Below are 50,483 nucleotides of genomic sequence, written 5' to 3'. Positions count from 1 at the left end.
CGAGCATCACCCGAAGGCGACCTCACAGGTCTTTTTCAAAGGAACCTCATCCACCGAAGTGGACGGGGTATCAACTTTTGGCGTTGATTTTTGGCACGCTGTTGAGTTCTCAAGGAACGGACGCTTCCTTTGTTCCCGTTTCCGGGCCCTCCGGGCGCTTCCTTCGTTTCCAACTCTACCAGATCATTTCCGCGCCGTTTAACCGGACTTGGATTTGAATTCGGTGGCCGTTGGGGGCCTTTTGCCTTTCGGCGCTCCACCACATTAGCGCTTATCCCTTGCGGCTCATAATCGGCCAGTCGGAATCGAATCCGGACATGCCGAATAAGACCCCGCCAGGGGTAAGTCGTAGGTAGTGGTTTGGCCGCTCTGGGGGTCTGCCGACAGCAGTGCCCCGTTCAAGCGGCTCGGGCTACGTTAGGCGTCCGTCAGGGCCGAGTCAAGTTGACCGACGGCGTGGCGCGTGGGCGCGGTACGGGCTCACCGTCGGGTCGTTGGTGATCCAGTAGCGGTACGGGTGCGCGGCGCCGGCGCCGGCTACTCCGGTGCGGGGGCCCGAGCTCACCAGGTCGGGTGGGGTGGGGGTGCCCGCCAGGAGGGACAGGGGGGAATCCGGGCCACCGCAGAGGTCGGTGCCGTCGAGTGAGCGGTCCACCTCCAGGGCCGCGGCCAGGCGGGCCGGGCCTTTGGCCAGTTCTCGGTCTCCTCTGGCGGAAAGCCGACGTTTACGAGCCAGGTCGGCGCCGACAGTGATCTCCCCCGCGCGCAGCAGGACGCCGCTCGCGTGCCCCGGCGGCCCGCACACCAGGTTGAGGCTGAACCACATGCCGTAGATGAAGTAGACGTACGCGTGTCCGGGCGGGCCGAACATCGACGCGTTGCGCGCGGTACGGCCCCGGTAGGCGTGTGAGCCCGGGTCGGCCTCCCCCTCGTACGCCTCCACCTCCGTGATGCGGAGCTCGATGGGGCCTTCGGGGGTACGGCGGACCAGGATGCGGCCGAGGAGATCCGGGGCAACGGTGAGGACCGGCCGGTCGAAGAAGGACCGGGGCAGGGGCGTACGGTCGGGGCGCGCGCTCATCCGGTCGAGCGTAGTGGAACCGGGGCGACTCCCCAGGTGGTGCAACCGGGGCCTAAGGTTCCGCGTTTGTAAGAGGTAGTCGCACAACAGTCCTTCAGCAGTCCGTTTAGGGGAGTCAGAGCATGGGGTTCAGGAAGCTGTTCGCGAGCCTGGGTGCCGGTGGTGCTTCGGTGGACACAATCATCACCGAGCCGAACGTCGTTCCGGGCGGGATCGTCCAGGGCGAGGTCCGGATCCAGGGCGGATCGGTGGAGCAGCAGATCGAGGGGCTGTCCGTCGGCCTGCAGGCGCGGGTCGAGGTGGAGAGCGGCGACGAGGAGTACAAGCAGGACATCGTCTTCACCAAGCAGCGCCTCGGCGGTGCGTTCCAGGTGCAGGCGGGCGCGCTGCACGTCGTCCCGTTCGGGCTGGAGATCCCGTGGGAGACGCCGATCACCCACTTCGGGGGTCAGCACCTGCACGGCATGAACATCGGGGTCAGCACCGAGCTGGAGATCGCGCGTGCGGTGGACGCCGGCGACCTCGACGCGATCAACGTGCACCCGGTGCCGGCGCAGCAGGCGATCCTGGACGCCTTCCGCCAGCTCGGCTTCACGTTCCGCAGCGCGGACATGGAGCGGGGGCACGTCCGCGGGACGCGGCAGACGCTGCCGTTCTACCAGGAGATCGAGTTCCTGCCGCCGTCGCAGTACCGCGGGCTGAACCAGGTGGAGCTGACCTTCGTCTCGGACGGCAATGAGATGGACGTCGTCCTGGAGATGGACAAGAAGCCCGGTCTGTTCAGCGAGGGCAGCGACACGTACCGCTGCTTCCAGGTGGGCCTCCAGTCGTACCAGGGCACGGACTGGGCCGCCTACCTGAATCAGTGGATCGCCTCGGTCGGTTCTCAGCGCAACTGGTTCTGAGCGGTTTTAGGCTCGGGGCGGTACTGGTTCGCGATCAGGAGGTTCAGCAGTGGCCGAGCAGAGCAGGGCTCCTCTTCCGCACGACTTCCACCCGGAGGTGCACGCCTTCTCCGTGGTGAGTGACGATCTGGAGCCCGGCGGGGAGCTGGGCGAGGCCCGGGCCAAGTCGGGTGGGAACGTCTCGCCGCATCTGCGGTGGGAGGGCTTCCCGGAGGGTACGAAGAGTTTCGCCGTGACGTGCTTCGACCCGGACGCCCCGACGGGCAGCGGGTTCTGGCACTGGGTGCTCTTCGATCTGCCGGCCTCGGTCACCGAGCTGCCGGCCGGTGCGGGCAGCGGGAAGTTCGAGGGGCTGCCGCCGGGGGCCGTGCACGTGCGGAACGACTACGGCACGAAGGACTTCGGCGGGGCGGCTCCGCCGGCCGGGGAACGGCACCGGTACGTGTTCACCGTGTACGCGGTGGACAAGGAGGAGCTCGGTCTCGGGGACGACGTCTCGCCTGCCGTCGTCGGGTTCAATCTGCGGTTCCACACGCTGGGGCGTGCTCAGCTGATCACCGAGTACGGGGCTCCGGCGGGCTGATCGTTCTCCAAGCGTTTGCCCGGTCCTGGTCTAAAGGCGATCAGGACCGGGCATTTTTATTGCGTTGTCCCGCGTGGCGCGCGCGGCCAGAGTGGTCGCGGGCCTTGCCGCCAGGGTGGTCGCGGGCCTGCACACGGGAGGTGGGCGAGATGCGGGACACGCTGGTGCTGAATGCGAGCTTCGAGCCGCTGTCGACGGTGACGCTGAACCGGGCTGTGGTCCTGGTGCTTCAGGACAAGGCGGTCGTCGAGCAGTCGCACCCCGAACTGCGTGTCCGCGCCGCCACCATGGAGCTTCCGATGCCCCGGGTGATCAGGTTGTGCAGGTACGTCAGGGTGCCGTTCCGAAGACATGCGCCCTGGTCGCGGAGGGGGGTGCTGGCCCGGGACCAGCACCGGTGCGCGTACTGCGGGAAACGCGCGACGACCGTGGACCACGTACTGCCGCGGGCCCAGGGGGGTGGGGACACGTGGCTGAACACGGTGGCCTCCTGTGCCGAGGACAACCACCGCAAGGCGGCGCGGACTCCGGAGGAGGCGGGGATGCCGCTCCTCCGGAGGCCGTTCGTGCCGTCGCCGGCGGACGCCATGCTGCTTGCTCTGGGGGTGGGCGCCCGAGAGGCGCTCCCCGAGTGGCTGGAGCGTTCCGCCTAGTCCTGCCTAGTCCTGCCGGTGGTCCTGCGCGTTTGAGGGTGCTCGGCTCCGCTGGGCGACGTAACTTCGCTACGTCGCTCAGCGGAGCAGCAGCTGGACGATGGCGAGGATGCCGACGGTCACGATGACGCCCCGGAGCACGGTCGGTGAGAGGCGGCGGCCGACCTTGGCGCCGATCTGGCCGCCGATGGTGGAGCCGACGGCGATCAGGAGGACGGCCGTCCAGTCGAAGTCGGCGACGAAGAGGAAGAACACGGCGGCGATGCCGTTCACGAGGGCGGCGAGGACGTTCTTGACGGCGTTGATCCGTTGCAGGTCCTCGTGGAGCAGCAGGCCCATCAGGCCGACGTAGAGGACGCCCTGCGCTGCCCCGAAGTAGCCTCCGTACGCGCTGGAGAGCAGCATGCCGCCCAGCAGGGCCGGGCCGCCGTCGGGGTGCCCGGGGTCGCCTCCGGCGGCTTCCTGGCGCTTGCGCAGGGCGGCGGCCAGCCTGGGCTGGAGGACGACGAGCACGAGCGCCAGTCCGATGAGGACGGGCACGATCGTGTCGAAGGAGTCGGACGGCAGGGTGAGGAGCAGTACGGCGCCCGCGAGTCCGCCGACGAGGCAGACGGCGCCGAGCCGCATGAGGCGGCCGCGCTGGCCCTGGAGTTCCTTGCGGTAGCCGATGGCCCCGCTGAGGGAACCGGGCACCAGGCCAAGGGTGTTGGACACGTTGGCGGTGATCGGTGAGAGGCCGGTGGCGAGCAGCACCGGAAAGGTGATCAGGGTGCCGGAGCCGACGATGGTGTTGATGGTGCCGGCGCCGATACCGGCGGCGAAGACCGCGAGTGATTCCCAGATGGACATGGACTGGGCCATCCCCTTTGCATGAGTGAGTCGCCTCCCCGCCATGAAGGTCGAGGGGCCTCACCGATCATGCATGAGGGGAAGGAGCGCGCCCTAGGCGCCCTAGTCGATGGGGGGCTGTTCGCGGCGGTCCGCCGCCGCGCCGTTGTCGCCGCCCGACTTGCCGGGGTTCTGCGGGTTGAAGCCCGAACCGCCGCCCATGGGGCCGAAGTTGCCCATGGCTCCGGAGAGGCCCTTGAGGGCGTCGCCGATCTCGCTGGGCACGATCCAGAGCTTGTTGGCGTCGCCCTCGGCGATCTTCGGGAGCATCTGGAGGTACTGGTAGGCGAGGAGCTTCTGGTCGGCGTCGCCCGCGTGGATGGACTCGAAGACCGTACGGATGGCCTGGGCCTCGCCCTCCGCGCGCAGGGCCGCGGCCTTGGCGTCACCCTCGGCGCGGAGGATGGAGGACTGCTTCTCGCCTTCGGCGCGCAGGATCTCGGACTGGCGGACACCTTCGGCCTGGAGGATCGCGGCGCGCTTGTCGCGGTCGGCGCGCATCTGCTTCTCCATCGAGTCCTGGATGGAGGTCGGCGGCTCGATGGCCTTGAGCTCGACGCGGTTGACGCGGATGCCCCACTTGCCGGTCGCCTCGTCGAGGACCCCGCGCAGGGCGGCGTTGATCTCCTCGCGGGAGGTGAGGGTCCGCTCCAGGTCCATGCCGCCGATGATGTTGCGCAGCGTGGTGACGGTCAGCTGCTCAATGGCCTGGATGTAGCTGGCCACTTCGTACGTCGCGGCGCGGGCGTCGGTCACCTGGTAGTAGATGACCGTGTCGATGTTGACGACCAGGTTGTCCTGGGTGATGACCGGCTGCGGCGGGAACGGGACGACTTGTTCGCGGAGGTCGATCCGGTTGCGGATCGAGTCGATGAACGGGACGACGATGTTGAGGCCCGCGTTGAGGGTGCGGGTGTAGCGGCCGAACCGCTCGACGATGGCGGCGCTGGCCTGCGGGATCACCTGGATCGTCTTGACCAGTGCGATGAAGACCAGAACCACCAGAATGATCAGGACGATGATGATCGGTTGCATGCGGTTCCCCGTGCCCTTCCGGCTGTCTGTGCTGCCCCGTTGAACGGAGTCTCGCAGACCCGGGGGCCGCGAGCAGGCTGCTTGTCACATGACGACGGCGGTCGCCCCGTCGATCTCCACGACGTCTACGGACTGGCCGGGTTCGAAACTGCTGTCGGCGTCGAGGGCGCGGGCGGACCAGACCTCGCCGGCCAGCTTGATGCGGCCGCCGCTGCCGTCGACGCGTTCGAGTACGACGGCGCTTCTGCCCTTCAACGCTTCGATTCCGCTGCGGTGTTGGGGCCGCTGGTCGCGGTGCCGGTTCGCGATCGGCCGTACGACGGCGATGAGCGCGACCGACACGATCACGAAGACGAGGACCTGTGCCACCACTCCCCCGCCGAGGGCGGCCGTGACCGCGGCGGCGACGGCGCCGACGGCGAACATGCCGAACTCCGGCAGTGCCGTCAGGACGAGGGGGATGCCCAGTCCGACCGCGCCGATGAGCCACCACACCCATGCGTCGATGTTCACGTGGTCATGGTAGGTCGGGCGGGCGCGGTCCGGACAGGGTGCGGGGGGCGCGTACCGCTCGTACGAGCCGACCTAACGCAGGGGGAGGCCCTGGGCGGTCCAGCGGTCGTTCTCGTTGCGCTCGACGACCAGCGGGAGACCGAAGCAGTGGGAGAGGTTCCGCGAGGTGAGTTCGAGGTCGATGGGGCCGGCGGCGACGACCTTGCCCTGGCGGATCATCAGGACGTGGGTGAAGCCGGGGGCGATCTCCTCGACGTGGTGCGTGACCATGGCCATGGACGGCGCGAGCGGGTCGCGGGCGAGGCGGCCGAGGCGGCGTACGAGGTCCTCGCGGCCGCCGAGGTCGAGACCGGCGGCGGGCTCGTCGAGGAGCAGCAGCTCGGGGTCGGTCATCAGGGCGCGGGCGATCAGGGTGCGCTTGCGCTCGCCCTCGGAGAGGGTGCCGAACTTCCGGTCGAGGTACTCGGTCATGCCGAGGCGGTCGAGGAAGGCGCGGGCGCGCTGCTCGTCGATCTCCTCGTACTCCTCCTGCCAGGTCGCCGTCATGCCGTAGGCGGCGGTGAGGACGGTCTGGAGGACGGTCTGCCGCTTCGGGAGCTTGTCGGCCATCGCGATGCCGGCGATCCCGATGCGGGGGCGCAGCTCGAACACGTCCACCTTGCCGAGGGTGCTGCCGAGAATGGTGGCGGCGCCCTTGGTGGGGAAGAGGTAGCTGGAGGCGACGTTGAGCAGGGTGGTCTTCCCGGCGCCGTTGGGGCCGAGGATCACCCAGCGCTCCCCCTCCTTGACCGACCAGGAGACCTGGTCCACCAGAGCCCGGCCCTCGCGGACCACGGATACGTCCACCAGCTCCAGAACATCGCTCATGAGCGTGTTGTCTCCCCTTGCAGTCTCGGTTCGCTGTGTGCACCTGTAGGCGCAGCCCCAGGGGAAAACCTACGCCACTCGCGGAGCGGTCCGGGCGCCAGGCCGGGTGCGGGGGACCTCGCGGGCCGGTCCGTAAAGTGGAGGGATGCTTTTCGAACCACGTTCAGGGCGGCTGGCCGCCTGGGGGAACGCGCTGCTGGCTGGTCTGGTCTCGCCCGACGAGGCCGTGTTGTCGATCGTGGGCGAGGACGCCGTGCACCGGGTGGCGGGGCTGCCGGGGGAATCGGGGCCGGTGGGGCTCACGCTCGCGCTCGGTCGGATGCGGGCGCTGGGGGTGACGGGGCTTCGGGTCGCGTTGCCGGCGCCGGGGCATCCGCTGGGGCTGAGCGGGCCGCCGGAGTTCAACGCGCGGGCGCTGGAGGCGGAGGAGGCGGTGGTCGCGGTGGGCGCGGCGCTGGGTCTGGTGCCGGAGGTGGCCGAGGCCGGGCCGGCGGGGGACGTGCACGTCTCGGTGACCTGGCACTGCCTGCCGGTACGGGAGGCTCCGCCGGCGGACGTGCCGTCGCTGGGCGAGGCGGAGCGGGAGCTGGCGGAGGCGCTGCGCGAGGCGACGGTGGTGCTGACCCGGCTGGACGTGGCGGGGTCGGGGCCGGTGGCGGAGGCGGCGCTGTCGGCGTACCGGGCGCGGGCGGACGCGGGCCGTGACGCGCTGGCTCCGGGATATCCGGCGCGGGCGGTGCGGGTGCTGGCGCTGGCGCAGCGGGTGGACCTGATGGTGTCGCTGGCGTATGAGAACGGGCACGGGGGTGCGGTGGCCGCCTCGGAGATGGCGGCGCGGGCCGAGGCGCTGCGGCCGGTGGAGCGGGTTGCGCGGCGGGCGCTGGTCGCGGCGTACAACTCGGCCGTTGAGGAGCGTGAGCGGGGGCGCTAGCCGCCGGTCCGCTGCGCGGGGCTGGGCGGGGCGGGGCCCCGGCTCCTGGGGCTCCGCCCCAGACCCCGCGCCTCAAACGCCGGCGAGGCTGGATTTTCCCGGCGCCGCCGGAAACGCCCCAGCCCCGCTTCCCGGGGAGAGGGGGGAAGCGGGGCTGTGAACGAGTGCCCTGTTAAGCGGGCAGCACCCGCCACCCGACGGACGGAGTCCGGCGCAGCGGGCCGAAGCCTGCGAAGCAGTGCGAGGGCCGCCTTAAGCGTTGACGCCGGTGTTGCCCCAGACGCCGTTCAGCAGGCCGATGACGTTGACGGTGTTGCCGACCACGTTCACGGGCACGTGCACGGGGGCCTGGACCAGGTTTCCGGAGGCCACGCCGGGCGAGTTCAGGGCCTGGCCGTCCGCCGACGCACCGCCGTGCGCCGCGGAGACACCGGCGCCCGCGGCAAGGAGACCGCCCGCGATCATGGTGACGGCAGTGGCCTTCTTGATGTTCTTCACGTTCTTCGTCCTCCAGTACGTCTGCCGCGGCCAGCCGCCGCGGCACGTAGGGAGAACGGTCACTCCGCGATCGGGATACGCCATGTGGGCGACATACACCCGACCGTATGAATCTCGGATCAGAATCGGAACTAGTCCGTGATCCCGTGTCTGACGGCCCACAGCGCCGCCTGGGTGCGGTCCGCCACATCCAGCTTCATCAGGATGTTCGAGACGTGCGTCTTGACCGTCTTCTCCGACAGGACGAGCGCCCGGGCGATCTCCCGGTTGGAGCGGCCGTCCGCTATGTGCGACAGCACCTCGCGTTCCCGGTCCGTCAGTGCGCCGCCGCGGCTCGACGACGGGGCCTGGTCGTCCTGCGTGAGCAGGGCCACCGCCACCTCCGGCTGGAGCAGGACATGGCCCGCGTGCACGGAGCGGATGGCTCCGGCCAGGGCGTCGGGGTCGATGTCCTTGTAGACGTAGCCCGCCGCGCCGGCCCGCAGAGCCGGGACCACCGTCCGCTGCTCCGTGAAGCTGGTGACGATCAGCACCCGCGCCGGGTTCTCCAGCTCGCGCAGCCGCCGCAGTGCCTCGATGCCGTCGGTGCCCGGCATCTTGATGTCCATCAGGATCACGTCGGGGCGCAGCTCCTCGGCGCCGGCGACACCCTCCGCGCCGTCCGAGGCCTCGCCGACCACCTCGATGTCGTCCTGGACCTCCAGGAAGGTGCGCAGGCCGCGCCGGACCACCTGGTGGTCGTCGACCAGCAGTACGCGGATCGGGCTGCCGATTCGGCCGGGTGCGTCAGCCACCGGGGACCTCCATCTCGATCGTGGTGCCCGTTCCGGGCTCCGAGTGCACGGTGAGCCGGCCGCCGACGCCGCTCGCCCGGTCCCGCATGGACACGAGGCCGAGGTGGCGCCCCGCCCGGCGGACCGCGGAGGGGACGAAGCCCTTCCCGTCGTCCGCGACGCGGAGGGCCGCTCCGGTGCCCCGGCGGGCCAGGGTGACCTCGACGAGGTCGGCGCCCGAGTGGCGCAGGGCGTTGTGGAGGGCCTCCTGGGCGACGCGAAGCAGCGCCTCTTCCTGGGTCGCGGGGAGGGCCCGTACTCCGTCACAGGTGAAGGTGACGCGCGCGGTGTGCGCGCGGTCGAGTACGCGGACGTGGTTGCGCAGGGTCGCCACGAGCCCGTCCTCGTCCAGGGCGGCGGGGCGGAGTTCGGTCACGGCGGCGCGCAGTTCGTCGGCGGCCTCCGCGGCGAGGGCGGCGACCTCCTGGAGTTCGCCCTTGGCGCGGGCCGGGTCGCGGTCCACGAGCGCGGAGGCGGCCTGGGCGGTGAGGCGGAGGGAGAACAGCTTCTGGCTGACGGCGTCGTGCAGCTCGTGGGCGAGCCGGGACCGCTCCTCGGCGATGGTGAGCTCGCGGCTGCGCTCGTAGAGCCGGGCGTTGGTGAGGGCGATCGCCGCGTGCTGGGCGAGGAGGCCGAGGAGGTCCTCGTCCTCGTCGGTGAATCCGCGGGCACCTTGTTTGTTGGCGAGGAAGAGGGCGCCGAGGGTCTCCTCGCCGTCCCGTACGGGCACGCCGAGGAAGTCGGACATGTCGGGGTGGCCGGGGGGCCACCCCTCGAAGCGCGGGTCCTCGCGTACGTCGGCCAGCCGCTCGGGGCCGTCCTGGTGGAGCATCGCGGCGAGGATGCCGTGCTGGCGGGGCAGGGGGCCGATCCGGCGCCACTGCTCCTCGGTGATGCCGTCGACGACGAATTGCGCGAAGCCGCCGTGGTCGTCCGGGACGCCGAGGGCCGCGTACTCGGCGTCCAGCAGCTCGCGGGCCGAGGCGACGATCGTGCGCAGGACGTCGCGGACCTCCAGGCGGCGGCTCATGGCGAGCAGGGCGGTGCTCACCGCGGCCAGGCCGCTGCGGGGTCCGCCGTACAGGGGGCTGGCGGTCATGGGATCACCGTACCGGCGGCGTTGACCTGGGGGATCGGGCTGCGGACGTAGGGCGAAGGGCCCTGTGGGAGTGCGCCAGGCGGAGCTGGTGGCGGCGCGCGGCGTACGCCGTGGGTACGGGGAGGCGAGGGGCCGGCTCTGCCTCTGGCATGAGTTCGGGGATCTGTATCTGCTACTCAAGGATGAGGACCGTGACCGATTGCATTGCTGAAGCAACGCTTGGTGAGACTGTTACGCGGTCGATGTGAGCCCGCGCATAGGACCCACATCACTTACTAAGTTCCCTAGTGGGCATATAAGGGCGCTGTCAGGACTGCTGTACCTAGAGCCGAGCCCCGAAATCGGGCTTCGACGGGCGCCCCTGATCCACTAAGCAGGATCGTACGTCACACCTTTGCCAGGCGTTTTTGCCACCGCTAAGAATGGCCGTCGTCGCACAGCGCTGCGGATCCCGGATCCTCGCGGCGCTTTCCTGCGGCACCCGCTATTCGAAGAGGTTGCTCACGCATGTCCGAGACCAGCACCCCCAGCAACAGTCGTCGTCTGAACAAGACGCAGAAGCTGTCGTTCGCCGCCGTCGCCACGTTCGGCGCCGCCGCGCTGGCCTTCTCCCTCGTTCCGGGCTCCGCCGGCGAGCAGACCGGGACGGCCATCAACGCCGCCCCCGTGGCCTGGACCAAGGTGGTGGACGGCGCCCAGACGAAGACCGTCCAGGCGCACCTCGGCGTTCAGCAGGCCGTCGCGGACAAGCTGGCGAAGGACGCCGCCGCCGAGGCGAAGGCGGCGAAGGCCGCCAAGGCCAAGGCCGACGCCGAGGCCGCCGCCAAGAAGCTGCGCGCGGAGAAGGAGGCGGCCAGCCGGTCCGCCGCCCGCACGCCCGTCTTCGCGAACAACCTGGACGGCTGGATCAAGGAAGCCCTCTCCATCATGAAGCGGGAGGGCATCCCCGGCACGTACGAGGGCATCCACCGCAACATCATGCGTGAGTCCAGCGGCAACCCGATGGCGATCAACAACTGGGACATCAACGCCCAGAACGGCATCCCCAGCAAGGGTCTGCTCCAGGTCATCCTCCCGACCTTCAAGGCGTACCACGTCGCGGGCACCAAGTTCGACCAGTACGACCCGGTCGCCAACATCGTCGCCGCCTGCAACTACGCGGCCGACCGCTACGGCTCGATGGACAACGTCAACAGCGCCTACTAGGCCGCCGACGTCCCACGCCGCACCGCACCCCCATGCGCCTCAGGGCGGCTCCCGGAATTCCGGGAGCCGCCCTGAGGCGTTTTTCGTGACGGGCGGCGCGGCGTCCGGTCCGGCTACCTGCCGGCGCGCATGACCTCGGGCTCGTGGCGGCGCAGCAGGCGCTGGACCAGGAAGCCGCAGGCGATGCCGAGGAGCAGCAGAACGGTGATGTTCAGGCTCCACTGGCCGACCGTGGCCTCCCAGAGCGGGTCGGTGTTGGTCGGGTTCTCGGCGTCCCACGGCGGCATGAGCACGCCGAGGTTCAGCGTGGTGCCGGCGGCGGCGATGGCCCAGCGGGACGGCATCAGCCAGGCGAACTGCTCCAGGCCCGGGGAGTCGTACACCTGGAAGAGGATGCCGGTGAACACGACCTGGACGATCGCGAACATCACGAGCAGCGGCATCGTCTTCTCGGCGGTCTTCACCAGCGAGGAGATCACCAGGCCGAACATCATCGAGGTGAAGCCGAGCGCGATGACCGACAGGCAGATCTCCACGGCGGGCGGCATCAGCAGGCCCTCGGTGGGCAGGTCGCGCGGGGTGAAGCCGATCCCGCAGATGATCACGCCCTGGATGGCCGTGATGATGCCGAGGACGATCACCTTCGACATGAGGTACGCCGACCGGGACAAGCCGGTCGCGCGCTCACGCTCGTAGATGACGCGTTCCTTGATCAGCTCACGGACCGAGTTGGCGGCGCCGGAGAAGCACATGCCGACCGCGAGGATCAGCATGATCGTGCCGGCGTCGCCGTTGAAGCGGGACGGCGCCACGGGCGGCGCGAGACCGAACTTCGCGGGGATGACCGTGGAGACGATGCCGAGGACCGCCGGCAGGACCAGCATCAGGCCGATGAAGCCCTTGTCGGAGGCGATCACCGAGAGGTAGCGGCGGATCAGGGTCCACAGCTGCGAGCCCCAGGCCTGCGGCTTGGGGGGCATCATCTGCTGCGCGGGCGGCATGGCGACGGACTGCGGGGCGACGGCGTCGAGGTCGGCGGCGTACAGCTGGTAGTGCTGCGAGCCCTTCCAGCGGCCGGCCCAGTCGTAGTCGCGGTAGTTCTCGAACGCCGAGAAGACGTCGGCCCACGTGGTGTAGCCGAAGAAGTTCAGCGCCTCGTCCGGCGGGCCGAAGTACGCGACCGAACCGCCCGGGGCCATGACCAGCAGCTTGTCGCAGATGGCCAGCTCGGCGACCGAGTGGGTGACGACGAGGACCGTGCGGCCGTCGTCGGCGAGGCCGCGCAGCAGCTGCATGACGTCGCGGTCCATGCCCGGGTCGAGGCCGGAGGTCGGCTCGTCCAGGAAGATCAGGGACGGCTTGGTGAGCAGCTCCAGGGCCACGGACACGCGCTTGCGCTGACCACCCGAGAGCGCGGTGATCTTCTTGTCCTTGTGGATGTCGAGCTTGAGCTCGCGCAGCACCTCGTCGATGCGGGCGGCTCGCTCGGACTCGGCGGTGTCGCCGGGGAAGCGGAGCTTGGCCGCGTACTTGAGGGCCGTGCGGACGCGCAGCTCCTTGTGCAGGATGTCGTCCTGCGGGACCAGGCCGATGCGCTGGCGGAGCTCCGCGAACTGCTTGTACAGGTTGCGGTTGTCGTAGAGGACGTCGCCCTCGTTGGCGGGCCGGTAGCCGGTCAGTGCCTTGAGCAGCGTGGACTTGCCGGAGCCGGACGGGCCGATGACACCGATGAGCGACTTCTCCGGGACGCCGAAGGTGACGTCGCGCAGGATCTGCTTGCCGCCGTCGACCGTGACCGTGAGGTGGCGGGCCGAGAAGGAGACGTCACCGGTGTCGACGAACTCTTCGAGGCGGTCGCCGACGATGCGGAACGTCGAGTGGCCGACGCCGACGATGTCGTTCGGGCCGAGCAGCGCGCTGCCGGACTTCGCCAGCGGCTGGCCGTTGACGTACGTGCCGTTGTGGCTGCCGAGGTCGTGGATCTCGAAGCGGCCGCCGGGCATCGAGCGGAACTCGGCGTGGTGGCGGGAGACCTGGAGGTCGGAGACCACCAGTTCGTTCTCCAGCGCACGGCCGATCCGCATGACGTGGCCCATCGAGAACTCATGGAACGTCGTCGGGCTGCGGTCGTTGTAGCCGGGGGTCGCGCCCTGTGCGGGGCTCGACGCGGCGGGCCCGCCGCCCTGCTGGTGCGGGACGTGCGGGTGCTGCTGGGCCGCGGCCGGCTTCTGGTACTGCTGCTGCGGCTGCTGTTGGTGCGGCTGCTGTTGGTGCTGCTGCGGCCAAGCCTGCTGTTGCGGCTGGGCCTGCTGCTGGGCCGGGGCCTCGTACACCGGGGCCTGGGCCTGGTATGCGGGGGCCTGCGCCTGGTGGGCCACGGGCTGCGGCGCGGCGGCGGCGCTCAGGTTCAGCCGCGGGCCGTCGGTGGCGTTGCCCAGGTGCACCGGCGTGCCGGGCACGAGCTCGGTCTGCTGGACCCTCGCCCCGTGCACGTACGTGCCGTTGGTGCTGCCGTGGTCCTCGATGCCCCAACCACGGCCGTTCCAGCTGATGGTGGCGTGCCGCCACGAAACCCGGGCGTCATCGATCACCACATCTCCCTGGGGGTCGCGCCCCAGGGAGTACGACCTGGACGGATCGAGCGTCCAGGTCCTTCCATTCAATTCCAGTACGAGTTCCGGCACTCCAGCCCCACTTAAGTCCCCCGAGAATCCCCCTGCTGCCAGGGAGTCTAGGGATGGCGAACATCCGGGGGAACTATTTCAGGCCTGGGGCCACATGTGGAATCCGGGCCTGTGCGTGGCGTCTACGTCTGCCCGTTGACGGGGTCGCAAGTCACCCGGAGAGTGAGATACGGGACTTCTCTCCCGGCGTCCCACGCACCGACCGGGGGCAAGCATGCGTCGCATTCGATGGGGAGACGTGGTCCTGTCCGGGGTCTGCGCCGTGGGCTGGTCCCTGATCGTGATGGCCGGGGTGGCCGCGCTGGGGCTCCATCTGCTGGGCGCCGACGCGGCGGGCGGATCGCTGGGGGCGATGACCGCGGCCGCGGTGGTACTGGCGGTGGGCGGCACGGTCACGCCCTCCGGTGACGTGTCGGCCTTCGGGGTCACCGGGGCCGGAGCGGAAACCTCCCTGGACGTCACGCCCTTGGGGGTCGGGCTGGCCGGGGCGCTCGTACTGGCGCGGCTGTTCCTGCGCTCGCTCCGGACCGGTGCCCCGGCCGGTGAGCTCGTCGCCCGGGCGGGCGTGGTGGCGGCGCTGCTCGTCGCCATGGCGGGCGGGCTGGCGTGGGCCGGACACGACGTGGTCACCCTCGACGGGGCGCGGCTGCCCGGGCTCCCGGGGAGGCCGGAGACGGTGGAGATCCCCGGTCTCGGGGACATCGGCGGGCTGCTCCCGGACCGGATCGGGGACCTGGTCGAGACCCGGACCCGGGTGGGGTTCTCGGTGGACCTCGGGCCGACGCTGCTGGGCGCGGCGGTGTGGGTGCTGGCCGTACTGGCGGTGGCGCTGCTGGCCTCGCGGCGCGGGCCGGCGGCGTTCGCGCGGCTGCGGCCGGCGGTGTCGGCGGTGGTGGCGGTGCTGCTGGTGGCGGTGGCGGCCGGGCTGGCCGCGGCGGGGTGGGCCGCGCGGGGTGACGAGCATCCGGGGCGGGTGCTGGGGGCCGCGCTGCTGGGGGCGCCGAACGGGAGCTGGGTGGGGGTGCTGCTGGGGGTGTTCGTGCCGCTGCGCGGCCGGGCCTGGGGGGAGGTCGGGCGGCTGCTGCCGGATCCGCTGGACGATCTGCTGGAGATGCCGGCGGGGGAGCCGGTGACGGTGGCGCGGCTCGCGGAGTACGACGGGCGGGTCTGGCTGCTGGTCGCGGGCGCGGGGCTGCTGATGCTGTACGCGGGCGTGCTGGCGGCCGTACGGACTCCAGGGCGCGGGATCCTGGGGTGCGCGGCGCGGTTGTCGGCGGTGGCGGGGGCGACGCTGGCGGGGCTGGTGTGGCTGACGGGGTTGTCGGCCGACGCATCGCTCGCGGTGCTCGGGGTGGACGTGGTGGATGCCGGGGTGGAGCTGCGCGGGGATCCCCTGGACGCGCTGCTGATCGGCGCGGGCTGGGGCGCGGCGGCCGGCGCGGCGGGCGCCCTGCTGACCCGTCGCCGCCGCCCACCCCTACCGCGCCCGCCGGTCCCGGCGGCGCACCCGGCGGACCCGGCCCGCCCACCCCACCCGGGGCCGTACCCGGGCTCGTACCCGGGCTCGTACCCGGGCTCGTACCCGGGGCCGGACCGAGGGCCGGGCCCAGGGGCGGGACAGGAGTCGGGCCGGTCGGGGCGAGGGGCGCCGCCGCAGGGGGCCTCCCCGTACCTCGATCCGGACGTGTCCTGGGACGTGACGATCACGGGCGCGCCCCCGAGGACCCCGCGGCCGGCCCGCCGACCGCCGTTCACACCGCCACCGCCACCCCCTCCCCCCGCACCCCCATCCTGATCGCCGACCGGCCTCCCGCCCCGCCCCTGCGGCGACCCCGCCGCCGCCACCCCTCCCCCCACACCCCCGCCCTGACCACCGGGCCGGCCTCCCGCCCCGCCCCCGCCGGACGGAGTCTCCCCCAGCTACCGCTGGGAGGTGCCCCCAGCGCAGCGATCCGAAGCCGGCGAGGCCCCCCGGGGCCGAGCCGTGCGAGGAGCGCAATCAAGAAGGGGACCGCAGGGTGGGACGGGGGTCCACCGGCGCGGCCGGGGAAGATACGGTGAGGGCACCATGAGCGCTTCGCAGACCTCCGACGTCCCCACCCTCCTCGTCAAGATCTTCGGCAAGGACCGGCCCGGGATCACCGCCGGGCTGTTCGACACCCTCGCCGCCTACTCCGTCGACGTCGTCGACATCGAGCAGGTCGTCACCCGCGGCCGCATCGTGCTGTGCGCCCTCGTCACCCAGCCCGCCGGCAGCACCGAGGGCGAACTCCGGGCCACCGTCCACAGCTGGGCCGAGTCGCTCAAGCTGCAGGCGGAGATCCTCTCCGGTACCGGCGACAACCGGCCGCGCGGCAGTGGGCGTTCCCACGTCACCGTGCTCGGCCACCCGCTGACCGCCGAGTCCACGGCCCAGATCGCCGCCCGGATCACGGCGACCGGCGGCAACATCGACCGTATCTTCCGGCTCGCGAAGTACCCGGTGACGGCGGTGGAGTTCGCCGTGTCCGGCACCGAGACCGAGCCGCTGCGCACCGCCCTGGCCCTCGCCGCGGCGCACATCGGCGTGGATGTGGCCGTGGTGTCGGCCGGGCTGCACCGCCGGGCCCAGCGCCTGGTCGTCATGGACGTGGACTCGACCCTGATCCAGGACGAGGTCATCGAGCTGTTCGCGGCGCACGCCGGCTGCGAGGCCGAGGTCGCAGAGGTCACCGAGCGGGCCATGCGCGGCGAGCTCGACTTCGAGCAGTCGTTGCACGCCCGCGTCGCGCTGCTGGCGGGCCTGGACGCGTCCGTCGTGGACAAGGTCCGCTCCGAGGTGCAGCTGACCCCGGGGGCCCGGACCCTGATCCGGACCCTGAAGCGGCTCGGCTACCAGGTGGGCGTGGTTTCCGGTGGGTTCACGCAGGTCACGGACGACCTGCGGGAGAAGCTGGGGCTGGACTTCGCCTCGGCCAACACGCTGGAGATCGTCGACGGGAAACTGACCGGCCGGGTCATCGGCGAGATCGTGGACCGGGCGGGCAAGGCCCGGCTGCTGCGCCGGTTCGCCATGGAGGCCGGGGTGCCGCTGGCCCAGACGGTGGCGATCGGTGACGGCGCCAATGACCTTGACATGCTGAACGCGGCCGGGCTGGGCGTGGCCTTCAACGCCAAGCCCGTGGTCCGCGAGGCCGCGCACACCGCGGTGAACGTGCCGTTCCTGGACGCGGTGCTCTACCTGCTGGGGATCACCCGGGAAGAGGTCGAGGCCGCCGACCTCGGCTGAGCCGGCCTACGAAGAGCACGGGCGCCGGCGCACACGGCCGGGGCCCGTTCCTTCGCGCGTAGCCCGTAGCCCGTAGCCCTTAGCCCGCCCGCGGGTCAGTGCTCCGTGGGCGTCCAGTAGTCCAGCAGCGTGCCGACCCCGTGCTCCAGCGATTTCCACGAGCCGGTGAAGGAGACGACCGCGAGCGCCGCGGTCGGGAATCCGGTGCGGTGCATCCGCTTCGCGGTGTCTCCCTCCGCGCGCCCCGAGAGGGCGTCGGCGAGGGCGTGCATACCGGGGTTGTGGCCGACGACGAGGAGGTCGGAGACGTCGTCGGAGGTCTCGTTCAGCAGGGCGATGAGCTCGCCGAGCGAGGCGTCGTAGAGCCGCTCCTCGTACAAGGTCTTGGGCCGGTGCGGCAGTTCCTGGACGGCGAGCTTCCAGGTTTCGCGGGTGCGGACGGCGGTGGAGCAGAGGGCCAGGTCGAAGGTGATGCCGGTCTCGGCCAGCTTCAGACCGACGGCCGGTGCCTCGTGGCGGCCTCGCTCCGCGAGCGGGCGGTCGTGGTCGGACACCTCGGGCCAGTCGGCCTTGGCGTGCCGGAGGAGGACGATCCTGCGGGGTGTGTCGGCGCTCATGACCCCCAGCTTCCCATGAAACGAGCCACCCGGCCCGGGGTGTTGGCGTGCCCGCCCGCGCAGCGTGCGCGCCCCGCTGCAAGGGGTCAGCCGACGACGCGCAGCAGTTGCTCGGTGACCTGGAGCAGCGCGGGGGCTTCGCCGGAGGCCGCGTGCGCCTCGGCCGACCCGGCGAGGAGCAGCAGAAGGAGCCCGAACGCGAGGGCGGGCAGGGCCAGTGCCCACCAGTGCAGGCGGGCGTTCGCGCCGGCGGCGGCCGGGCGGCGGGAGGGGACGGCGGTGGAGAGGTAGGGGGTGTGCGTGGGGGCCGACATGGCCGCCTCCGTGGGTGTGCGGGGTGGGACTGGCTCGCTGGCTTCGAATCTATGGATCCGGAGCAGCGGCTCCCATCCGGGGGACACCCCAGTTCACCCTGAACCTGGCCCCCTAGGGGTTGGTGGGGGTAGCCCCACCCCTCCCGGGTCCGCGCCGCCTCAGGGGGAGGCGAGCGTCGCGATGACGGCGATGACGACGGTCACGAGCAGCATCGCGCCGAGCACGATGCCGAGCTTCTTGTGGCCGTCCTGGGGGTTGGGTTCGAGTACGGGCGACATGTCGCTCAGTCTCGCATGCCGCATTCGTCCTCGATCGTGCGGTCCCGTCCGGCCAGGACGCCCACCACGATCTGCGGGATCAGCAGTCCCGCCATCAGCGCGAGGGGCAGGTCCCAGCCTCCGCTGTGCTGGTAGAGGGTGCCGATGACGAGCGGTCCGGGGAGGGAGATGAGGTAGCCGGTGCTCTGGGCGAAGGCGGAGAGCTTGACGACGCCGGCCGGGGACTTGGCGCGCAGGCCGATCATCGTGATGACGAGCGGGAAGGCGCAGTTGGAGATGCCGAGGAGGAGCGCCCAGGCCCAGGCGCCGGCGGCCGGGGCGAGGTAGAGCCCGAGGTAGCCGGCGAGGCCGAAGAGGCCGAGGGTGACGGCGATGGGCCCCTGGTTGCGCATCCGGCCGGCCAGGCGGGGGATGACGAAGGCGAGGGGGACGCCCATGACCATGGTGACGGCGAGCAGGACGCCGGCGGTCCCGGCGGAGACCCCGGCGTCGCGGAAGATCTGCGGGAGCCAGCCCATGGTGACGTACGCGCCGGTGGCCTGGAGGCCGAAGTAGCAGGCCAGGGCCCAGGCCGTGCGGCTGCGGACGGCGCGCGGGCCGGAGTCCGGGCGCGCGGTCGAGGCGGCCGTCGCGGAGCCGGCCGTCGCGGCGGCGACCGCGGCGGCGGAGCGCTCCCGGCGGCTCGCGGCGGCGATGGGCAGCCACGGCAGTACCGCGGCGACCGCGAGCACGGCCCAGACGAGCAGGCCGGTACGCCAGCTGCCGCCGAGGGCGGAGGTCAGCGGGACGGTCGCGGCGGCGGCGAGCGAGGTACCGGCGGCCAGGGCCATGGAGTAGAGGCCGATCATGGTGCCCACCCGGTCCGGGAACCAGCGCTTGACGATCACCGGGAGCAGCACGTTGGTCAGGGCTATGCCGGCCAGGGACAGGGCGCTGGCGGCGAGGAACCCGGCGGCGTTGGTCGCGAAGGGCCGGATCAGCAGTCCGGCGGCGATGGCGGCCATGCCGGCGCAGACGACGGCGGCGGGCCCGAAGCGGCGGGAGAGCCGGGGCGCGGTGACGCCGAAGACGGCGAAGCAGAGGGCGGGGACGGAGGTGATCAGTCCGGCGACGGTACCGCTCATGCCGAGGCCCGTGCGGGTCTCCTCGAAGAGGGCGCCGAGGCTGGTGATGGCGGGCCGGAGGTTGAGGGCGGCGAGGACGATGCCGACGATGAGGACCGGGCCGAGCCATGCGGGTCGCGGCGCGCCGGGCGCGGCCATGCCGGGCGCGGCCGTGGCGGCCGGGCCGGCCGGGGCGGCGGTGGACGGGGGTGCCGTGCGCGTGGCCCGCGGCCGGTTCAGGGTCTGGATTTCGTCGTCGAGCATTCAGCCATCATAGAATCATGGGATGATTGGTTGTCCACTGTGCCTTCCGTTCTCGGAGAGGACCCCGCCCCCATGCCGCTGACCTCGCCCCGGCGATCCGCGCTCGCCGATCAGGTGATCGCCCAGCTCAGGAACCAGATCACCTCCGGTGAATGGCCGGTCGGCTCCCGCATCCCCACGGAGCCGGAGCTGGTGGAGCTGCTGGGCGTCGCCCGCAACACCGTGCGGGAGGCCGTCCGGGCCCTCGCGCACAACGGCCTGCTCGACATCCGGCAGGGTTCGGGCACGTACGTGCTCGCCACCAGCGAGCTGGCCGGGGTGATGCACCGCCGTTTCGCCGGGGCCGACCCCCGGGACATCGCGGAGCTGCGCTCGACGCTGGAGTCCTCGGCGGCGCGACTCGCGGCGGAGCGGCGGAGCGCGCGGGACCTCGTACAGCTGGACGCGCTGCTGGCCCGGCGCGAGGAGGCGTGGGAGGGCGGGAACGCGGAAGTGTTCGTGGCGGCGGACGTGGCGCTCCACATGGCGGTGGTGGCGGCCTCGCACAACGAGGTGCTGATCGAGCTGTACGCGGACCTCGGCGATCTGGTGGCGGACTGGCTGCGGACGGACGTCGGCACGGTGCTCGATCCCGCGTCGCACGTGGACCACGCGCGGCTGATCGAGGCGGTCCGGCGCGGGGACGCGGACACCGCGGCCTCGGAGGCGGCGGGCTACCCGTTCGTCTGCCTCGGCAAGCGCTGACGCCGGCGACGGGAGCGACGACTCCCGGGGACGGCTCCAGATACGCCCTCAGGTGCGGCCCTCAGGGCCGCTCGTGGCTCACCCAGGCGGAGCGGACCTCCTTCCAGCAGCGGCCGGCGAGCTCGACCCGCCCGGCCGGCCCCACGGCCACGGCGGCGCCGTCCCCGTCCACGTCCCACCAGCGGTCGCACTCCACGTGCAGCCGGATCCGGTCGGTCTCGGGGTAGCTGTTGTGGCAGTACGCCGCCACCCGCGAGCCCTCGATCTCGGTGTCGCAGTCGGCGCCGAAGAGCTCGCGGGAGGCCGTCGGCGCGAGCTGTACGGGTGGCTCGGCGGGGATCTCGTCCAGGTCCACGACCGCCGGGGGCACCGCCTCGGGGCCGTACGCCGGGTCGGCTCCGTCGGGCTGCGCGACGGCTCCGGGGATCAGGAATCCGGTGAGAACCACCGAGGTGACCAGTAGCGATACCGCTCGGCTCCGCCTCGCGCGCACTCCCGTACCTCCTCCCCGCAGGAGCCGGGAAGATCCCGACGATGCCAGTTTGCAGGTATCTGTCCGCGTTTTCGACTCGGGAAGATCCCGCCGGAGGGCGAACATTCGATCGACACCTCGGCCCCACCCCCGAACACGACGGCGGCCACGCCTCCCGGAAGGGAGACGCGGCCGCCGCCGTACGGACTCGGGGCCCTGGATCAGGCGATCAGGCACCCATCGCGTGCAGGCCGCCGTCCACGTGGACGATCTCGCCGGTGGTCTTCGGGAACCAGTCCGACAGCAGGGCCACGACGCCCCTGCCCGCCGGCTCCGGGTCGCTCATGTCCCACTCCAGCATCGAGCGCGAGTTCCAGACGTCCGCCAGCTCCGAGAAGCCCGGGATGGACTTCGCGGCCATCGAGCCGAGCGGACCGGCCGAGACCAGGTTGCAGCGGATGTTCTCCTTGCCCAGGTCGCGGGCGAGGTAGCGGCTGGTGGCCTCCAGCGCGGCCTTGGCCGGGCCCATCCAGTCGTACTGCGGCCAGGCGAACTGCGCGTCGAAGGTGAGGCCGACGACGGCCGCGCCCTCGTGCGGGAACAGCGGCTTGCAGGCCATGGTCAGCGACTTCAGCGAGAACGCCGAGACGTGCATGGCGGTGGCCACCGACTCGAACGGGGTGTTCAGGAAGTTGCCGCCGAGGGCGTCCTGCGGCGCGAAGCCGATCGAGTGGACGACCCCGTCGAGGCCGCCGAGCTCGTCGCGGACGATGCCCTCCAGGCGGGCCAGGTGCTCGTCGTTGGTGACGTCGAGCTCGATGACCTTGACCGGCTTGGGCAGCTTCTTGGCGATGCGCTCGGTCAGCGTCGGGCGGGGGAACGCGGTCAGGATGACCTCGGCGCCCTGCTCCTGGGCCAGCTTGGCGGTGTGGAAGGCGATGGACTGCTCCGTCAGCACCCCCGTGATGAGGATGCGCTTGCCGTCGAGAATTCCGCTCATGGTGATCAGTGACCCATGCCCAATCCGCCGTCAACGGGAATGACGGCTCCGGTGATGTACGCGGCGTCGTCGGACGCCAGGAAGCTCACGGCTGCCGCGATCTCCTCGGGCTGCGCGTAGCGGGCGAGCGGCACCTGGCCCACGATCGCCGCGCGCTGCTCGTCGGTGAGCACCTTCGTCATGTCGGTGTCCACGAAGCCCGGAGAGACCACGTTGAAGGTGATGTTGCGGGAGCCGAGCTCACGGGCCAGCGAGCGGGCGAAGCCGATCAGCGCCGCCTTGGAGGCGGCGTAGTTGGACTGCCCGGCGGCGCCCAGCAGTCCCACGACCGAGGAGATCAGGACGACGCGGCCCTTCTTGGCGCGGAGCATGCCGCGGTTCGCGCGCTTGACCACCCGGAAGGTGCCGGTGAGGTTGGTGTCGACGACCGACGCGAAGTCCTCCTCGGACATGCGCATCAGCAGCGTGTCCTTGGTGATGCCGGCGTTGGCCACCAGCACCTCGACCGCGCCGTGCTTGTCCTCGATCTCCTTGTAGGCCTGCTCCACCTGGTCGGAGTCGGTGATGTCGCAGCGGACGGCCAGGACACCCCGGTCGATGAGCTCCTGCGGCGGCTCGCCGGACCGGTACGTGATCGCGACCTTGTCTCCGGCCTCCGCGAAGGCACGGGCGATGGCGAGGCCGATGCCCCGGTTTCCTCCGGTGACGAGAACCGAGCGGCTCAACAGATCACCCTTTCGCTTGGCGGTATGAGTACCGAAAACCTATAGGCCGGATCGGCTGTACAAAGAATCCGGCTCCGACAGGGCCTTGCGACGGGCTCTGTCGAGTCCCTACAGAAAGATGTAGGCACACGGGCCCTGAGCGCGACATGATCGGGGCGACCGGCCCCGACCCCGGGAGGACTTCCGTGCCCCATTCCATCGACGCGGCCTTCACCGCGCTGCCCTTGCGGGCGCTCGCCGACGCGGCGCTCGCCCGGGCCCGCGCGCTGGGCGCCGACCATGCCGACTTCCGGCTGGAGCGTATCCGCAGCGCCTCCTGGCGGCTGCGCGACGCCAAGCCTTCCGGCGGGTCCGACACCACCGACCTCGGTTACGCGGTCCGGGTGGTTCACGCGGGCAGCTGGGGATTCGCCTCCGGCGTGGACCTCACCATGGACGGCGCCGCCAAGGTGGCCTCGCAGGCCGTGGCCATGGCGAAGCTCTCCGCCCAGGTGATCAAGGCGGCAGGCTCGGCCGAGCGCGTGGAGCTCGCCGACGAGCCGGTGCACGCCGACAAGACCTGGATCTCCTCCTACGACGTGAACCCGTTCGAGGTTCCGGACGCGGAGAAGGCGGCGCTGCTCGCCGACTGGAGCTCCCGCCTGCTGGCGGCCGAGGGGGTGGCGCACGTGGACGCCTCGCTGCTCGCCGTCCACGAGAACAAGTTCTACGCCGACACCGCGGGCACCATGACCACGCAGCAGCGGGTGCGGATCCACCCACAGCTCACCGCCGTGGCCGTGAACGGCACCACCGGCGAGTTCGACTCGATGCGCACCATCGCCCCGCCGGCCGGCCGCGGCTGGGAGTACCTGACCGGCACCGGCTGGGACTGGGACGCCGAGCTGGAGCGGATCCCCGGCCTGCTCGCCGAGAAGATGCGGGCGCCGAGCGTCGAGGCCGGTCGCTACGACCTGGTCGTGGACCCGTCCAACCTGTGGCTCACCATCCACGAGTCCATCGGCCACGCCACCGAGCTCGACCGGGCCCTGGGCTACGAGGCGGCGTACGCCGGGACCTCCTTCGCCACCTTCGACCAGCTGGGCAAGCTCAAGTACGGCTCCTCGATCATGAACGTGACGGGTGACCGCACCGCCGAGCACGGCCTGGCCACCATCGGGTACGACGACGAGGGCGTCGAGGCCCAGAGCTGGGACCTGGTCAAGGACGGCACCCTGACCGGCTACCAGCTGGACCGGCGGATCGCGAAGCTGACCGGCCTCGGGCGCTCCAACGGCTGCGCCTACGCCGACTCCCCCGGGCACGTCCCGGTGCAGCGGATGGCGAACGTCTCGCTCCAGCCGGATCCGGGCGGGCTGTCCACCGAGGACCTGATCGGCGGGGTGGAGCGCGGGATCTACGTGGTCGGCGACCGCTCCTGGTCGATCGACATGCAGCGCTACAACTTCCAGTTCACCGGGCAGCGGTTCTTCCGGATCGAGAACGGCAAGCTGGCCGGGCAGCTGCGCGATGTCGCGTACCAGGCCACGACCACCGAGTTCTGGGGCTCGATGGAGAAGCTCGGCGGCCCGCAGACCTACGTGCTCGGCGGCGCCTTCAACTGCGGCAAGGCCCAGCCGGGGCAGGTCGCCTCGGTCTCGCACGGCTGCCCGTCCGCGCTGTTCCGCGACGTGAACATTCTCAACACCACCCAGGAGGGCGGACGCTGATGTCGATGAGCCGAATGAAGCCGCACGAGATCGTCGAGCGCGCGCTGGAGCTGTCCACCGCCGACGGCTGCGTCGTCATCGCCGACGAGGAGTCCACCGCCAACCTGCGCTGGGCGGGCAACGCGCTCACCACGAACGGCGTCACCCGCGGCCGGACCCTGACCGTCATCGCGACGGTCGACGGCAAGGAGGGCACGGCCTCGGGGGTCGTGTCGCGCTCCGCCGTCACCGCCGACGACCTGGAGCCGCTGGTACGGGCCGCCGAGGCGGCCGCGCGCGGGGCCGCCCCGGCGGAGGACGCCCAGCCGCTGGTGAAGGGCACCCCGGCCTCACCGGACTTCACCGACGCCCCGGCCGAGACCTCCTCGGCGGTGTTCACGGACTTCGCCCCGGCGCTCGGCGAGGCCTTCGCCCGGGCCCGCGCCGGCGGGCGGGAGCTGTACGGCTTCGCCAACCACGAGCTGGTCTCCACGTACGTCGGCACCTCGACGGGGCTGCGGCTGCGCCACGACCAGCCCAACGGCACGCTGGAGCTCAACGCCAAGTCACCGGACCGGCAGCGCTCGGCCTGGGCCGGCCGCTCGACCCGGGACTTCAAGGACGTGGACCCGACGGTCCTGGACGCGGAGCTCGCCGTACGCCTGGGCTGGGCCGAGCGGAAGATCGAGCTGCCCGCCGGGCGGTACGAGACGCTGCTGCCGCCGACGGCGGTAGCCGACCTGGTGATCTACCAGATGTGGTCGGCGGTCGCCCGGGACGCCGTGGAGGGCCGGACGGTCTTCTCCAAGCCCGGCGGCGGCACCCGGCTCGGGGAGAAGCTGTCCCAGTTGCCGCTCACCCTGCGCAGCGACCCGAACGCGCCGGGCCTGGAGACCGCGCCGTTCGTGATCGCGCACAGCTCCAGCGACGACGCCTCGGTGTTCGACAACGGCCTGCCGGTCCCGGCGACCGACTGGATCCGGGACGGCGAGCTGGCCCGTCTGCTCACGACCCGGCACACGGCGGGCATGACGGGGATGCCGCTCGCCCCCGGCTTCGGGAACCTGATCCTGGACGGGGGCGGCGAGAAGTCCCTGGAGGAGATGGTGGCCGCCACCGAGAGGGGTCTGCTGCTGACCTGCCTCTGGTACATCCGCGAGGTGGATCCGGCCACCCTGCTGCTCACGGGCCTGACCCGGGACGGCGTCTACCTGGTGGAGAACGGGCAGGTCGTAGGCGAGGTCAACAACTTCCGGTTCAACGAGTCGCCGGTGGACCTGCTCTCGCGGGCCTCCGAGGCCGGCCGGACCGAGAAGACCCTGCCGCGCGAGTGGAGCGACTGGTTCACCCGGGCCGCGATGCCCGCTCTGCGCATCCCGGACTTCAACATGAGCTCGGTCAGCAAGGGCGTCTGACCCACCTAGACTGAGTCACCTGAGTGACGCAATTCCATCATTCGAAGGATTCGAAGGAGTCGAGAGACCGTGACGGACATCGTCGACGAACTGAAGTGGCGTGGGCTCTTCGCCCTGTCCACCGACGAAGAAGCGCTGCGCAAGGCGTTCGCGGACGGTCCTGTCACGTTCTATTGCGGCTTCGACCCGACCGCCGCCTCCCTGCACGTGGGGCACCTGGTGCAGGTGCTCACCGTGCGGCGGCTCCAGCTCGCCGGGCACCGGCCGCTGGCACTCGTCGGCGGGGCCACGGGTCAGATCGGTGACCCGCGGCCCACGGCCGAGCGCACCCTGAACGATCCGGAGACGGTCGCGAACTGGGTGAACCGGCTGCGGGCGCAGATCGAGCCGTTCCTGTCCTTCGAGGGTGAGAACGCCGCGGTCATGGTGAACAACCTGGACTGGACGGCGGGCCTGACCGCCATCGAGTTCCTGCGGGACATCGGCAAGCACTTCCGCGTCAACAAGATGCTGACGAAGGACTCCGTCGCCCGCCGGCTGGAGTCCGACCAGGGCATCAGCTACACGGAGTTCAGCTACCAGCTGCTCCAGGGCATGGACTTCCTTGAGCTCTACCGTCGCTACGGCTGCACCCTGCAGCAGGGCGGGTCCGACCAGTGGGGCAACCTGACGGCCGGTCTCGACCTGATCCACCGCCTGGAGCCGCACGCGAACGTCCACGCCATGGCGACGCCGCTGATGGTCAAGGCGGACGGCACCAAGTTCGGCAAGTCCGAGAGCGGCGCCGTCTGGCTCGACCCGGAGATGACCACCCCGTACGCGTTCTACCAGTTCTGGCTGAACGTGGACGACCGGGACATCTCCACCTACATGCGGATCCTCTCCTTCAAGTCCCGTGAGGAGCTGGAGGAGCTGGAGGCGCAGACCGCCGAGCGACCGCAGGCGCGTGCCGCCCAGCGCGCGCTCGCCGAGGAGCTGACCACGCTGGTGCACGGCGCCGACCAGTGCGCCGCCGTGATCGCCGCGTCGAAGGCGCTGTTCGGCCAGGGCGACCTGGCGGAGCTGGACGAGGCCACGCTCGCCGCGGCCCTGTCGGAGCTGCCGCACGCGCGGGTCGCCGAGCCGGGCCTGGTCGTGGACCTGCTCGCGGAGACGGGGCTGGTCCCCAGCAAGTCGGCCGGCCGCCGGACCGTGAAGGAGGGCGGTGCCTACGTGAACAACGTGAAGGTCACCGCCGAGGACGCGGTACCCGCCAAGGAGGACCTGCTGCACGGGCGCTGGCTGGTGCTGCGCCGCGGCAAGAAGAACCTGGCGGCGGTCGAGGTCACGGGCTGAGGCCGGCTATGCCGTCCGGCTCTTGTTCCCTCTGACGGCCTTGTACGCCATGTCGCCCAGTCCGACGATCAGGACGGCTCCGGCGAGCTGCAGCAGATGCCGGATCCAGTCGATACCCCTGGTGTCCTCCACGCCGATCCACCCCGAGACGGCGTTGCCGAGGAGGGCGCCAACGATGCCGAAGAGCGTGGTGAGCCAGAGGGGCTGGTGCTGCTTGCCGGGCAGGACGGCCCGGGCTATGAGGCCCAGCACGAAACCGACGATGATCGCCCACAACCATTGCATGTCGAGCCTCCTCGTGGCGCGTTGTGCGCAGTGCGCTCAGTCTCGGGCCGGCCGGTCCACCGCGCATGTCGGGCGGCCATTCGGGCGACACCCCCTCTCCTGCCCTCCGGGGAGGCGGCGTACGGTGGATGCGTCCGGGCCGGGGAGTGTCCGGCAGACGAATCGGGTGGTGGAGCGTGCAGCGGACGAAGCGGAACGGGGCCGAGGTCTTCCGGATCACCGGGGCGCGGATGGGTCTCGCGGAGGACGTGCGCGGGCGGCAGCGCCGGTACGTGATCTCGATGGGGATCCGGACCCTGTCGGTCATCGCCACGGTGCTCCTGTGGAACGTGGAACGCCATGTGGCGATCGTGACGCTCGTCGCGGGCGCGCTGCTGCCCTACGTGGCCGTGGTCATCGCCAACGCGGGCCGCGAGTCGACGCCCTCGCTGCCCTCCCATTTCATGCCCGCGCCGGTGCGTCCGGCGCTGGGCGCGGGAAACCTCAAGAAAAGCTCAGATCAATCATGAAGTTCCGGTGCACCGCACCGGGTCCTGCGTGACATACTGCCTACGCGCTCCGCATCCCCCGTCGGAGCGACGGACCGACGCCGGGCAGCTCCCCCCGTGGCTGCTCGGCGTCGCCCTTCCGTTTGTAGGGTTGAGGCTGTGAACTCCCCTGATACGGATGCGAACGCCTCCGAGAGCCCCGACGCCGCTCCCACCTGCTCCGCCAAGGGCTGCCGTGACACGGCGGTCTGGGTCCTGGCGTGGAACAACCCGAAGCTGCACACGCCGGAGCGGCGCAAGACCTGGCTGGCGTGCGAGGAGCACCGCGAGCACCTCTCCCAGTTCCTGGGGGTGCGCGGCTTCCTCAAGGACGTCGTGGAGCTCGACCAGTGGGTACAGCCGGAGGGCTCGGAGCGGCCGTAGCCGTCCGAGCCCTCCATACGGCCGGCCGGCCGCATACAGCTAGCCGCCGATCGCCGACATCGGGCGGTCGGGCTGCGTGAAGGACGGTTCGTCGAGGCCGGACCCGGCCTTCTTGCCCCACATCGCGACCTTCCACAGCCGGGCGATCTCCTCGTCCGGGGCGCCCGAGCGCAGGGCGCCGCGCAGGTCCGACTCCTCGGTGGCGAAGAGGCACGTACGGACCTGCCCGTCGGCGGTGAGCCGGGTGCGGTCGCAGGCGCTGCAGAACGGGCGGGTGACCGAGGCGATGACGCCGACGGTGGCCGGGCCGCCGTCGACGACCCAGCGCTCGGCGGGGGCGGAGCCGCGCTCGGCGGCGCCTTCCTCGGTGAGCGTGAAGCGGGTGCGCAGGGATTCCAGGATGTCCCCGGCGGTGATCATGCCGTCGCGCTTCCAGCCGTGCTGGGCGTCGAGCGGCATCTGCTCGATGAAGCGGAGCTCGTACTCGTTCTCCACGGCCCAGGCGAGCAGGTCGGGGGCCTCGTCGTCGTTGAGGCCGGGCATCAGGACGGCATTGACCTTGACGGGGGTCAGGCCGGCCTCGCGGGCCGCGGCCATGCCGTCGATGACGTCGTGGTGGCGGTCGCGGCGGGTGAGGGTCTTGAAGACCTCGGGCCGCAGGGTGTCCAGGGAGACGTTCACCCGGTCCAGGCCGGCGGCCTTGAGCGCCTGTGCGGTGCGCTTGAGGCCGATGCCGTTGGTGGTGAGCGACATCTTCGGGCGGGGCTCCAGGGCCGCGCACCGCTCGACGATCCCGACGAGGCCGGGGCGCAGCAGCGGCTCGCCGCCGGTGAAGCGGACGTCGGTGATGCCGAGCCGGGTGACCGCTATGCGGATCAGCCGGACGATCTCGTCGTCACTGAGCAGATCCGATTTTCCGAGCCACTGCAGACCCTCCTCGGGCATGCAGTACGTACAGCGCAGATTGCACCGGTCGGTGAGTGAGACGCGCAGGTCAGTGGCCACGCGGCCGTAGGTGTCGAGAAGCACTGTGGGCCTCCTCCCCTGTCCGGTTCCATCGAGGTTCACGCGGGCATCAGGTGGACGTCTGCGCTGGTTTCGAGCCTACGCGACGGTTGTTACATGTAGTGGTGCCCGAATGAACGAGACGTGACGCGGCCGCGTCGTAGAGAAGTACGACGCGGCCACGCTGGGTGTCAGTGGGCGCCGACTCCCGTGAGCGACCTGACCTCCAGTTCCGCGAACTTGTCGGGGTCGGCCTTCTCCTTGGACAGGACGGTTCCCAGCCAGCCGAGGAGGAAGCCGAGCGGGATGGAGATGATGCCGGGGTTCTCCAGGGGGAACCAGTAGAAGTCGGCGTCCTTGAACATCGAGGTGGGCTTCCCGGAGACGACCGGGGAGAAGAGCACCAGGACGACCGAGGAGACCAGGCCGCCGTAGATGGACCACAGCGCGCCCCGGGTGGTGAAGCGCTTCCAGAAGAGGCTGTAGAGGATCGTCGGCAGGTTGGCGGAGGCGGCGACCGCGAAGGCGAGGGCGACGAGGCCGGCCACGTTGAGGTCGCGGGCGAGGGCTCCGAGGCCGATGGCGACGGCGCCGATGACCACGGTGGACCAGCGGGCGGCCCGGACCTCCTCCTTCTCGGTGGCCTGGCCCTTGCGGATCACGTTCACGTAGATGTCGTGCGCGAAGGACGACGAGGAGGCCAGGGTGAGGCCCGCGACGACCGCGAGGATGGTGGCGAAGGCTACGGCGGAGATCACGGCGAGCAGGATCGCGCCGCCGGTGGAGTCGGGTCCGCCGCCGACGGCCTGGGCCAGCAGTGGGGCCGCGGTGTTGCCGGCCTTGTTGGAGGCGATGATGTCGGCCCGCTTGAGCAGGGCCGCGGCCCCGAAGCCGAGGGCGATCGTCATCAGGTAGAAGCCGCCGATGATGCCGATGGCCCAGTTCACGGACTTACGGGCGGCCTTCGCGGTGGGCACCGTGTAGAAGCGGATCAGGATGTGCGGCAGGCCGGCGGTGCCCAGGACCAGGGCGAGGCCGAGGGAGATGAAGTCCAGCTTGGTCGTGGAGTCCTTGCCGTACTTCAGACCGGGCTCCAGGAACTTGGCGCCCTGGCCGCTGTTCTCGGCGGCCTTCCCCAGCAGGTCGGAGATGTTGAAGTCGAACTTCAGCAGCACCAGGAAGGTGATCAGCAGGGCGCCCGCGATGAGCAGGACGGCCTTGACCATCTGGACCCAGGTGGTGCCCTTCATGCCGCCGATGGTCACGTAGACGATCATCAGGACGCCGACCAGGGCGACGATGGCCACCTTGCCGCCGTCGCTGGTGATGCCGAGGAGCAGCGAGACGAGCACCCCGGCGCCGGCCATCTGGGCCAGCAGGTAGAAGATCGAGACCACGATGGTGGAGGTGCCCGCTGCGGTCCGGACGGGCCGCTGGCGCATCCGGTACGCGAGGACGTCGCCCATCGTGTAGCGGCCGGAGTTGCGCAGCGGCTCGGCGACGAGCAGCAGGGCCACCAGCCAGGCCACGAGGAAGCCGACGGAGTAGAGGAAGCCGTCGTAGCCGAAGAGGGCGATGGCTCCGGCGATGCCGAGGAAGGACGCGGCGGACATGTAGTCGCCGGAGATGGCGAGGCCGTTCTGGAAGCCGGTGAACTGGCGGCCGCCCGCGTAGAAGTCGGCGGCGTCCTTGGTCTGGCGGCCGGCCCAGACCGTGATGACGAGGGTGGCGACGACGAAGAGCCCGAACAGGGTGATGATCAGCGGGCGGTGCTCGGAGGCGCCGGCGGCGAGGGTCGTCGCGAGGGGGAGGGTCGGGAGGGTGTTGCTCATGCGCCGGCCTCCATCCGCGCCTTGATCGCGTCGGCCTTCGGGTCGAGCCGGGCGGCGGCGTGCCGGGAGTACAGCCAGGCGATCAGGAACGTCGTCGCGAACTGGGCGACGCCGAGCGCGAGGGCGACGTTGATGTTGCCGAAGAGCTTGGTCCCCATGAAGTCGCCCGCGTAGTTGGACAACAGGACGTAGAGCAGATACCAGGCGATGAAGGCCACGGTGAGCGGGAAGGCGAACGAGCGGTGGGACGTCCGCAGTTCGGCGAAGTCGGCGCTCTGCTGGACGCTCCTGAACTCTTCGGCCGTGTGGCTCGCCACGGATGTTCCCGCGCTGCCCTGGGGCGGCGCTGCTTCGGTGGTCACGGGGGGCTCTCCTTGTGACGCGGGTGCGGTGGGGACGACGGACAAAACAACCTCCGTGTGGGGGGACGGCGGTGCTGATCCCCCCTGTCAACGGCACGGCCGGCGTGTCGCGACGGTTCAACACCCGCTGATTCTTTGAAAACTGATTTCTCGAACTGATGGCGCAAAGGCGAATGTCGGCACTAGGTTCACCTGTCATGAACCCGTCGTCCTGCGCAATCGCGCGCGGACGGCCTTTTTTACGGATGATGTGGAGAACCCATGGCTCATCTGGGATCCGGCCGCCGGCGTCGTCTCGCCGTACCGGTCGGCCTGGCGCTCACCGCCTCGCTCGCCTTCCTGCCCTCGGTCGCGGCCTCCGCCGCCCCGCTGGGCAACACGGCGGACGCGACGACCGCGGCGAAGCCCGACACCACCGGCCCCAAGCTCTCGTACGTCGCGAACCTGAACACGTACGCCACGGTGACGGCCGCGCAGAAGGCCATCGAGCGGGCCGGTGGAACGGTCGTGACGTCCTATGAGCAGATCGGGGTCGTCGTCGCACACTCCCAGAACCCGGACTTCGCCAAGCAGCTGCGCGCCCAGCGCGGCCTGTTCGTGTCGGTGGGCGCCACCCGGACGGCCCCGCTGTCGCCGGTGCAGACCACCGAAGAGGGCACGACGCAGACGCTGAGCGAGGCGGACGCCGCCAAGTCGGCGGCGGAGGCCGCGACGGGCGAGGAGCCGCTGGAGCCCAACCAGTGGGACCTGCGGGCGATCAAGGCGGACCAGGCTCACAAGATCAACGATGGCAGCCAGGACGTCACGGTGGGCGTCATCGACACGGGCGTGGACGACACCCACCCCGATCTGGCGCCGAACTTCTCCGCGAGCCAGTCCGCCAACTGCGTCGGCGGTGTCGCGGACACCTCCGAGGGCGCCTGGCGCCCGTACGCGGACGGCAGCGACCACGGCACGCACGTGGCCGGCACCATCGCGGCCGCGCGCAACGGCGTCGGCATCAGCGGCGTGGCGCCCGGCGTCAAGGTCGCGGGCATCAAGGTGAGCGAGCCCGGGACCAGCCTCTTCTACACCGAGGCGGTCGTCTGCGGCTTCATGTTCGCCGCCGAGAAGGGGATCGAGGTGACCAACAACAGCTACTACGTCGACCCGTGGCTCTACAACTGCAAGTCGGACGACGACCAGAAGGCGCTGGTGGAGGCCCTCTCCCGGGCGACGAAGTACGCCGAGCGCAAGGGCGTGCTCCACGTGGCCTCGGCCGGCAACTCCAACCACGACCTGGCCGCGGACTCGATCCTGGACGACAGCAGCCCGAACGACACCACCCCGGTGCCGCGCACCATCGACCCCAAGGTCTGCCTGGACATGCCCACCCAGCTGCCGGGTGTGGTCACGGTGAGCGCGACCGGTGACAAGGGCTTCAAGTCGTACTACTCCAGCTACGGCCTGGGTGTCGTCGACGTCGCGGCCCCCGGCGGCGACAAGTACCAGGTCCCGGGCACCCCGGACGCCAACGGCCGCGTGCTGTCGACCGTCCCGGGCGGCGGCTACGGCTACAAGCAGGGCACCTCGATGGCCGGCCCGCACGTCGCGGGCGTCGCGGCCCTGCTGAAGAGCGCGCACCCGTACGCGACGCCTTCGCAGCTCCAGGCGATGCTGAAGGGCCAGGCCACGAAGGTGGCCTGCCCCGAGAAGGTCTACGACAACACCGGCGCGCTGATCGACGCCACCACCTGCAACAGCAAGTGGGGCCAGACCGGCTACTACGGCTACGGCGTGGTCGACGCGCTGAAGGCCGTGAACTAACCGCACGGACGTACCGGGCGTACCGGACGTACGACGTACCGAGGGGCCGCGGGGGAACATCTCCCCGCGGCCCCTCGGCCGTTCCCGCCGCCGCGCGGGGTCAGGCCTTGATGAGCACCTTCAGCGCGCTGCGGTCGTCCATCGCCCGGTACCCCTCGGGGACCTCCTCCAGGGACACGGCGCGGTCGAACACCGGCGACGGGTCGATGGCGCCGCTCAGGACGTCCTCCAGCAGCTCGGGGATGTACGCGCGCACCGGGGCCACGCCGCCGCGCAGGGTGATGTTGCGGTCGAACATCACCCCGAGGTCCAGGCCGGTTCCGCTGCCGTGCGGGACACCGACGTAGCCGATGGCGCCGCCGTCGCGGGTGATGTTCACGGCGGTCCGCATGGACACCTCGGTGCCGACGGCCTCGATGACGCAGTGCGCGCCCTGGCCGCCGGTCAGCTCGCGGACGGCCGCCTCGGCGGCCTCGCCGCGCTCGGCGACGACGTCGGTGGCCCCGAAGAGCTTCGCTATGTCCGTACGGACGGTGTGGCGGCCCAGTGCGATGATCCGCTCGGCGCCGAGCCGCTTGGCGGCGAGGACGCCGCACAGGCCCACCGCGCCGTCACCGACGACCGCGACCGTGGAGCCCTTGCGGACCCCCGCGCCCAGCGCCGCGTGGTGCCCGGTGCCCATGACGTCGGAGAGCGCGAGCAGCCCGGTCAGCAGGTGCTCGTCGGTGGCGGCCTCGGCGGGCAGCTTCACGAGGGTGCCGTCGGCGTGCGGGACCCGGACGGCCTCGCCCTGGCCGCCGTCGTGGCCGACCGAGCCCCAGAACCCGCCGTGCGCGCAGGAGGTGTACAGGCCCTCGGAGCAGTAGTCGCAGGTGCCGTCGGACCACATGAACGGGGCGACGACGAGGTCGCCGGCGCGCAGGCCGGACACCGCGGAGCCGGTCTCCTCGACGATGCCGAGGAACTCGTGGCCGATGCGCTGGCCCGGCTGGCGCGCGGCCTCGCCACGGTAGGCCCACAGGTCGCTGCCGCAGATGCAGGCGCGCAGGACGCGGACGACGGCGTCCTCGGGGCGCTGGATCGCGGCGTCGGGCACCTCCTCCACGCGGATGTCGTGCGGGGCGTGGATGACGGTGGCGCGCATGGTGGTGCAGTCCTCCGGCTCGGGGATGGTTCAGTCTTGTACGACTGGCCGACCTACCGTACGCCGGTTTCCGGATCCGGACGCCCGAGGGCCCCGGTGGCCAGCAGGTACTGGGCCGCCAGGTAGGTGGCCATGATCCAGAAGTCCGGCCGGGGCAGCTGCGGCCACTCGGCGACCCCGGTGGCGATGAGCGTGTCGGAGAGCAGGAACAGTGCCCCGCCGACGCCGGCGCGCACGCCGAGGGCGCTGGAGCGGTAGGCCATGGCGGTGAGCAGCAGGCTGTAGCCGGCGACGGGGACGCGCAGGTCGGCCGGGAGGTCTCCCCAGAGCAGGGCGACGGTACCGACGAGTGCCACGGCGTACGCGGCCCCGAGCGCGGGGTGCGTCCCGCGGCGGCCGAAGAGCACGAGGTAGCAGACGTGCCCGGCGGCGAAGGAGCCCATGCCGACGAGGAAGGCGGGCTCGGCGTCGAAGAGCAGGGCCAGGTCCCCGCCCCAGCCGAACAGCAGGGCCGCGATCAGCGGGCGGGGGGCCCGGCGGACGATCATGCCGGCGACGAGCAGCGGCATCAGCAGCGGCTTGGCGATGACGTGTCCGAGGTGCCAGCCGGCCAGCAGCGAGCCGAGGTCGAGGGCGGCGGCCGCGGCGAAGGCGGCCAGCAGCACCCCGGCGGCGGGCGCCGCGTCGGCGGGTACCGGGCGGGCCCAGGTGGGCGTACGGGACTCGGCGGCACTCACGCGGCGTGCTCGGCGGTCGCGGGGGCGGTCGCGGGGGCGGCGCCGGCCGGGGCGTTGGCCGGGGCCTCGCCGGTGGCCCCGGCCGGTGTCGGCGCGGGCTGCCAGCCGGGGCCGCGGAAGACGCGCCCGGCGCGCTCGCGCCAGCCGGAGGCACGGCGTACGTCCCGGGCGATGGCGGCGTACTCGTGCGTGGCCACGCGCAGCGGGTTGTAGGTGCTGATGTTCTTGGTCAGACCGTAGACGGGCTTCTCCCCCTCGCCCACCCAGGAGCCGAACATGCGGTCCCAGACGATCAGGATCCCGCCGAAGTTGCGGTCCAGGTAGCCGCCTTGGGAGGCGTGGTGGACGCGGTGGTGGGAGGGGGTGTTGAAGGCGTACTCGAAGGGGCGCGCCAGCTTGCCGACGCGCTCGGTGTGGATCCAGAACTGGTAGACGAGGTTGACGGAGTAACAGAAGGCGATGGCGGCCGGGTGCACGCCGAGGGCGATCATCGGCAGGTAGAACGGCCAGGAGGTGGCGCTGGTCCAGGGCTGGCGCAGCGCGGTGGTGAAGTTGAACTTGCGGCTGCTGTGGTGGACGACGTGGCAGGCCCACAGGATGCGGATCACGTGGTGTCCGCGGTGCTGCCAGTAGTAGAGGAAGTCCTGTACGAGCAGCATCAGCGGGATGGTCCACCACAGCACCGGCACCCGCAGCGGGGTGAGTTCGTAGAGCGCGGTGTAGACGGCGACGATCGGGATCTTCCAGAGGAAGTCGAAGACGAGGCTGCCGAGTCCCATGCCGACGCTGGTGACGGCGTCCTTGGCCTCGTATCCGGCGGCGTCCTCGTCGGGGTGGATCCGGTAGCTCACCAGCTCGATGACGGTGAGCAGAACGAAGGCGGGTATGGACCACAGCACGACATCGGGCAGGTTCGGCATGCCCGCACCATAGAGGCGGTTTCCGGGGTGCCGCTAGGGGTTGTTACCGATCGGTATCCATCGATGTTACCGACGGTTCGCGCCCCCGCCCTCCCGGTCGGCGTGAGCGGGAGGGCGGGGCTCGATGGAACGGCTGCGCTACCAGACGCGGACCGAGCCGCCACGGGCGAAGGCCGGGCTGGTGGCGTGCGGCGGGACCTCCGTCAGGGGCTCGGCGATCTCCGGGACCAGGGGGCCGTGCTTGGCGGCGAGCGCGTCCAGGAGCGGGAGGTCGAAGCCGTACACGCGGGCCGCGTTGCCGCCGACCATCGCGGCGACCTCCTCTCGCGGGAGGCCCGCGTAGGCGATGCGGAGGCCTTCGCGGGAGAAGGGGGTGGTGCCCTCGTCGTGGGGGTAGTCACTGCCCCACATGATCTTGTCGAGGCCGATCCGGTGCCGCAGCGGGACCTCGTGCGGGCGCATGAAGCTCGCCCCCACGAAGCAGTTGTCCCGCCAGACCTCACTGGGGCCCTTGCCCATCGAATCGGCCAGGCCCGCCCCGAACTTGGACTCGGCCGTGGCCGAGGCCGCGACCAGCCGGCCGTGGTAGTAGTCCAGCATCTCCATCACCCCCGGGATCCAGCCGGAGCCCTGCTCGGTCAGGACCAGCTTCAGGCCGGGGTGGCGGCGGAAGGTCCCGCCGAAGATCAGGTGCCACAGGGCGCGGTGGGAGAACCAGGTGGTCTCCACCATGAACACCGCCCGGGCCGCCGGTTCTTCGCCGAGCGGCGGGGATGCCGAGCCGCCGTGGTGGTTGACCGGGACGTCCAGCTCGTCGCACACCGCCCAGATGGGGTCGTACGCGGCGGAGTAGAGCTCGGGAATCCCGCTGCCGGGCGGGGCGCCCGGGAGCAGGACGCCTCCCGTGAGGCCGGCGTCGCGCGTGCGGCGGATCTCGCGCACCGCCTCGTCCACGTCGTTCAGCAGGATCTGGGCCACCCCCGCCCGTCGGCCCGGGGCGTCCGCGCAGAAGTCCGCGAGCCACCGGTTGTGGGCCCGCAGCCCCGCCCAGCGCAGGGCGAACTCCTCGCGGGAGGGCGCCGGGGCCATCAGGGAGGCGCTCGGGAAGAACGGCGGGATGGTGTTCGGGAAGAGGACCTCGGCCACGATGCCGTCCGCCTCCAGTTCCGCCAGCCGGCGCGCGGAGTTCCAGTTGCGGTCCGCCGTGTCCGCGAGGAGGTCCTCGTACGGGTTCACGTACGAGGACGCCCAGGCGTCGAACTCCTCGTGGTGCCGCTTCTCCAGGTACGGCTTGTAGTCCAGCAGGTCCGCGCCCGCGTGGCAGTCCGCCGAGATCACCGTGTAGCGGTCCTCGGACGTCACGACGACACCCCCAGCGACGGGAAGTCGTGGTCCGTCAGCCAGTGCCGGCCCACCTCGCGGGAGCGGGCCCAGGAAGCCTCCACCGCCGCCTGGTCCGCAGGCTGGCCCAGCTCCGCCGGCGTCGGACCGATCCGGCGGGCGATCGGGGCCAGCTTCCCCGTGTCGAAGCCGAAGACCTCCGCCGCCGCCAGGCCCAGCATCCGCCGGGTCTCCTCGACCGGGATGTCGTGGAAGGTGTTCCGCAGCCAGTTGCGGGTGTCGGGCCAAGTCCCCTCGGGGTGCGGGAAGTCCGAGCCCCACAAGATGTTGTCCACGCCGATCTCGTAGCGCTGCGCCAGCTCGCGCCGCTTGGTGTTCGTGGCGCAGATGAACACCTGGCGGTCCAGGTACTCGCTCGGCGGGCGCTTCAGCTCCGCGAACGGGGACAGCTTCTTGCCGCCGTGGGCGCCGAGGTAGAGCCGGTCCATGAACCACAGCTGGTTCGGCAGCCACCAGCAGCCCGATTCGGCGATGCCGAACCTCAGTCCCGGGTGCCGCTCGAAGACGCCGGACCAGAGGAGGAACCACAGCGGGCGGGCCGGCCACCAGGTGACCTCGGAGACGTAGATGCCGAGGTGGTCTCCGTACTCGTGGCGCGGGGCGGCGCCCGAGTGCGTGACGACCGGCATCCCCGTCTCGGCCGCCGCCGCCCACACGGGGTCGTAGCGGCGGTCGTGGTAGGGCGCCCGGTCCACCCACATCGAGGGGATCATCAGCGCGCCGAGCCCGGATTCCCTGGCCCGGTGGATCTCGGCGACCACCTTCGCCGGCTCGCCCGTGATGGGCAGCAGGGCGACTCCGCAGTGGCGTTCGGGATGCTCGCCGACGAACTCCGCCAGCCACCGGTTGTGCGCCTGCGCGCCCGCCATGCCCAGCTCGGGGTCCTGGTCGCCGGAGAGCCCCAGACCCACCCCGAAGGGGGCGGCGGTCTGGCTGTCCACGGCGTCCGCGTCGGGGAAGTCGACCTCGGCGGCCACCCCGTCGCCGTCGAGTTCCTTCAGGCGCCGGCCCGTGTCCCAGCCGCCCTTGAGGCCTTCCTCGTGGTCGTGGAACCACTTCTGGGCGAAGGCCTCGTTGCGGACCCCGAGGCGGGTGGCCTCCTCGCGCCGGGCGTCGCGCTGGCCGAGGAACTCGTCGAACTGGGGGTGGAAGCGGGAGTCGAGGTAGGGGCGGTACCGCTCGGTGGGCAGGCCCGCGTGGCAGTCGGAGGAGATGATCAGGTACGGGTCTTCGTACGCGTTCTCGTTCGCGTTCTCGTTCTCGTACGGGTCCTTCTTCGCACTCACGACGACGCTCCTCAGTCGAGGATGAAGCTTTCCAGGTAGGCGGGGTTGGCGCGGTCGAGCATCGACTGCGACCGGGCGCGGATCTGCCGGTCGCTGTGCTCGCTCGCCGGGAGCATCCAGAAGCGGTCGGCGCGGATGCCGTCGAGGACGTGCTCGGCGACCTCCTCGACCGGGGTGAATTCCACCTCGTGGCCGGCCTGCCGCATCGCGGCCTCGTACTGGTCGAGGCTGCGGTACGGGGTTCTGCGCGGCCGCTCCTTCGCGTACCGCTCAGGCCGGTTGCGGTGCGACTCCCACAGCCCGGTGCGCAGCATGTGCGGCCCGGGGAAGAGGACGGAGGCGCCGATGTCCACGCCCTCCGCCTTGAGGTGCGCGTACAGGGACTCGGTCATGGTGACCACGGCCGCCTTGGTGACGGCGTACACGGAGGCGGTGGGCAGCGGGGCGATGCCGCCGTCGCCGGAGGAGGTGTTGACGACGTGGCCCGGGGCGCCGCCCTCGATCATGCGGGGGACGAAGGCCTGGATGCCGTGGAAGACGCCCCAGACGTTGACGGAGAAGGCCCACTTCCAGTCGTTGGGCTCGTGCTCCCACATCCGCCCCTCGGCCCCGGAGCCGACGCCCGCGTTGTTGCAGAGCACGTGGACGGCGCCGAAGGTGTCGTAGGCGGCGTCCGCGAGGGAGACGACGGAGTCGCGGTCGCTGACGTCCACGACCTGGGCGAGCACCTGGGCCCCGTCCGCCGTCAGCTCGTCGGCGGCCTTGCGCAGGGCGCCTTCCTCCACGTCCGCGAGGACGACCTGCAGCCCTTCGGCGGCGAAGCGGCGGGCCATGGCGAGGCCGATGCCGCTGGCGGCGCCGGTGACGACGGCCACCTGTCCCGGTTCGAGCCGCATCTCAGACACTCCCCTTTGTCCCCTTTGTGCTTCCCGGCGGGGGCGCGTCCAGGATCTGGAGGGGGTCGTCGTAGCGCTGGTGGATGTACGGGAGCAGGGCCTGGGCGCTGACCCGCTCGACGGCCCGGCCCTTCTGGTCGGTGGTCTTCTCGCCGATGGTGATCTCCACGATCCGGCGTACGGGAAGGTCGGCGACGGGGTCGAACATCGACTCGCGCAGGACGATGTCACCGGTGACGTGCTCCAGCTTGCGGACCTTCTCGTTGCGGACGCAGTGCACGAGCACCGGGTCGCCGTCGAAGCCCGAACCGTCCACGGCCGGAAGGAACTTGAAGTAGAAGTCGGTCTTGGCGGTGGGCTCGGGCAGCGGCAGCTCGCGGTCCACCGCCCCGCGTACCTCCACGAAGGCGATCCCGTGCCGGGCGAGTGCGGCCCGTACGACGAGTCCCTCGCGCTCCACCGTGACCTCGCCCAGCTTCTTCGGCTCGCCGAAGACCTCGCGGCCACCGATCAGGGCGCGCTCGTGGGTCATCGGCATGACCAGCGGGTACCAGCCCTCGACCCCGCCGTGGCGGGCGGCGACGGCCACCGAGCCGGCGCCGAGCGGGTAGCCGGGCAGATCGACCTTGCTGATGTTGGCCCGCACCAGGGGCTGTTCGGCGGGCTTGAGCGGTGGCGGCAGGACCGCCGCGATCACGTCCGGGTCGCTCTCCCAGACGGCCACCACACCGGTGGACCAGATGTCGGGGAGCTTGGCGCTCTTCTCGCGCGAGGCCGCGATCTCCGCCTCGGTGCGCGCTCCGTACCGGATGCGTGCCATGGGTGTACCACCCTTCGTTGGGGTCAGCCCCGGGGGCTCTGTAACAGAGTTACACCGCTGCCGATGAAGGGTAAAGACCCCCGCACACACGAGAACTGACGGATCGACAGATGGGTGGTGGAATGGGATGGCCCGAAGCGCGCTGACCCGCGCGGAGGTGCTGGAGGCGGCCGCGTCCCTGGTCAAGCAGCACGGCCCGGCCGCCCTCACCATGCGCAAACTCGCCGCCGAGCTGGGTACCGCCGTCACGTCCATCTACTGGCACGTCGGCAACCGCGAATCGCTGCTCGACGCCCTCGTGGAACGGACCGTCCAGGACATGGGGGCGATCGGGCCGGCCGGGCGCACCCCCGCCGAGCGGATCCTCTCCGTGGCCCGGATCCTCCGCCGCGAACTGCGCGAGCGGCCGCACCTGATCGCGATGGTCCACGAGCGCGGGCTCACCGAGCGCATGTTCCTGCCCGCCCAACAGGCCCTGGTCCACGAGGTGCACGCGGCCGGGCTGCGCGGGGCCCGGGCCGCGGACGCGGTGCGCGCAGTCCAGTTCCAGATCGTCGGCTTCCTGCTCGTGGAGCGCAACCGTGAGCGCTCCCCCGCCCAGTCCCCCGCCGAGGGCGAGCTCTGGGACCCGGCAACCGCCCCCGACGACCCGGAACTGGCCCGCGCGCTGGCCCGCCCGGCGGATCCGGAGCGGCTGTTCCTGCTGTCCGTACGCGCGCTCGTACAGGCCCTGCTGACACCGTCCGCGCCGCCGCGATGAACCGGCGGGCCCCGGGTGTCAGTCCGGGCCGATATCCTCTGTGACCATGCTCGACGACCGTACGACCGCAGAGACGATGTGGCCGACCGCGTACCCCCAGGGGTACGCGGTCGTCGACGTGGAGACCACTGGGCTCGCTCGCGACGACCGGATAGTCTCCGCCGCCGTCTACCGGCTCGACGCGCAGGGCAATGTGGAGGACCACTGGTACACGCTGGTCAACCCGCAGCGGGACCCGGGCCCGGTGTGGATCCACGGCCTGACCAGCGACATGCTCCAGGACGCGCCGCTCTTCAAGGACATCGCCGAGGAGTTCGCCGGCCGGCTCGCGGACCGGGTGCTGGTCGCGCACAACGCCATCTTCGACTGGCAGATGATCGCCCGCGAGTACGCCCGGGCCGAGGAGACCGCGCCGGTCCGGCAGCGGCTGTGCACCATCGCCCTGTCGAAGGAACTGAACCTTCCGCTGCCCAACCACAAGCTGGAGTCGCTCGCCGCGCACTTCGGCGTCGTCCAGCAGCGCGCCCACCACGCGCTCGACGACGCCCGGGTCCTGGCGGAGGCGTTCCGCCCGTCGCTGCACGCCGCCGCGCGGGACGGCGTACGGCTGCCCCTGCTGGAGTGCCGGGCGCTGACGGAGTGGTCGGACTCCCCCGTCGCACCGCGCGTCGGGTACCAGAGCTCGTACCGGGGCGGCAGCTGGCGGCCCTCGCGCAAGCGCCCGCCGTGCCCGCACCCCAACCCGGGGCGGTTCGTGGACGGCAAGCCGCTGAAGCAGGGCATGCGGATCGCCTTCTCCGGCGACACCTCGGTGGACCGGGAACTCCTGGAGGACCGCGCGGTCGAGGCGGGCCTGCACGTCGCGACGAGTGTGTCGAGGCTCACCAGCCTGCTCGTGACGAACGACCCCGACTCGGTGACGTCGAAGACGGTCAAGGCGAAGTCCTTCGGAACACCGGTCGTCGACGAGGCGGCCTTCACCCAGCTGTTGCGGGACGTGGCTGCGGCAGACGGGTGACCGTCGGGCGACTCGCCCGGCAACCCCTTTCGCCGCCCGGCCCTCGGGTCCCACCCTGTGGCGCATGGCACGTTGTGAGGTCTGCGGAAACGATTACGGCATGTCCTTCGAGGTGCACGCGCAGGGCGCCGTGCACGTCTTCGACTGCTTCTCCTGCGCCATTCACCGCATGGCGCCCCTCTGCGAGCACTGCCGGGTCCAGATCATCGGACAGGGCGTCGAGGTCGAAGGCCAGTGGTTCTGCGGAGGGCACTGCGCCCGCGCGGAAGGGAAGGTGGGCATCGTCGACCACGTCTGACTCTCCCTGCCCCCGGCCGCGGGGGTCTTCGCGGCTGGGGGTACCGTCGTGGGCGTGTACCGCTTTGTGCTGACCCGGCAGTGGGTGTGCCTCACCCTCGTCGCCCTCGCGCTCATCCCCGTGATGATCAAGCTGGGGTTCTGGCAGTTCCACCGCCATGAGCACCGGGTCGCGCAGAACGGACTGATCGCGGCGAACCTGCGCGCGCAGCCGGTCCCCATGACCGAGGTCACCTCCCCCGGACACGTCGTCCCGCGCGCCGACTACTGGCGCTCCGTGACCGCCACCGGCACGTACGACTCCGCGCACGAGGTCGTCGTCCGTATGCGCACCTCGAACGACGACAAGGTCGGCTTCCACGTCGTGACCCCGCTGGTGCTGGCCGACGGCCGGGTCCTCCTGGTCAACCGGGGCTGGGTGGCGGGCGGCGGCGACCCGCGCGCGTATCCGCCGGTGCCCGCCGCGCCCTCGGGCGAGGTGACGGTCACCGGGCGGCTGAAGGCCGACGAGACGAGCGGCGGCAGCGGGATCAAGGAGCGCACGGGCCTGCCGGACCGTCAGGTGATGCTGATCAACAGCGAGCGGCAGGCGGAGTATCTGGGCAAGCCCGTACTCGGCGGCTACCTGGAGCTCACCGCGCCGGTCCCGGCGGACGGCAGCCCCGAGGTGGTCGCCGAGCCCGACCACGACTCGATCGGCCCGCACATGGCGTACGCCGTGCAGTGGTGGCTGTTCGCGGCGGCGGTGCCGGTGGGGTGGGTGATCCTCGTACGGCGGGAGAAGCGCGACCGCGAGGCGGCGGCCGCGGCCGCGTCCCGGGAAGCCGCGGATCCGGACTTCCCGGAGCGGGAGCCGGCACCCACCGCGTAGCGTGTCGGGCATGGATCTTGGACTGAAGGACCGTGTGTACGTCGTCACCGGAGCCACGCGGGGTCTGGGCTTCGCCTCGGCGCGCGAACTGACGGCCGACGGCGCGAAGGTCGTCGTGACGGGCCGGGACGCGGCGCGTGCGGCCGAGGTGGCGGCCGCGCTGGGCCCGAACGCGGTGGGCGTGGCGGCGGACAACGCCGACCCGGCGGCGGCGCCGGCGCTCATCGCCACCGCGAAGGAACGCTTCGGCCGCTTCGACGGCATTCTGATCAGCGTCGGCGGCCCGGCCCCGGGTGCGGCGGCGGACAATACCGACGAGCAGTGGACGGCCGCGTTCGAGTCGGTCTTCCTGGGCGCGGTCCGGCTGGCGCGGGCGGCGGCCGCCGAGCTGGGCGAGGGCGGGGTCATCGGCTTCGTCCTGTCGGGCTCGGTCCACGAGCCGATCCCGGGCCTGCCCATCTCCAACGGCCTGCGGCCCGGGCTGGCGGGGTTCGCGAAGTCCCTGTCGGTGGACCTGGGCCCGCGCGGGATCCGGGTGGTGGGACTGCTGCCGGCGCGGATCGACACGGACCGGGTGCGCGAACTCGACGCCCTGTCCGGCGACGCGGCGGCCGCCCGGGCGGCGAACGAATCCGGCATCCCGCTGCGGCGGTACGGCACCCCGGAGGAGTTCGGCCGAGCGGCGGCGTTCCTCCTGTCCCCCGCGGCGTCGTACCTCACGGGCCTGATGCTCCCCGTAGACGGCGGCTCCCGCCACGGCTTCTGACCCCACCCGACGACCCCGCCGGCGCCTGACCCACGCCGTCGCGCGGGAACCCCGGGTCCCCGGCCCGAACCGCACGGCGGGCAGCGCCCGGGATCCGTCGCCACAGCCGCCATCGCGCTCGGCGCGGAGTCCGGCCCCAGCCGGGCCGCGCGGCGGGCCCCGGGTCCAGCTCGGCGCGCTCGGCGCGGAGCCCGGCCCCAGCCGGGCGGCGGGCCCCGGGTCCCGCTCGGCGCGTCCGGCCCCAGCCGGGCCGCGCGGCGGGTTCGGGCTCCCCGTCCGGACCGCCGGCGCGGCCCCGGTGGGGCGGGTTGGCTACGACACGCGTTGGGCGCGGTGGGATGTGACCTGGAGGCGGGCCTCCGTGGGGAGGTCCTGGAGGCCCGCCGAGGTGCGGGCGTGGTTCAGCACCGGGCCGGCCAGCGCGGCCATCGCATCGGCCGGCACCGCGTGCGGCTCAAGCTCCAGCGCGACCCGCAGGGTCGGTGCCCCCCGCCGCCCCCGCAGCGCGACCTTGCACCCCGCGACCCCGTCGAGCGCGCCCGCCTCCGCCGCCACCGCGGCCTCCAGCGCCCGCCCCCGCAACAGCGCGAACGCCCCGTCGCCCGTGTCCACCACCACCGCCGCCAGCCGCGGGCGCCGCAGTTGCGCCAGTAGCCACCACAGCGCCAGCACCACGCACACCCCCAGCCCCGCGAGCACCGCCCACCACACCCAGCCCTCGGCATGTCCGTACCGCCCCCTGGCCTCCGCCGTCAGCAGCGGCTCGTGCCGCCCGCCCAGCGGCCGCGACGCGGTCAACACCACGACCCCCGCCGCCAGCAGGAGCACCCCGAAGACCCCGAGCAGGGCCCGGTTCACGATCCCGAGCATCCCGTCACCCCTTTCTCCCGCCCGCCCGGCCGACCCGTACCCGCGGCGGCGCCGGATGCGCGAGACCGAGCTCCTCGATGCCGACGGCGAGCACCGCGTCCAAGTCCGCCCGTACGTCGTCCAGCTCGCGGAAGTGCGAACCGGCCCGGACCGCGATGCGGGTGCGGCCCACCTTGACCCGGGCCGACCGCACCCCGGAGACCTCCATCGCCCGGTCCCGCAGCACCAGCGCGGCGTCCTTCCGGCCGAGCCCGGCCCGTAGCCCCGCTCCCTCCGGCGTCCGCATCGGCAGGATCCGGCGGAGCCCGGGGGTGACCGCCAGCAGCAGGAGCACCGCCCCGGCCAGCACGAGGACGGCGCCCGCGATGATCACGCCCGCGTCCGTCGGCGTCTGCCGCTCCAGCTGGCGCGCGAGTTCCCGGCGCCAGCCCATGCCGGGGCGGTGCGCCCGTACCGCCCCCAGGTCGTACAGGAACAGGCAGGCCACCGCGAGCACGGCGAGCGCGGTCAGCGCGGCGGGCACCCGCCGGGCGGACCGGAACCGGCGGGGGGACTGGCCGGATGCCGTCACAGCAGCCGCCGGTCCCGTCCGGTGGCCGACCGGAAGTGCGCGGAGCGCAGGTGCTCGATGTCGATGTCCACCTCGGGCACGGCCATGCCGGCGCATTCCTCGACGCGGTGGGCGACCTGGCGGCGTACCGCCGCGCACTGGGCGGCGAGGTCGGAGGGGTAGTCGAGCTCCAGGCTCACCCGTACCCGTGCGATGTCATGGTGCACGGTGACGGTGGCGTGCGGCGGGGCGGCCGCCCCTGCCGCCGATCCGGCGCCCGAACCGGCGCCCGAACCGGCGCCCGAACCGGGGCCCGAACCCCCCAAAGCGCCACCCGAACCCGCGCGCGCACCGGCGAGCGCCTCCCGGGCGGCCTGGGCCGCGATCTTGGCCACGACCCGGTCCGCGATACGGGTGGCCCCCCGCTCGGCGGGGGGCACGCGGGGCGGTGTGGCCCGTGGGGTGCTCATCGGCGCCTCACCTGAGCCGGTCGTCGCGGTCGCCGCGCTCACCGCGGCCGCCACGGCCGCCGCGCTCGCGGGGCCGGAACAGGTCACCGGGTTCCAGGTCCCCGTCGAGGAACCGCCCGCCGATGAAGCCGATGGTGCCGAGCGCAGCCACCAGCAGAAAGGCCCCGAAGCCGCCGAAGTATCCGGCGAACCCCAGTGCCATGCCGGCCAACAGGCCGACGACCGCCATGCTCATCCGGGCTCCTCACCGTTCGTCACGGCCCGTCAGGGCTCCTCACCGCTCCTCACCGCTCCTCGCGGCTACTGGAGCCGGGACTCCGGCTCTTCTTCTTCCTCTTCCGGCAGCTTGACGTCGCTGACGGCGATGTTGACCTCCACGACCTCCAGGCCGGTCATCCGCTCGACCGCCGAGATGACGTTCTCACGGACCTCCCGGGCCACGTCACGGATCGACACGCCGTAGTCGACGACGATCTCCAGGTCGAGGGCCGTCTGGACCTCGCCGACCTCGGCCTTGACGCCACGGGTGGCGGAGGATCTCGCCCCGCCGGGCACTCGCTCGCGCACGGCGCCGAAGGTACGGGAGAGGCCGCTGCCGCTGCCCATGGCGTGGACGCCGACCACCTCGCGGGCGGCCAGACCGGCGATCTTCTCCACAACTCCGTCGGCGATGCTGGTGCGCCCCCGGTCGGCGGGAGATGCGAGAGATTTGGTGGGCTTGGCTGCGCCCCCGGATACGGATTCGGTCATCGCGTGTCCCTTCGCGCGGGTGGGCTCCTACCACCGTAAGCGCGCCGGCCCTCCGACGCCCCGAGGACTACGCCGGTCGGCCCGGCCGATGTGGTCGCGGCGAGCCCTTGACCTCAACCGTGGTCGAGGTCCGAGAGTGGGTACGTGATCAAGGCCGCGGGGCCTTGGCGCCGGTACGACCGGTTCGAAAAGGGGGAAGCCATGCGGGCGATACGGGTGGACGGGTTCGGCGGTCCGGAGGTCCTGGTCGAGGTCGAGGCGGCGGATCCGGTCCCGGAGGCGGGCGAGGTGGTGATCCGGGCCGAGGCCGTGGACACGATCTACGTGGAGACCCAGATCCGCGGCGGCTGGGGCGAGGCCTTCGGGTTCATCCCGCCGTTCGTGCCGGGCGGCGCCGCCGCGGGCACCGTCGTCGCGGTGGGCGAGGGGGTGGATCCGGGCTGGCTGGGACGGCGGGTGGTGGCCGGGCCGGGCACGAAGGGGACGTACGCGGAACTCGTACGGGTTCCGCGGGCGCTGCTGGTCCCGGTCCCGGAGGGGCTCGGCGTACGGGAAGCGGCGGCGCTGGCGCACGACGGGGTGACGGGGACGGGCATCGCCGAGGGGGTCGCGATCAAGCCGGGCGAGCGCGTGCTGATCCTGGGCGCGGCGGGCGGCATGGGGACCCTGCTGGTCCAGCTCGCGGTGGCGGCGGGGGCGGTGGTGGTGGGCGCGGCCAGGGGCGAGCGGAAGCTGGCGCTGGTCCGGGAGCTGGGGGCCGACGCCGTCGTGGACTACTCCGAACCCGGCTGGACCGAGCGGGTCGGCGGCCCGGTGGACGTCCTGCTGGACGGCGTCGGGAGCGACCTGGGCCTGGCGGGGTTCGGGCTGGTCCGGGACGGGGGCCGGGTGTCGGCGCACGGGGCGCCGAGCGGGGGGTTCGCGGATCTGGACCCCGCCGAGGCGGCGCGGCGCGGGATCAGCGTGAGGGGGATCGCGGACGTGCAGTTTCCGCCGGAGGAGATCGTCCGGCTGGCCGGGTCCGCGTTCGCGGAGGCGGCGGCGGGGCGGCTGCGGCCGGTGATCGCCCGTACCTTCCCCCTCGCGGAGGCGGCCGAGGCCCACCGCGCCATCGAGGCCCGCCTGATCCCGGGCAAGGCCCTGCTGATCCCGTAAGACCGCCGCGCGGACCCGGTGCGCGATCGCCGGTCGGGCTCAGGAACCGGGCTCCGCCCCGGCCCGGTCCACAAGGCCGGAGCGGAGTCCGGTTCCTGGGCCCGACCCTCGCCACACGTGCCGTGGAGCCAGGTACCCGGGCATGCGCCGACGCGGGCAGCCCGGGCCGGGTCCGGCCACGCCCGCGATCGGGCGCGGGGCCCCGGGCGTGCGCCCGGCAGGGGGCCGGCCGCGCCGCGATCGAGGCGCGGCCGCACGCGGACGCGGGGGCCGGGGCCCCGGGTATGCGCTGGGGCCGGGGCCGGCCACGGCCGCGATCGGGCGCGGGGGACGCGGCGGGGGTGCGTCAGTCCGAGAGGCCGGCCAGGTCGCGTAGGCGGCGGGCCTGGGCGGCGCGCTCGGCGGCGCGCTGCTCGTCGTACGGGCGCGACGGCGCACCGCGGAGCAGCGCCTTGGTCTCGATCACCGCGTCCCGCGGCGGAGCCACCAGCGCGGTGGTCAGGTCCGCGACCGCCGCGTCGAGTTCCTCCGCCGGGACGACCAGGTTGGCCAGTCCGATCCGCTCGGCCTCCTCGGCGTGCACGAAACGGCCCGTCGCGCAGATCTCCAGCGCGCGGGCGTAACCCACCAGCGAGGTCAGCGGCTGGGTGCCGGCCAGGTCCGGGACCAGGCCCAGGCTGGTCTCGCGCATGGCGAACTGCACGTCCTCCGCGACGACGCGCAGGTCGCACGCGAGCGCGAGCTGGAAGCCGGCACCGATCGCATGCCCCTGCACGGCGGCGACGGAGATGATGTCATTGCGCCGCCACCAGGTGAAAGCCTCCTGGTACTCGGCGATGGTGGAGTCCAGCCGCTCGTCGGAACCGCGCGCGAGCTCGATGAAGGACGGCTCGCCCTCGAAGCCCTCGGGCGTGAACGCCTGCCGGTCGAGCCCCGCAGAGAAGGACATGCCTTCGGCGCGCAGCACGACGACCCGGACAGTGCCCGGCAACGACCTCCCGGCCTCCGCCAACGCCCGCCAGAGCGCGGGGGATTGAGCGTTTCGCTTGGCCGGATTGGTCAGTGTCACCGTGGCGACCGTGTCATCGACGGTGAGCCGTACGCCGTCCTTGTCGAGCAGAGCCATCTCTACGCCTCCGGTGTGCAGTCGGCCGCAAGCTCGGCCTAAGTGACTGCACAGTAACCACCCAGTCGGCCACGGAGCCGACCGGGGGTCACCGAAGGAACCGCGTTGAAGACTGGATCACGAGCGTGGAGCTGGAGCTGAGCCTTGAGTCGACTTGGGCAGACCTCGGCCCGGCCCCGACCCCTGACCTGACGGCCAGGGCCTGGGTCAGAGCGAAGCCGCCTTCTTGCCACGCGTCGCGCCACCGCGGCCACGCAACGTGACTCCGGACTCGCTGAGCATCCGGTGGACGAATCCATAGGACCGGCCGGTCTCTTCGGCCAGTGCCCGGATACTCGCACCGGAGTCGTACTTCTTCTTCAGGTCTGCCGCGAGCTTGTCGCGCGCGGCGCCGGTTACCCGGCTGCCCTTCTTCAGAGTCTCGGCCACCCGTGCCTCCTCATGGGAAGTGCGCTCTGGACTTCTCATGATCACCCCTCCCCGGCTTCCTGGCCACCCATTCAGCAAGGTCGATGCCGCTGCATTTCCCGAGGAGTGGACACACGAGCAGAACGGAATCTCCTCTTCCGCCGCATGACTTCCGTCACACTTCCTCGACCTCGCGAGGAATCACCAGGTCAGGGGCCGGGCCCGGGAAAAGACGCGACCCCGGCCGCGTACCCGCAGGGGTACGGCCGGGGCCGTCGTAGGCGTGCGACGGTATGAGACCGCCTCACTCAGATGATGGATCACGCGTGGGCCGAATGATCCATAAGGAACTGGATCAACCCTCCGGACGCTGTCCGGGAGGTGCCCGGCCGGGTCAGGCGAGGGTCACGAGGTCGCGGTAGTCGGGGCCCCACAGGTCCTCCACGCCGTCCGGGAGCAGGATGATCCGCTCCGGTTCCAGCGCTTCCACCGCGCCCTCGTCGTGCGTGACGAGGATGACCGCGCCCTTGTACGTGCGCAGCGCGCCGAGGATCTCCTCGCGGCTGGCCGGGTCGAGGTTGTTGGTGGGCTCGTCGAGCAGCAGCACGTTCGCCGAGGAGACGACCAAGGTGGCCAGGGCCAGCCGGGTCTTCTCACCGCCCGACAGCACGCCCGCCGGCTTGTCCACGTCGTCGCCGGAGAAGAGGAAGGAGCCCAGCGTCTTGCGTACGGCGACCAGGTCCAGGTCGGGCGCCGAGGACCGCATGTTCTCCAGGACCGTGCGCTCCGGGTCCAGGGTCTCGTGCTCCTGCGCGTAGTAGCCGAGCTTGAGGCCGTGACCGGCGGTCACGACGCCCGTGTCCGGCTTCTCCGTCCCCGACAGCAGGCGCAGCAGGGTGGTCTTGCCGGCGCCGTTGAGGCCCAGGATGACCACGCGGGAGCCCTTGTCGATGGCGAGGTCGACATCGGTGAAGATCTCCAGCGAGCCGTACGACTTCGACAGGCCCTCGGCGGTCAGCGGGGTCTTGCCGCAGGGC

At 71.6% G+C, this 50,483-nt stretch carries 56 protein-coding genes (1 of these 56 cut by a window edge); 21 read left to right on the top strand and 35 right to left on the bottom strand.

The features are described from left to right. Window positions 1-218, top strand: a 218-nt coding sequence (locus MTF65_RS24110) for a hypothetical protein (protein WP_243631005.1), incomplete at its 5' end; no start/stop codon positions are given. Between the two features lie 221 nt (window positions 219-439). On the opposite strand, the gene MTF65_RS24105 is transcribed toward MTF65_RS24110, so the two are convergent. Further along, on the bottom strand, window positions 440-1,081 hold the full coding sequence (locus tag MTF65_RS24105) for a DNA-3-methyladenine glycosylase (protein WP_243631004.1): 642 nt from the start codon (window positions 1,079-1,081) through the stop codon (window positions 440-442). Between the two features lie 122 nt (window positions 1,082-1,203). Here MTF65_RS24105 and MTF65_RS24100 point away from each other — a divergent pair, with 122 nt between their 5' ends. From MTF65_RS24100 to MTF65_RS24090, 3 genes are all read left to right on the top strand, one after another. After that, complete coding sequence (locus tag MTF65_RS24100; protein ID WP_243631003.1) at window positions 1,204-1,986, top strand: sporulation protein; 783 nt, start codon at window positions 1,204-1,206, stop codon at window positions 1,984-1,986. 49 nt (window positions 1,987-2,035) lie between these two features. Further along, entirely contained in the window at window positions 2,036-2,569 is a 534-nt protein-coding gene (locus MTF65_RS24095; RefSeq protein ID WP_243631002.1) for a YbhB/YbcL family Raf kinase inhibitor-like protein, read from the top strand. A 149-nt stretch (window positions 2,570-2,718) separates the two neighbouring features. Continuing rightward, the gene (locus MTF65_RS24090) at window positions 2,719-3,222 is read left to right on the top strand and encodes an HNH endonuclease (protein WP_243631001.1); all 504 of its coding nucleotides are present in this window, start codon (window positions 2,719-2,721) and stop codon (window positions 3,220-3,222) included. Between the two features lie 78 nt (window positions 3,223-3,300). On the opposite strand, the gene MTF65_RS24085 is transcribed toward MTF65_RS24090, so the two are convergent. From MTF65_RS24085 to MTF65_RS24070, 4 genes are all read right to left on the bottom strand, one after another. Then, window positions 3,301-4,071 carry a sulfite exporter TauE/SafE family protein gene (locus tag MTF65_RS24085; protein ID WP_243631000.1) on the bottom strand — a complete coding sequence of 257 codons (771 nt, stop codon included), beginning with the start codon at window positions 4,069-4,071 and terminating at the stop codon, window positions 3,301-3,303. A 102-nt stretch (window positions 4,072-4,173) separates the two neighbouring features. After that, the gene (locus MTF65_RS24080) at window positions 4,174-5,145 is read right to left on the bottom strand and encodes an SPFH domain-containing protein (protein WP_243630999.1); all 972 of its coding nucleotides are present in this window, start codon (window positions 5,143-5,145) and stop codon (window positions 4,174-4,176) included. Between the two features lie 84 nt (window positions 5,146-5,229). Further along, the gene (locus tag MTF65_RS24075) at window positions 5,230-5,658 is read right to left on the bottom strand and encodes an NfeD family protein (protein WP_243630998.1); all 429 of its coding nucleotides are present in this window, start codon (window positions 5,656-5,658) and stop codon (window positions 5,230-5,232) included. A gap of 72 nt (window positions 5,659-5,730) precedes the next feature. Further along, window positions 5,731-6,525 (bottom strand): ABC transporter ATP-binding protein, encoded by a 795-nt coding sequence (locus tag MTF65_RS24070; RefSeq protein WP_243630997.1) that lies wholly within the window; start codon window positions 6,523-6,525, stop codon window positions 5,731-5,733. A 145-nt stretch (window positions 6,526-6,670) separates the two neighbouring features. On the opposite strand from MTF65_RS24070, the gene MTF65_RS24065 reads away from it, so the two are divergent. Continuing rightward, a complete protein-coding gene (locus MTF65_RS24065) occupies window positions 6,671-7,456 on the top strand; it encodes a hypothetical protein (RefSeq protein WP_243630996.1) in 786 nt (261 codons plus the stop codon). 252 nt (window positions 7,457-7,708) lie between these two features. Here the strand turns inward: MTF65_RS24065 and MTF65_RS24060 are convergent, their stop codons facing one another. From MTF65_RS24060 to MTF65_RS24050, 3 genes are all read right to left on the bottom strand, one after another. Continuing rightward, window positions 7,709-7,954: a chaplin gene (locus MTF65_RS24060; RefSeq protein ID WP_243630995.1), complete on the bottom strand. Its 246-nt coding sequence runs from the start codon at window positions 7,952-7,954 to the stop codon at window positions 7,709-7,711. A gap of 131 nt (window positions 7,955-8,085) precedes the next feature. Beyond that, complete coding sequence (locus MTF65_RS24055; RefSeq protein ID WP_243631019.1) at window positions 8,086-8,727, bottom strand: response regulator transcription factor; 642 nt, start codon at window positions 8,725-8,727, stop codon at window positions 8,086-8,088. Window positions 8,728-8,740: 13 nt separating this feature from the next. Then, a complete protein-coding gene (locus MTF65_RS24050) occupies window positions 8,741-9,871 on the bottom strand; it encodes a GAF domain-containing sensor histidine kinase (RefSeq protein WP_243631018.1) in 1,131 nt (376 codons plus the stop codon). Window positions 9,872-10,393: 522 nt separating this feature from the next. Here MTF65_RS24050 and MTF65_RS24045 point away from each other — a divergent pair. Beyond that, window positions 10,394-11,092 (top strand): transglycosylase SLT domain-containing protein, encoded by a 699-nt coding sequence (locus MTF65_RS24045; protein ID WP_243630994.1) that lies wholly within the window; start codon window positions 10,394-10,396, stop codon window positions 11,090-11,092. Between the two features lie 113 nt (window positions 11,093-11,205). Here MTF65_RS24045 and MTF65_RS24040 read toward each other — a convergent pair whose 3' ends face one another. Further along, window positions 11,206-13,776 carry an FHA domain-containing protein gene (locus MTF65_RS24040; RefSeq protein ID WP_243630993.1) on the bottom strand — a complete coding sequence of 857 codons (2,571 nt, stop codon included), beginning with the start codon at window positions 13,774-13,776 and terminating at the stop codon, window positions 11,206-11,208. Window positions 13,777-13,990: 214 nt separating this feature from the next. On the opposite strand from MTF65_RS24040, the gene MTF65_RS24035 reads away from it, so the two are divergent. After that, window positions 13,991-15,571, top strand: coding sequence for a streptophobe family protein (locus tag MTF65_RS24035; protein ID WP_308407213.1), 1,581 nt, complete (start codon window positions 13,991-13,993; stop codon window positions 15,569-15,571). A 273-nt stretch (window positions 15,572-15,844) separates the two neighbouring features. Then, complete coding sequence (serB, locus tag MTF65_RS24030; RefSeq protein WP_243630992.1) at window positions 15,845-17,044, top strand: phosphoserine phosphatase SerB; 1,200 nt, start codon at window positions 15,845-15,847, stop codon at window positions 17,042-17,044. Window positions 17,045-17,139: 95 nt separating this feature from the next. On the opposite strand, the gene MTF65_RS24025 is transcribed toward serB, so the two are convergent. The 4 genes from MTF65_RS24025 to MTF65_RS24015 form a co-directional block, all read right to left on the bottom strand. Then, window positions 17,140-17,661: a histidine phosphatase family protein gene (locus MTF65_RS24025; protein WP_243630991.1), complete on the bottom strand. Its 522-nt coding sequence runs from the start codon at window positions 17,659-17,661 to the stop codon at window positions 17,140-17,142. Window positions 17,662-17,747: 86 nt separating this feature from the next. Beyond that, complete coding sequence (locus tag MTF65_RS24020; protein WP_243630990.1) at window positions 17,748-17,975, bottom strand: hypothetical protein; 228 nt, start codon at window positions 17,973-17,975, stop codon at window positions 17,748-17,750. Window positions 17,976-18,134: 159 nt separating this feature from the next. Then, window positions 18,135-18,254, bottom strand: coding sequence for an SGM_5486 family transporter-associated protein (locus tag MTF65_RS30340; protein WP_279399446.1), 120 nt, complete (start codon window positions 18,252-18,254; stop codon window positions 18,135-18,137). A gap of 5 nt (window positions 18,255-18,259) precedes the next feature. After that, entirely contained in the window at window positions 18,260-19,621 is a 1,362-nt protein-coding gene (locus tag MTF65_RS24015) for an MFS transporter (RefSeq protein ID WP_243630989.1), read from the bottom strand. A 72-nt stretch (window positions 19,622-19,693) separates the two neighbouring features. On the opposite strand from MTF65_RS24015, the gene MTF65_RS24010 reads away from it, so the two are divergent. Continuing rightward, a complete protein-coding gene (locus tag MTF65_RS24010) occupies window positions 19,694-20,365 on the top strand; it encodes a FadR/GntR family transcriptional regulator (RefSeq protein WP_243630988.1) in 672 nt (223 codons plus the stop codon). 61 nt (window positions 20,366-20,426) lie between these two features. On the opposite strand, the gene MTF65_RS24005 is transcribed toward MTF65_RS24010, so the two are convergent. From MTF65_RS24005 to fabG, 3 genes are all read right to left on the bottom strand, one after another. Further along, window positions 20,427-20,858, bottom strand: coding sequence for a hypothetical protein (locus MTF65_RS24005; protein WP_243630987.1), 432 nt, complete (start codon window positions 20,856-20,858; stop codon window positions 20,427-20,429). Window positions 20,859-21,066: 208 nt separating this feature from the next. Then, entirely contained in the window at window positions 21,067-21,837 is a 771-nt protein-coding gene (fabI, locus tag MTF65_RS24000; protein WP_243630986.1) for an enoyl-ACP reductase FabI, read from the bottom strand. Window positions 21,838-21,842: 5 nt separating this feature from the next. Then, a complete protein-coding gene (gene fabG / locus MTF65_RS23995) occupies window positions 21,843-22,562 on the bottom strand; it encodes a 3-oxoacyl-[acyl-carrier-protein] reductase (RefSeq protein ID WP_243630985.1) in 720 nt (239 codons plus the stop codon). A 185-nt stretch (window positions 22,563-22,747) separates the two neighbouring features. On the opposite strand from fabG, the gene MTF65_RS23990 reads away from it, so the two are divergent. From MTF65_RS23990 to tyrS, 3 genes are all read left to right on the top strand, one after another. Further along, on the top strand, window positions 22,748-24,271 hold the full coding sequence (locus tag MTF65_RS23990) for a TldD/PmbA family protein (RefSeq protein WP_243630984.1): 1,524 nt from the start codon (window positions 22,748-22,750) through the stop codon (window positions 24,269-24,271). Then, on the top strand, window positions 24,271-25,665 hold the full coding sequence (locus tag MTF65_RS23985; protein WP_374207290.1) for a metallopeptidase TldD-related protein: 1,395 nt from the start codon (window positions 24,271-24,273) through the stop codon (window positions 25,663-25,665). Before MTF65_RS23990 ends, MTF65_RS23985 begins: the two co-directional genes overlap by 1 nt. A 69-nt stretch (window positions 25,666-25,734) precedes the next feature. Then, the gene (gene tyrS / locus MTF65_RS23980; RefSeq protein ID WP_243630982.1) at window positions 25,735-27,000 is read left to right on the top strand and encodes a tyrosine--tRNA ligase; all 1,266 of its coding nucleotides are present in this window, start codon (window positions 25,735-25,737) and stop codon (window positions 26,998-27,000) included. Window positions 27,001-27,006: 6 nt separating this feature from the next. On the opposite strand, the gene MTF65_RS23975 is transcribed toward tyrS, so the two are convergent. Continuing rightward, a complete protein-coding gene (locus MTF65_RS23975) occupies window positions 27,007-27,285 on the bottom strand; it encodes a GlsB/YeaQ/YmgE family stress response membrane protein (RefSeq protein ID WP_243630981.1) in 279 nt (92 codons plus the stop codon). A 128-nt stretch (window positions 27,286-27,413) separates the two neighbouring features. Between MTF65_RS23975 and MTF65_RS23970 the strand changes: the two genes are divergently transcribed. Continuing rightward, entirely contained in the window at window positions 27,414-27,794 is a 381-nt protein-coding gene (locus MTF65_RS23970) for a DUF3099 domain-containing protein (RefSeq protein WP_243630980.1), read from the top strand. A 138-nt stretch (window positions 27,795-27,932) separates the two neighbouring features. Further along, window positions 27,933-28,196, top strand: coding sequence for a hypothetical protein (locus MTF65_RS23965; protein ID WP_243630979.1), 264 nt, complete (start codon window positions 27,933-27,935; stop codon window positions 28,194-28,196). A gap of 39 nt (window positions 28,197-28,235) precedes the next feature. Here MTF65_RS23965 and moaA read toward each other — a convergent pair whose 3' ends face one another. From moaA to MTF65_RS23950, 3 genes are all read right to left on the bottom strand, one after another. Continuing rightward, window positions 28,236-29,225 carry a GTP 3',8-cyclase MoaA gene (gene moaA / locus MTF65_RS23960; protein ID WP_243630978.1) on the bottom strand — a complete coding sequence of 330 codons (990 nt, stop codon included), beginning with the start codon at window positions 29,223-29,225 and terminating at the stop codon, window positions 28,236-28,238. A 167-nt stretch (window positions 29,226-29,392) separates the two neighbouring features. Continuing rightward, window positions 29,393-31,033 (bottom strand): cation acetate symporter, encoded by a 1,641-nt coding sequence (locus MTF65_RS23955; protein WP_243630977.1) that lies wholly within the window; start codon window positions 31,031-31,033, stop codon window positions 29,393-29,395. After that, window positions 31,030-31,395, bottom strand: coding sequence for a DUF485 domain-containing protein (locus MTF65_RS23950; protein WP_243630976.1), 366 nt, complete (start codon window positions 31,393-31,395; stop codon window positions 31,030-31,032). Before MTF65_RS23950 ends, MTF65_RS23955 begins: the two co-directional genes overlap by 4 nt. 261 nt (window positions 31,396-31,656) lie before the next feature. Between MTF65_RS23950 and MTF65_RS23945 the strand changes: the two genes are divergently transcribed. Then, window positions 31,657-33,201 (top strand): S8 family serine peptidase, encoded by a 1,545-nt coding sequence (locus tag MTF65_RS23945; protein WP_243630975.1) that lies wholly within the window; start codon window positions 31,657-31,659, stop codon window positions 33,199-33,201. 100 nt (window positions 33,202-33,301) lie between these two features. On the opposite strand, the gene MTF65_RS23940 is transcribed toward MTF65_RS23945, so the two are convergent. From MTF65_RS23940 to MTF65_RS23910, 7 genes are all read right to left on the bottom strand, one after another. Next, a complete protein-coding gene (locus tag MTF65_RS23940) occupies window positions 33,302-34,345 on the bottom strand; it encodes a zinc-dependent alcohol dehydrogenase family protein (protein ID WP_243630974.1) in 1,044 nt (347 codons plus the stop codon). A 53-nt stretch (window positions 34,346-34,398) separates the two neighbouring features. After that, window positions 34,399-35,082, bottom strand: coding sequence for a lysoplasmalogenase (locus MTF65_RS23935; RefSeq protein ID WP_243630973.1), 684 nt, complete (start codon window positions 35,080-35,082; stop codon window positions 34,399-34,401). Beyond that, the gene (locus MTF65_RS23930) at window positions 35,079-36,002 is read right to left on the bottom strand and encodes a sterol desaturase family protein (RefSeq protein WP_243630972.1); all 924 of its coding nucleotides are present in this window, start codon (window positions 36,000-36,002) and stop codon (window positions 35,079-35,081) included. Before MTF65_RS23930 ends, MTF65_RS23935 begins: the two co-directional genes overlap by 4 nt. Before the next feature lie 138 nt (window positions 36,003-36,140). Further along, the gene (locus MTF65_RS23925; protein WP_243630971.1) at window positions 36,141-37,364 is read right to left on the bottom strand and encodes an amidohydrolase family protein; all 1,224 of its coding nucleotides are present in this window, start codon (window positions 37,362-37,364) and stop codon (window positions 36,141-36,143) included. Then, window positions 37,361-38,689 carry an amidohydrolase family protein gene (locus tag MTF65_RS23920; RefSeq protein WP_243630970.1) on the bottom strand — a complete coding sequence of 443 codons (1,329 nt, stop codon included), beginning with the start codon at window positions 38,687-38,689 and terminating at the stop codon, window positions 37,361-37,363. The genes MTF65_RS23925 and MTF65_RS23920 overlap by 4 nt, the downstream gene beginning before the upstream one ends. Before the next feature lie 11 nt (window positions 38,690-38,700). Beyond that, complete coding sequence (locus tag MTF65_RS23915; RefSeq protein WP_243630969.1) at window positions 38,701-39,585, bottom strand: SDR family NAD(P)-dependent oxidoreductase; 885 nt, start codon at window positions 39,583-39,585, stop codon at window positions 38,701-38,703. A gap of 1 nt (window position 39,586) precedes the next feature. After that, window positions 39,587-40,405 (bottom strand): acetoacetate decarboxylase family protein, encoded by an 819-nt coding sequence (locus tag MTF65_RS23910; protein ID WP_243630968.1) that lies wholly within the window; start codon window positions 40,403-40,405, stop codon window positions 39,587-39,589. Window positions 40,406-40,532: 127 nt separating this feature from the next. Here MTF65_RS23910 and MTF65_RS23905 point away from each other — a divergent pair, with 127 nt between their 5' ends. From MTF65_RS23905 to MTF65_RS23885, 5 genes are all read left to right on the top strand, one after another. Beyond that, window positions 40,533-41,165 carry a TetR/AcrR family transcriptional regulator gene (locus tag MTF65_RS23905; RefSeq protein ID WP_243630967.1) on the top strand — a complete coding sequence of 211 codons (633 nt, stop codon included), beginning with the start codon at window positions 40,533-40,535 and terminating at the stop codon, window positions 41,163-41,165. Window positions 41,166-41,211: 46 nt separating this feature from the next. Next, window positions 41,212-42,183: a DEDDh family exonuclease gene (locus tag MTF65_RS23900; RefSeq protein ID WP_279399444.1), complete on the top strand. Its 972-nt coding sequence runs from the start codon at window positions 41,212-41,214 to the stop codon at window positions 42,181-42,183. A gap of 64 nt (window positions 42,184-42,247) precedes the next feature. Next, window positions 42,248-42,481 carry a hypothetical protein gene (locus MTF65_RS23895; RefSeq protein WP_243630965.1) on the top strand — a complete coding sequence of 78 codons (234 nt, stop codon included), beginning with the start codon at window positions 42,248-42,250 and terminating at the stop codon, window positions 42,479-42,481. 54 nt (window positions 42,482-42,535) lie between these two features. Further along, window positions 42,536-43,351, top strand: coding sequence for an SURF1 family protein (locus MTF65_RS23890; protein WP_243630964.1), 816 nt, complete (start codon window positions 42,536-42,538; stop codon window positions 43,349-43,351). A 10-nt stretch (window positions 43,352-43,361) separates the two neighbouring features. Beyond that, the gene (locus tag MTF65_RS23885; RefSeq protein WP_243630963.1) at window positions 43,362-44,117 is read left to right on the top strand and encodes an SDR family oxidoreductase; all 756 of its coding nucleotides are present in this window, start codon (window positions 43,362-43,364) and stop codon (window positions 44,115-44,117) included. Window positions 44,118-44,429: 312 nt separating this feature from the next. On the opposite strand, the gene amaP is transcribed toward MTF65_RS23885, so the two are convergent. The 5 genes from amaP to MTF65_RS23860 form a co-directional block, all read right to left on the bottom strand. Beyond that, window positions 44,430-44,987 (bottom strand): alkaline shock response membrane anchor protein AmaP, encoded by a 558-nt coding sequence (gene amaP / locus MTF65_RS23880; RefSeq protein ID WP_243630962.1) that lies wholly within the window; start codon window positions 44,985-44,987, stop codon window positions 44,430-44,432. Between the two features lie 4 nt (window positions 44,988-44,991). Further along, window positions 44,992-45,558, bottom strand: coding sequence for a DUF6286 domain-containing protein (locus MTF65_RS23875; RefSeq protein WP_243630961.1), 567 nt, complete (start codon window positions 45,556-45,558; stop codon window positions 44,992-44,994). Further along, window positions 45,555-46,007: an alkaline shock response membrane anchor protein AmaP gene (locus tag MTF65_RS23870; RefSeq protein WP_243630960.1), complete on the bottom strand. Its 453-nt coding sequence runs from the start codon at window positions 46,005-46,007 to the stop codon at window positions 45,555-45,557. The genes MTF65_RS23875 and MTF65_RS23870 overlap by 4 nt, the downstream gene beginning before the upstream one ends. Window positions 46,008-46,014: 7 nt before the next feature. Continuing rightward, a complete protein-coding gene (locus tag MTF65_RS23865) occupies window positions 46,015-46,242 on the bottom strand; it encodes a hypothetical protein (protein ID WP_243630959.1) in 228 nt (75 codons plus the stop codon). Between the two features lie 65 nt (window positions 46,243-46,307). Then, window positions 46,308-46,757, bottom strand: coding sequence for an Asp23/Gls24 family envelope stress response protein (locus MTF65_RS23860; protein ID WP_243630958.1), 450 nt, complete (start codon window positions 46,755-46,757; stop codon window positions 46,308-46,310). A gap of 201 nt (window positions 46,758-46,958) precedes the next feature. On the opposite strand from MTF65_RS23860, the gene MTF65_RS23855 reads away from it, so the two are divergent. Further along, on the top strand, window positions 46,959-47,912 hold the full coding sequence (locus MTF65_RS23855) for a zinc-binding dehydrogenase (RefSeq protein WP_243630957.1): 954 nt from the start codon (window positions 46,959-46,961) through the stop codon (window positions 47,910-47,912). A 346-nt stretch (window positions 47,913-48,258) separates the two neighbouring features. Here MTF65_RS23855 and MTF65_RS23850 read toward each other — a convergent pair whose 3' ends face one another. From MTF65_RS23850 to MTF65_RS23840, 3 genes are all read right to left on the bottom strand, one after another. Further along, window positions 48,259-49,038 carry an enoyl-CoA hydratase/isomerase family protein gene (locus MTF65_RS23850; protein WP_243630956.1) on the bottom strand — a complete coding sequence of 260 codons (780 nt, stop codon included), beginning with the start codon at window positions 49,036-49,038 and terminating at the stop codon, window positions 48,259-48,261. A 207-nt stretch (window positions 49,039-49,245) separates the two neighbouring features. After that, the gene (locus tag MTF65_RS23845) at window positions 49,246-49,467 is read right to left on the bottom strand and encodes a helix-turn-helix domain-containing protein (protein WP_214931120.1); all 222 of its coding nucleotides are present in this window, start codon (window positions 49,465-49,467) and stop codon (window positions 49,246-49,248) included. A 373-nt stretch (window positions 49,468-49,840) separates the two neighbouring features. Next, window positions 49,841-50,483: the 3' portion of an ABC-F family ATP-binding cassette domain-containing protein gene (locus MTF65_RS23840; protein WP_243630955.1), read on the bottom strand. The gene runs 956 nt beyond the window's last position; only the last 643 of its 1,599 coding nucleotides appear in the window; its start codon lies off the right edge, out of view — the gene reads right to left on this strand; the stop codon is at window positions 49,841-49,843.

Origin of the sequence: Streptomyces sp. APSN-46.1 (assembly GCF_022815725.1) — a bacterium.
GTDB lineage: Bacteria > Actinomycetota > Actinomycetes > Streptomycetales > Streptomycetaceae > Streptomyces.
This window is presented reverse-complemented; position numbering and strand designations above follow the sequence as displayed.

Excerpts from the sequence above, each read along its gene's own strand:
- MTF65_RS24105 (WP_243631004.1), bottom strand. The coding sequence starts at position 1,081 with ATGAGCGCGCGCCCCGACCGTACGCCCCTGCCCCGGTCCTTCTTCGAC.
- MTF65_RS24100 (WP_243631003.1), top strand. The coding sequence starts at position 1,204 with ATGGGGTTCAGGAAGCTGTTCGCGAGCCTGGGTGCCGGTGGTGCTTCG.
- MTF65_RS24090 (WP_243631001.1), top strand. The coding sequence starts at position 2,719 with ATGCGGGACACGCTGGTGCTGAATGCGAGCTTCGAGCCGCTGTCGACG.
- MTF65_RS24085 (WP_243631000.1), bottom strand. The coding sequence starts at position 4,071 with ATGTCCATCTGGGAATCACTCGCGGTCTTCGCCGCCGGTATCGGCGCC.
- MTF65_RS24080 (WP_243630999.1), bottom strand. The coding sequence starts at position 5,145 with ATGCAACCGATCATCATCGTCCTGATCATTCTGGTGGTTCTGGTCTTC.
- MTF65_RS24070 (WP_243630997.1), bottom strand. The coding sequence starts at position 6,525 with ATGAGCGATGTTCTGGAGCTGGTGGACGTATCCGTGGTCCGCGAGGGC.
- MTF65_RS24065 (WP_243630996.1), top strand. The coding sequence starts at position 6,671 with ATGCTTTTCGAACCACGTTCAGGGCGGCTGGCCGCCTGGGGGAACGCG.
- MTF65_RS24045 (WP_243630994.1), top strand. The coding sequence starts at position 10,394 with ATGTCCGAGACCAGCACCCCCAGCAACAGTCGTCGTCTGAACAAGACG.
- MTF65_RS24035 (WP_308407213.1), top strand. The coding sequence starts at position 13,991 with ATGCGTCGCATTCGATGGGGAGACGTGGTCCTGTCCGGGGTCTGCGCC.
- serB (WP_243630992.1), top strand. The coding sequence starts at position 15,845 with ATGAGCGCTTCGCAGACCTCCGACGTCCCCACCCTCCTCGTCAAGATC.
- MTF65_RS24025 (WP_243630991.1), bottom strand. The coding sequence starts at position 17,661 with ATGAGCGCCGACACACCCCGCAGGATCGTCCTCCTCCGGCACGCCAAG.
- MTF65_RS24020 (WP_243630990.1), bottom strand. The coding sequence starts at position 17,975 with ATGTCGGCCCCCACGCACACCCCCTACCTCTCCACCGCCGTCCCCTCC.
- MTF65_RS30340 (WP_279399446.1), bottom strand. The coding sequence starts at position 18,254 with ATGTCGCCCGTACTCGAACCCAACCCCCAGGACGGCCACAAGAAGCTC.
- MTF65_RS24015 (WP_243630989.1), bottom strand. The coding sequence starts at position 19,621 with ATGCTCGACGACGAAATCCAGACCCTGAACCGGCCGCGGGCCACGCGC.
- MTF65_RS24010 (WP_243630988.1), top strand. The coding sequence starts at position 19,694 with ATGCCGCTGACCTCGCCCCGGCGATCCGCGCTCGCCGATCAGGTGATC.
- fabI (WP_243630986.1), bottom strand. The coding sequence starts at position 21,837 with ATGAGCGGAATTCTCGACGGCAAGCGCATCCTCATCACGGGGGTGCTG.
- MTF65_RS23985 (WP_374207290.1), top strand. The coding sequence starts at position 24,271 with ATGTCGATGAGCCGAATGAAGCCGCACGAGATCGTCGAGCGCGCGCTG.
- MTF65_RS23975 (WP_243630981.1), bottom strand. The coding sequence starts at position 27,285 with ATGCAATGGTTGTGGGCGATCATCGTCGGTTTCGTGCTGGGCCTCATA.
- MTF65_RS23970 (WP_243630980.1), top strand. The coding sequence starts at position 27,414 with ATGCGTCCGGGCCGGGGAGTGTCCGGCAGACGAATCGGGTGGTGGAGC.
- MTF65_RS23955 (WP_243630977.1), bottom strand. The coding sequence starts at position 31,033 with ATGAGCAACACCCTCCCGACCCTCCCCCTCGCGACGACCCTCGCCGCC.
- MTF65_RS23945 (WP_243630975.1), top strand. The coding sequence starts at position 31,657 with ATGGCTCATCTGGGATCCGGCCGCCGGCGTCGTCTCGCCGTACCGGTC.
- MTF65_RS23940 (WP_243630974.1), bottom strand. The coding sequence starts at position 34,345 with ATGCGCGCCACCGTCATCCACGCCCCGCACGACATCCGCGTGGAGGAG.
- MTF65_RS23930 (WP_243630972.1), bottom strand. The coding sequence starts at position 36,002 with ATGCCGAACCTGCCCGATGTCGTGCTGTGGTCCATACCCGCCTTCGTT.
- MTF65_RS23915 (WP_243630969.1), bottom strand. The coding sequence starts at position 39,585 with ATGCGGCTCGAACCGGGACAGGTGGCCGTCGTCACCGGCGCCGCCAGC.
- MTF65_RS23910 (WP_243630968.1), bottom strand. The coding sequence starts at position 40,405 with ATGGCACGCATCCGGTACGGAGCGCGCACCGAGGCGGAGATCGCGGCC.
- MTF65_RS23905 (WP_243630967.1), top strand. The coding sequence starts at position 40,533 with ATGGCCCGAAGCGCGCTGACCCGCGCGGAGGTGCTGGAGGCGGCCGCG.
- MTF65_RS23900 (WP_279399444.1), top strand. The coding sequence starts at position 41,212 with ATGCTCGACGACCGTACGACCGCAGAGACGATGTGGCCGACCGCGTAC.
- MTF65_RS23895 (WP_243630965.1), top strand. The coding sequence starts at position 42,248 with ATGGCACGTTGTGAGGTCTGCGGAAACGATTACGGCATGTCCTTCGAG.
- MTF65_RS23885 (WP_243630963.1), top strand. The coding sequence starts at position 43,362 with ATGGATCTTGGACTGAAGGACCGTGTGTACGTCGTCACCGGAGCCACG.
- amaP (WP_243630962.1), bottom strand. The coding sequence starts at position 44,987 with ATGCTCGGGATCGTGAACCGGGCCCTGCTCGGGGTCTTCGGGGTGCTC.
- MTF65_RS23870 (WP_243630960.1), bottom strand. The coding sequence starts at position 46,007 with ATGAGCACCCCACGGGCCACACCGCCCCGCGTGCCCCCCGCCGAGCGG.
- MTF65_RS23865 (WP_243630959.1), bottom strand. The coding sequence starts at position 46,242 with ATGAGCATGGCGGTCGTCGGCCTGTTGGCCGGCATGGCACTGGGGTTC.
- MTF65_RS23860 (WP_243630958.1), bottom strand. The coding sequence starts at position 46,757 with ATGACCGAATCCGTATCCGGGGGCGCAGCCAAGCCCACCAAATCTCTC.
- MTF65_RS23855 (WP_243630957.1), top strand. The coding sequence starts at position 46,959 with ATGCGGGCGATACGGGTGGACGGGTTCGGCGGTCCGGAGGTCCTGGTC.
- MTF65_RS23850 (WP_243630956.1), bottom strand. The coding sequence starts at position 49,038 with ATGGCTCTGCTCGACAAGGACGGCGTACGGCTCACCGTCGATGACACG.